Below are 55,842 nucleotides of genomic sequence, written 5' to 3'. Positions count from 1 at the left end.
CTGCGGGGCGGGCCGACCGGTTCGTCCTCGAAGAACTCCGCCTGGGTGGGCGCGGGGTGGGGCACGGGCGCGCCCACTCCGCGCAGGTCGAGCACGGTGTCGGCGTAGCGCGCACCGGCAGGCCCGATGGAGTAGAGGCGGACCCGGGACAGCTCGTACATGGCGGACTCTCGTCGTGGGGAAGAGCGGCGGACTGAGGGGCGGCAGCGGTGGGGCCGGGGCCCGGAGCGGGGATCCGGGCCCGGGTCAGGAGTGGAAGGGCAGTCCCGCGTCGGCGACCAGGTCGAGGTCGTCGCCGCCGGAGGGTGGCAGCAGGGTGGCGGACCCGTCGGTCACCGGTACGACGCCCAGGTCGAGCAGTTCGGCCATGGCCGCGTGGCCCGCCATGTCGCGTACCTGGAGCTGGTAGCGGGCGGTGGTGCGGTACGAGCCGCCCGCGTCGTCGCCGGTGCGCTGGAGGAAGCCCGATTCGGTGAGGAAGGCGACGGCCTTGCCGACGATGCCGGTGGTCGAACCGGCGAGTCTGCGGGCGTCCTTCGTCGCGCCCGTGGCGCTGCGCCGGGTGTAGATGCGCCAGGACGCCTCAAGGCCCGGTGTGTCGGTCTGCGGGTCGGTGTTCTCGCCCTGCTCCTCGGCCCGTTCCTCCAGGCGGCGGCAGGCCTGCCGGACGAACGCGTCGATCCCGTTGACGGTGATCCGGCCGATGTAGCCGTCGTCGGCGAGGTCTTCCGGGCGGGGGAAGGCCATGGCGGCGACGGCGAGATGGGCCAGGCCGTGCAGGAACCGGTCGGCGGAGTCGGTCGAGGCGCGGCGGGCGTAGTCGCCCATGCGGACGGCGAAGACGGAGTCCTCGGCCGCCGTCACGGCCATCCCCGCGCGTGCGGAGACCTCCAGCACGACGAGGCCGAATCCGGTGGCGACGGCGTCGGCGATCCGGGCGAAGGCGGGGTCTTCGCGGTAGCGGCGGAGCAGTTCGGTGTATTCGGCGTCGCGGGCCGGCAGCAGCTTGGGCTGGAGGCCGAAGGAGACGAGCCGCGCGGCGTCGGCCGTGTCGGCGGGTGTGACGGCGGCGCTCGCGGCCGGGGCGGCGGCGGCCTCGGAGCTGTCGCCGCCGGGGACGCCGGGGACGCCCCACGCCGCCGCGTGCTCTGTGTGGTGCTCGCTCACGGGCGTTGCTCCTTACGGCCTGGGGTGGCGGACGGTGCGGTGATGAACGGTGCGGTCGCGGACGGTGCGGTCGCGGACGGTGCGGTCGCGGACGGTGCGCGGAATGCGGGGGTCGGTGGGCGGTGCGGCCGGGGGCGGTTGGTGGTCATGCCGCGTCCGTACGGTCCGCGGTCATGCCCGCCGCGTCGAGGAGCGCCGTGCCCACTATCAGGTCGGCCCCGCCGAACTCGGGGTCGTCCAGCGGGGTGCCGTCGTCGACGGCGAACAACAGCCGCTTCTCACCCTGCCGGTAGGCGGTGCCGACGGGCGGGCTGGCCGCGTGCACGGCGAGCAGCGCGACCAGATACGGCAGGTCGGGGTCGTGTCTGCGGGCCTCGGCGAGCAGCCCGGACAGCCGTCGTGGCGCGTCGTGTTCGAGATCGAGCAGCTCCATCGCGTGGGCCAACTGCTCCTCGCTGAAGCGGCTGTCGTCCGGCGTCGCGATGAGATCGGGCTCGGGCATCTCGGCGCCGAGGTGTTCGCGCTCCAGCGGCGGGCTGAGCAGGATGTCGATCAGGTCTCCGACCCGGACGGACGTGGGCGTGCGCAGTCCGGTGCCACGGGCGAAGAACGCGTCCGTGACCCGCGTCGCCTGTTCGACGGGGAGCGGCAGCAGCGGGGCGAGCAACTGCCCGTACAGATCGAGGCCGGTGCGGGCGCTCGGCCCGGCGAAGGACTGCCGGTCCTGCTCGGCGCGGAACAGCGGACCGGCCTCCAGCAGCCGCGACTGGAGCTGGGTGTGCCGGCGGATGCAGTCCTTGACGATGTCGACCAGTTCGGCGGCGCGCCGCTTGTGCTCGGCCGTCTTGGGGTCGGCGCCGGTCTCGGCCTCGTCGCGCGCCTTGCGGATGTTGTTCAGGATCGCGTTCTCGTGGCGGTACCGGTCGGCGACATGGTCGAGGGCTTCGTCGATCATGTCGGGGACGGCGTTCAGCCAGTCCACGGCGCGCACGTTGCGCCGGGTCGCGTCGAGCGTCCTGCGCAGTGTCTCCGCGTACTGGACGGTGCGGTAGCGGGCCTGTTCGGCGGCGAGTTGCGCGTCGGCGAGCCGGCCTCGGTTGATCAGCACCTCCAGCTTGACCTCGGCGGCGATCTGCGCGCTCGTGACGTCCGTGTCGAGGGCGCCCACCAGCACGTTGACCGCTTCGTCCGTGGTGCGCAGATAGACGCTGCCGCCGTCGCCGGGGACTTCCTCGATGAGTTTGAAGTCGTAGTCCCTGCGGGTGTAGACGCCGTCGGTGCCGAACGTGCCGTAGACCGCGCGGAAGCCGCGGTCGACGCTGCCCACGTTGATGAGGTTCTCCAGCACCCAGCGGGCGACCCGCTCATGCTCGGCCTGCGGGCGCCGGGGTGCCTGGGCCGCCACGCGCGGCAGGAGTCTGGCCACTATCTGCTCGTGGTCGGCGCCGGTGTCGAAGTCCATGTTGAGCGTGACCAGGTCGATGGCGGACAAGGCGACCTCGGCCATCGCGTAGACGGAGTACTCACCGGCGAGATTGGCCTTGCGGGTGTCCAGGTCGTGCAGCGGGGCCGTGCAGGCGAGCGCGCGCAGCCGCCGCGCGAGCCCTTCGTCGGCGGCCGGGCCCTGCGCGGGCCGCGGCCCCGCGCTGAGCTGGGGCGGAACGGGTTCCGTCGAGGCAGGCGAAGTCACGCTGCACAGATTAGGTCCTCGGACTGACAACGGTCGAAACGGCGCAGAAGCGACCGGAGTCGGCCGTGCGCCGCCGCGTGCCGGGCACGGGGTGGCGGGCGGGCCGCGACGTGGCGGCGGCCGTTCGGCGGGCGCACCGCGCGTCAGTTCGCCCGTTTCGCCGTGTCGGCGCTGCCGTGTGGTGCGCGGTCGTCTGGGATCGTTCCAGGGATCGTTCTACGAACCTCTCATGTGTGCCTGTCGGAAGGTGACTCCATGTCCTGGGCGTCCATCGATCTCAACGCCGATCTCGGCGAGGGCTTCGGCCGCTGGAAGCTGACCGAGGACGAGGCGCTGCTCTCCGTGGTCACCAGCGCCAATGTGGCGTGCGGCTTCCACGCGGGCGATCCGGCCACCATGCGGCGGGTCTGCTCCTGGGCGGCGGAGCGGGGCGTACGGATCGGCGCCCAGGTCTCGTACCGCGATCTCGCCGGATTCGGCCGGCGCTCGATGGACGTGCCGCCGGACGAGCTGACCGCCGAGGTCGCCTACCAGATCGGCGCGCTTGAGGTGTTCGCCAAGGCGGCGGGGGCGGGCGTCAGTTACGTCAAGCCGCACGGCGCGCTCTACAACCGCGCGGTGCACGACGAGGAGCAGGCCGAGGCGGTCGTCGCCGGGGTACTGCTGGCAGGCGGGCGGCTGCCGGTGCTCGGGCTGCCAGGGTCGGTGCTGCATGCGAAGGCGGCGGACGCCGGACTGCCGGTGGTGGCAGAGGCGTTCGCCGACCGCGCGTACACCGCAGGGGGGACGCTGGTGCCGCGCCGCCAGGAGGGTGCCGTGATCACCGACCCGGCCGCCGTCGTCGCACGGGCCGTGCGGATGGCGGCGGACGGCGAGGTCACCTCGTTCGACGGGCACACGGTCGCCGTGTCCGCCCGCTCGCTGTGTCTGCACGGCGACACGCAGGGCGCCGTCGAACTGGCCCGCCGGGTGCGCGGCGAGCTGGAGGCGTCCGGCGTCCGGGTGGAGGCGTTCGTATGAAAGCCGTCCCCTTGAGAGCCGTCCCCTTCGGCGACCACGCGCTCCTGGTGGAGCTGGCCGACGGCGAGGAGACGGCCGCGTTCCATGCCGAGTTGCTGCGGCGCAGGGAGGCCGGCACGCTGCCGGAGGTACGGGAGATCGTCCCCGCCGCCCGCACCGTACTGCTCGACGGCGTCGCCGATCCGGCGTCGCTGGGCGCGCTGCTGACCCGGTGGGAGCCGCCGCCCGTCGACCCGCACGCCGGGCCGGCCGTCGAACTGCCCGTCCGCTACGACGGTCCCGACCTGGCGGACGTCGCAGCGCTGTGGGGGGTTTCGCCGCAGGAGGTCGTACGGATCCACACGGCGGCCGAATTCCGGGTCGCCTTCTGCGGGTTCGCGCCCGGCTTCGGCTATCTCACCGGCCTGCCGGAGGGCCGCGCCGTACCGCGCAGAGCCACGCCGCGCACCTCGGTGCCCGCGGGCTCGGTGGGCCTCGCGGGACCGTACACCGGGGTGTATCCGCGCTCGTCCCCCGGCGGCTGGCAACTGATCGGCACGACGGACGCGGTCCTGTGGGACACGGACCGCGACCCTGCCGCGCTGCTGATGCCCGGCACCCGGGTGCGGTTCGCGGCGGCCGGCCGATGACCGGCGGCGCGCTGACCGTCGTACGGGCCGGAGCGCTGACCACCGTGCAGGATCTCGGCCGCCCCGGCTACGCCCATCTGGGGGTGCCGCACTCCGGGGCCCTGGACCTGCCGGCCCTGCGGCTCGTCAACCGGCTGGTCGGCAACGAAGCGGGCGCTGCGGCCCTGGAGACGACCCTCACCGGATGCGCGGTCCGGCCGGACCGCCCCGTCACGGTGGCGGTCGGCGGGGCGCCCTGCCCGGTGACGGTGGACGGCCGTCCGGTCGCCTGGGGTACGGCGGTACGGGTCGCGGCGGGCGCGGTGCTGGACGTCGGACCCGCCGTGTCCGGGGTACGCGGCTACGTGGCCTTCGGCGGCGGGCTCGCCGTGGCGCCGGTGCTCGGCAGCCGCTCGACCGACCTGCTGTCCGGCCTGGGCCCCGCCCCGGTCGAGACGGGCGACGTGCTCCCACTCGGCCCGCCGTACCGCCCGGCCCCACCGACCGACACGGCGCCGTGGCCGGCCCCGCCCGCCGAGTTGGTGCTCCGGGTCAGACTCGGCCCGCGCGCCGACTGGTTCACCGAGGCAGCGCGACGCATGCTCGCCACCCACACGTACCGCGTGTCGCCGACGAGCAACCGCATCGGCCTCCGCACGGAGGGCCCGCCGCTGGAACGCGCGGTGCACGACGAACTGCCGAGCGAGGGCATGGTCACGGGCGCCGTGCAAGTACCGCCCGACGGCCACCCCCTGGTCTTCCTGGCCGACCACCCGACCACCGGCGGCTACCCGGTGATCGCAGTCGTCAGAGCACCGGACCTGGCGGGCGCGGCACAGGCCGTGCCGGGGACACCGGTACGGTTCGTGCCGATGGGCCGCTGAGCCGCGAGTGCGGAGCCCGCGCACGCGCCGCGCGACAGCTTTCCGGTCATCGCCGTCGTCGGGGCGGCGGACCTGGCAGGTGCCGCGTAGGCCGCGCCGGGAACACCCGCACGGTTCGTGCAGGTCGCACGTTGAGCGCCCGTCACGAACGGCGCGCACGTGCCACCCGGCCGGTGGCGGCTGGTCCGTGATCGCCGTCGTCAGAGCGCGCGGCCCGGCAGGTGCTCTGAGGCGCCGGTACGGGCGCCAGTTCGGCGCGCTGACCGTGCGGGGACATGGCGAGCGGCGCCGTACATGTACCGCCCGGCCACCGGCGGCTAGCCGGTGATCGCTGTCGTCAGAGCGGCGGGCCCGGTAGGTGCCGCGCAGGTCGTGCAGGTGGGGCGCTGGACGGCCGGTGCGGGTGTCAGGGCTGCCAGCGCGCGGGAGAGTGCCAGTTCGGCGCGCTGGTCGAGCCGGGCGCCGGTGCCGCGCGCCCTGTGCCGTACCTCGTCGGCGGCGAGCCGCATCAGGTCCGGCAGCAGGTCCCGGCACCGGCGCAGCACCCAGCCGGTGCCCGCCGTGGCGAGCCAGCGCCACGCTGCGAGCCGGCTGGGCGGCGGCCGGTCGGTCGTGAGGGCGGGCGGCGGTCCGAGGGCGAACCCCCGCTCGGCCAGCAGTTCGTGGAAGCGCGCGGCGATGAGCCGGTGGCCGCGCTCCCCCGGGTGCAGCCGGTCGGCGCTCCACAGCGACCGGTCGGCCACCCACCCGTCGTCCGACATGTGCAGATGGACCGAGTCGTAGCGTTGCGACAGGGCGTGGACGACCGCGTTGACGGCGCGCTGCCTGCGCGCGAGCGGCCGGGCGAGCGGGCCCGGCAGCCCGAGCATGGTGCCGGGGTCCGGCAGGCACGCGGTGAGCAGTACGGCGCCGTGCGCGGCGAGTTCACCGCAGATCCGGTCGAGGCGCAGGGCCACGTCCTGGATGTCGAAGGCGCGGCGCAGCGTGTCGTTGACGCCGACGACGACGGACGCGAGATCCGGGCGGAAGGCGAGCGCCGCAGGCGCCTGCTGCTCCTCGACGTCGCGGGTGAGCGCCCCGCTGACGGCGAAGTTGTGGAAAGCGACGACGCGTTCGCCGGGCGTCAGGGAGCCGGGTCCCTCGCCGGGCCCGGCCACGGCCGCAGGCCCCTCGCGCGGCACGGCGCGGAGCGGCGCACCGAGCACGGCATCAGAACGCCCGGCCGGCGCGGCGTCACAACCGGCTCCGGCCACGGCGGCGAGTGGCCCGCCCCGCACCGCGACAAGCTCCTCGCCCGGCACGGCGCGAAGTACCGCACCGAGCCCGCCCTCAGGGCCCGCGCCCGACACGGCGTCGGAACCAGCCTCGGAACCAGCCCCGGACCCGGCGTCAGGACCCGCGCACCGCACCGCGTCACAACAGACACCGGCCACCGCATCAGATGACCCGCCCGGCACAGCGCGAAGTACCGCACCGACCCCGGCATCAGAACCAGCCGCGCCGACACGTGACCCGTCCAGTGCGCTGACCGCCACGGGCGCAACCGCATCCGTACCGCCCGCCCCGCCGCACAGCAGCGCCGCCCAGCCGCGGCGTCTGCCGCCTGCCAGGGGGTCGCCGACGCCCGAGGTCAGGGAGTCTCCGAGCGCGGCGAAGCGCAGGGCGGTGGGTGGGCCCGCTGTGTTGCCCGGTGGGGTCATCGGGGTGCCCCGTCCGGGCGGCGTACGGCGCGTACGACGGGGGCGGTCGGCTCCGGCGCGACCGGCGCGGGGGCCGGCGTGCGCAGCGGCGCCGTGTCGTGGGCCGCGAGGAACGCGTTGACCGCGTTGCTCCAACTGAACAGTTCCGCGCGGGTCCTGGCCGCCTCCCGCCGTGCGCCTTCGGGCCGGTCGAGCAGTTCCTGTACGGCGTCGGCGAACGCCGCGCCCTGGTCGGCCGCCGCGAGGCCCGCGTCCCCGATGACCTCGGGCAGCGCCGACGACGCGCTCGCGACCACCGGCGTGCCGGAGGCCAGGGCCTCCAGGGCCGACAGTCCGAAGGTCTCGGCGGGGCCCGGCGCCAGACAGATGTCGGCGGACGCCTGGAGGTCGGCCATCGACTCGCGGTCGCCGACATGGCCGAGGAACAGCGCGGGCAGCCGCTGGGCCCGTGCCCTGCGGACGAGTCCCGGCCGCAGCGGTCCGTCGCCCGCGACGACCAGCACCGCGCTCACGCCGCGCGCCCGCAGTTCGGCGAGCGCGTCGAGGGCGGTGCCCGGCCGCTTCTCCACCGAGAGCCGGGAGCCGAGCAGCAGGAGCACGTCGGCGCCCCGTGCGTACTTCTCGCGCAGTGCGGCGCTGCGCCGGTCCGGCCGGCAGCGGACCAGGTCGACGCCGAGCGGCGCGCGGACCACGTTGCGCGCGCCGATGCGCAGGAACTCCCGCTCCGACCACTCGGTGGTGCACACGATCCGCGAGTACGCCCAGGCGCTGCGCGTGTTGATCCGGTCGGCCGTCCGGCCGGCCGCCGCCCCCGGCACGCCCCAGGTGCGCAGGACGCCGTCGGCGGTCTCGTGGGAGACCATGACGGAAGGGACGCGGTTGCGGCGCGCCCACTCCCCCGTCCAGCGCAGCGTGGTCCTGTCGGACACTTCGAGCCGGTCGGGCGCGAGCGATTCGAGCAGTTCGCGCACGCCGCGCCGGGCGGTCAGCACGCGGTATCCGCCGGTGCCCGGCAGTACCGGCCCTGGGACGGTGATCACGCGCCCCTGCACGGTGTTCCGGTCGGAGGCGCGCTCGCCGGGGACGATCAGGACGGGGTCGTGACCGGCCGCGAGGTAGCCGCTGCCGAGTTCCTGGAGGGCGGTGCGCAGCCCTCCGGAGGAGGGGGTGACGAAGTTCGCCATGCGTACGATCCGCAGCCCGCTCATGCGACCACCGCCGTGCGGGCGCCGACCACGGCGCCGTAGTGGTCGATGAGCTGGTCGCCTACCGCTGTCCAGGTCCTGCTCTCGACCGTGGCGCGGCCCGCTGCGCCGAAGGCGGCGCGCAGCGCGGGCGCGTGGGCCAGGTCGCGTACCGCCTGGGTGACGGCATCGGCGTCCTGCGGTGTGACCAGCAGTCCGGTGCGGCCGTGGTCGACGAGGTCGAGGGGGCCGCCCGCGGCGGGGGCGATCACCGGCACGCCGCTCGCCATGGCCTCCTGCACGGTCTGGCAGAAGGTCTCGAAAGGGCCGGTGTGCGCGAAGACGTCGAAGGAGGCGAAGACCCGGGCGAGTTCGTCCCCTGTGGTGCGGCCGAGGAACAGCGCCCGTGGCAGCACCCCGCGCAGCGCGGTCTCGCTGGGGCCGTCCCCGACGATCACGACGCGTACGCCGGGCAGTTCGCTGACGCCGGCGAGGAGTTCGACCTGCTTCTCGGGGGCGAGCCGGCCGACGTAGCCGACGATCAGTTCGCCGTTGGGGGCGAAGCGCCGGCGCAGTGCCTCGTCGCGCAGCTCGGGCCGGAACCGTACGGCGTCGACGCCGCGCCGCCAGAGCCGCACGCGCGGGACGCCGTGCTCGGTGAGATCGCGGAGGGCGGCGCTGGAGGGGGCGAGCGTGAGGTCGGCGGCGCAGTGGACGGCGCGCAGCCGGCGCCAGGCCGCCGCCTCGCCGGCGCCGACGTAGGTGCGGGCGTAGCCGGCGAGGTCGGTCTGGTAGACGGCGACGGCGGGCAGGTGCAGCCGGGTCGCCACCGCCATGCCGCGCGCGCCGAGGATGAAGGGGCTCGCTAGGTGGACGAGGTCGGCGCGGTGGGCTGCGATGGTCGCCGCCACCCGCCTGCTGGGAAGCGCCACCCGCACCTGCGGGTAGCCGGGGAGGGGGACGGAGGGCACGCGCACCACGGGGCACGGTGCGTCGAATTCGCCGGCGCCGGCCACGGCCGGTGCGATGACGAGCGGATCGTGGCCGCGTGCGGCGAGGTGCCGCGCGGTCTGCAGGGCGCAGTGGGCTACGCCGTTGACATCTGGCGGGAAGGACTCGGTGACGATGACGACACGCATACTCGTGTTGTCGTCTCACGGGACGTGTCCCTGCCAACGTGGATCTTTCCGCGTGGGAAACGTCCCATGAGCATTGGCCTTCGACCCCTCAAGGCCTCTTGTCGGCCATCTTCACAGCGCCGCCGCGTCGGGCCCCATTCTGCTGCGGACCGCCGTCTGCACCTCGGCCTCCTCGGCGGGGTCGGCGGCCAGCCGCCTGAGCCGCTCGGCGACGCGTACGTCTCCGGTCTCCGCGTGCAGGGCGGCGACCTCGCGGGTGGTCTCCTCGCAGTCCCACAGGCATTCGACGGCGAAGCCCGTGGCGTACGAGGGGTCGGTGGCGGCCAGTGCCCTGGCGGTGCGGCCGCGCAGATGCGAGGAGGCGGTCTCGCGGTAGACGTGGCGCAGGACGGGCGCGGCGCAGGCGATGCCGAGCCGTCCCGCCCCGTCGACGAGGGTCCACAGCGGCTGGGCGTCGGGGCCCTCGGCCCGTACGGTTTCGCGCAGCGCGCCGAGCACGAGCTGGGCGTCCTGGGGGGTGCCGCGTGAGGCGAGCACCCCGGCGGCGGAGGCGCCGAGTGCGTCGGGCCGGTGGATCCAGCCGCGGGCCCGGTCGACGGCCTCGTCGCCGCACATCCGCTCGAACGCGGAGACGGCGGCGTCGGAGACCGTGCGCTCCAGGCCGCCCGCAGCCGATTCGATCAGGTCGAGCACGACGGGGTCGGCGATCTGGGCCAGGTAGTGGAGGGCGGCGCAGCGGGCGCCTTCGGGGCCGCCGCGGGCGGCCTCGACGATGGCGGGCCTGTCGTCGGGTCCGGCCACGGCGCTCAGGCACCTGGCGGCCGGTACGTGGAGTTCGCTGCCGCGCTCGGTGCCCTGCTGGGCCCAGTCGAACACCGCCTGGACGCTCCAGCCGGGGCGCGGTCCGCTCGGGCGCATCTGGCGTTGCCAGCGGTCGAAGGAGCCCTGTTCGCCCGCGGCCTTGATCCGGCCGCCGACAGCGGCGCGCGGATCTTCGGCCCACAGCCGCCAGGGCCGGGGTTCGAAGGCGTCCCGTACGGCGGAGGCCAGTTCGGCGTCGCCCTCGGGGGTGGCGGGGAAGCGGGCGAGCACGGGCGCCGCGAGGGAGCGCAGGCCCGTGTCGTCGTCGCGCAGCGCCAGTTCGTCCAGGGCCCAGGCCCAGTTGGCGCCGGTCGCCGCGTAGCGCCTGAGCAGGTCGAGGGCGTCGCGCCGGTCGTACGAGGCGAGATGGCCGAGTACGGCGAGGGCGAGCCCGGTCCTGGTCTCCTCGGTGTCGAAGTGGTCCTCGGCGCGGAAGAGGTGGTGGTCGATCGCGTCGAGTCCGCCGTGGAGGTCCAGGTAGAGGCGTGCGTAGTACAGCGAACGGTTCTCGACCTGCCAGTCGTGGCGCGGGTCGTTCAGTACGCAGTGGTTCAGGGCGGCGAGCGCCTCGGCGCGCGGCGCCGCCAGCGCGTGCAGGGTGCCGTCGCCGCGGCCCCGCTGCAGCAGACCGAGCAGCGTGCCGCTCGGCGCTATGACTGGATCAAACATGGGCAAGCCTCACATCAAGCTGTCGACGCGACCGGGGAGCGTTCCTAGGCCACGCGGCAACATGGGAGACCCGCTGTCGTCGTGCGCTTGGTGCAGACCATCTTTCTCAGCCTCTCGTCGGCGGTCCGTTGCGGGCCCGCCGTCATGATGACCCAGCCATTTCGCCGACGCGACCACATTTCGACCGCGCGGCCTACCGGCCGGTAGGGGGACGGGTGCCATGCTGCCCGGCTCACCGGGCCCCGAACAGTTCCAGAAGTTGCTCTTTCCCGAACATCCGCGCCGTATCCACGGCCGAGGGCGTTCCGGCCGCCGGGTCGGCGCCGCCGGACAGCAGGGCGTCGATCACCGCGTCCTCGCCCTTGAAGACGGCGCCGGCCAGCGGGGTCTGGCCGCGGTCGTTGGCGCGGTCGGCGTCGGCGCCGCGCTCCAGCAGGACGCGGACCGCGGGGGCGTGGCCGTGATAGGCGGCGAGCATGACGAGCGAGTCGCCCCTGTCGTTGGTGAGGTTCGCCGAGACTCCGGCGTCCACGTAAGCGGCCAGCGTCTCGGCGTCACCACGCCTGGCCAGCTCGAAGAGCTTCGTCGCCAGTTCGATCACACCGGGGTCCGGGACCTCGTTCATCGGGGACCGCCTCTCATGTCGTCGGCCTGCTGCGGGTACGGCGCGTACGTGCCGTACCGACGAATCGACAGGGTACTGCCCCAGGTCCGCCACCGGAGCGGGGCATTCCTGTAGGCCGGTCAGGTGAAATACCCAACAATTCACCCGTTTGCACCTTTAGTCGCATTGATACTTTCTGTAAGCATGGAAGAACTCATGGTGACTGTCCCCTCAACCAGGAGAAACCTCATGATCCTGTCCATGTCAGGCGTCGTGCTGCTCGGAATCATCGTCTTCCTCTTCTTCAGGAAAGACGGGCTCAAAGCCTCACACGCGATGGTGAGCGCCCTCTTCGGCTTCTACCTGGCGGGCACCGCCATCGCCCCCAGCATCACGGCCGGCGGCGCGAGCCTCGCCGGTCTGCTGGGCGGGATCAAGTTCTGACCGTTCCCGCGTCTCTTCATCCCTTCCGCACCTCCAGGAGACAGATGTGGCCCGGCGACCACTCCCCCGCATTCTGAGCAGCGGCAGCGCCCAGCTCGCTCGCAGTCGCGAGATGGCGCGCACGGCCGCCGACAGCGCCACCGATGTTCTCCATCCGCTGATCACGGTCACGCGTGGTCTGCGGAGGCTGGCCGCCGCAGGGCGCCGGCGGTGGGCCGACACACCCAAGGACCGGCGCGGTCCCGCGCTGTTCCTCGTGGCGGCCTGTGTCCTGGTGGTCGCGCTCATCCCGTACGGGCCGCTGCTGGCCCTGATCACGGTGATGGCCGCGGCCGCCTGGAAGGGACGCGACCGCACACCGGCGCCGACCGGCCCCGACGACGCGCAGACCGGCCGCCTCCGGTCCCTCTACGAGGCGCTGGTGCCGTACTTCTCCGTGCCCGACGACCCCAGTCCGCTGTTCACCCACGGCGGCGAGTGGGGAGCGGCCTTCGGCGCCCACGAGTTCGACGCCGACGGACGGCTCAGCCGGCTGGAGCTGACGTACCCCCCTTACTTCACGGACGGCGAGCCCGAGGCCCGCGCCCGGATCGAACAGCTCCTGCACGCCAAGTCGGGGCGCGGCAGGGAGTACCTGTTCGACTGGAACCACGAAGCGAACCACCTGGTCATGACCGTGCTGCCGGCGCTCCCCACCACCATCGCGGCCCAGCGTTTCGTCACCGCCCCCGGCGAGACGGTGCTGGGCTTCACCGACGGCGGGGCCGTGCAGCGCACGGTCCCGGTGACGACCGGCGACGAGACCAGTGACGCCCCGCCGGTCGTGTGGCGCACGGGCCAGCGCTCGACCGAACCCCACCTGCTGATCGTCGGCCAGCCCGGCAGCGGCGCCACGAGCCTGCTCCGCTCCCTCGCCCTGCAAGCTCTCCAGCACGGCGACGTGCTGATCGTGGAGGGCAGCGGGAACGGCGAATTCGCCTGCCTGACCGGCCGCACGGGCGTGCTCGCCGTGGAGTGCGCGCCGGCCGGGGCCGCCTCCAGCCTCGAATGGGCGGCCCGGGAGACGGAGCGGCGGCTGATCGCGGCCAACCGCGCCCGGCAGGCCGGCCATCCCGCGCCGGACGACATCAAACGGCCGCTGTGGATCCTGCTGGACCGGCCGAGCGTCTTCGGCCATCTCGCCGCAGTGGAAGGGCGGCCCGACCCGCAGGAACAGCTCCAGGTGCCGCTGCGGCACGGCCGGGCGGCGAATGTGACGGTGGTCGTCGCCGACCAGTTCGACAGCGTCCAGGACCTGAGCGAGAGCGTGCTGACCCACACCCGCGCCCGGGTCGTCCTCGGCGCCGCCACCCCCGACCAGGTGGAGTGGGTCCTCGGGGCGCCGCCGCACACCACCCCCACCCCGGACGTCCCGCCCGGCAGGGGCTACGCGCGGCTCGGCACCGGCCCGGTGCTCCGGCTCCAGGTGCCGGCCACCCCCGACCCGTACGACGACGCGACGAGCGAGGCGCACCGCAGGGCCGTCCTCGACCTGCTGCCCGACCGGCACCCCTCGCTGGACGAGGCCCCCGCCGAGGAGCACCTGCCGGACGAGATCCCGGACCAGGCGGTGGAGCGCGTCGTGGAACCCGCACCGCCTGCCGTCCGGCCGGCCGACCGGACGCCGGGTCCGATCGCCGACGCGGTACCGGCCGAGGGCTGACGCCTGCCCCCGTCGCCTGACGTGCGAGCCCGCCCGTCAGGCGACGAAGGTGCGCGGCGCGTCCGTGCCGTTGCTCGCCCCCGTCGTCACCAGCCGCGCCGCCGCGGCCAGCCGGGCAGCCGCCTCGACGGCGACCGGGCCGCCCACGGTGAACGGCAGCCGGACGTACCCCTCGAACGCGCCGTCGACCCCGAAGCGCGGCCCCGACGGCACCCGCACCCCGACCCGCTCACCGGCCTCGGCCAGCCGTGAGCCGGACAGGCCGCCGGTGCGCACCCACAGCGTGAGCCCGCCGCGCGGCACCTCGAACTCCCAGCTCGGCAGCGCCTCGCGGACCGCGGCGACCAGCGCGTCGCGGTTCTCCCGCGCCTGGGCGCGGCGCAGCGCGACCGCCTCCTCCCAGCCGCCGGTACGCATCAGCCAGTTGACGGCGAGCTGTTCCAGCACCGGTGTGCCGAGGTCCGCGTAGGCACGCGCGGAGACCAGGGACCTGATCACATCGGGGGCCGCACGCACCCAGCCGATGCGCATGCCCGCCCAGAACGCCTTGCTCGTCGAGCCGACCGTCAGCACCGTGCTGCCCGCGGGGTCGAAGGCGCACACCCGCCGGGGCATCTCGACGTCCGGGTCCAGCCGCAGTTCGGACATGGTCTCGTCGACCACCAGGACCGTACCGGCCGACCGCGCGGCGTCGACGAGCTGCCTGCGCTGGTCCTCGTCGGCGAGCGCACCGGTCGGGTTGTGGAAGTCGGCGACGACGTACGCGAGCCGGGGCGCCGCCTCGCGCAGCACCTGGCGCCAGCGCGGCAGGTCCCAGCCGCCGAGCCCCTCGGCCATGGCGACGGGCACCAGCCGGGCACCCGACTCCCGCATCAACTGGAGGATGTTGGCGTACGAAGGCGACTCCACGGCGATGCGCTCGCCGCGCCCGGCGAAGAGATGGCAGATCGCGTCCATGGCGCCCATCGCGCCGGTGGTGACCATGATCTGCTCCGGCATGGTCGGGATGCCGCGCTCGGTGTACCGGTCGGCGAGCATCCGCCGCAGCGAGGGCAGTCCCGCCGGGTAGTCGCCGTGGGTGTGCGCGTACGGCGGCAGCTCCTCCAGCGCGCCGTGCACCCCGCGGGTCAGCCACGGCTCGGGCGCCGGCAGCGCGGCCGTACCGAGGTCGATCATGGAGCCGAGCGACTCGGGCGGCAGCGGTTCGAGGCCCCGGGCCGGCAGCGGATTGCCGGCCGGTACGGCGGTCCAGCTTCCGGCGCCCCTGCGGGATTCGAGGAAGCCCTCGCCGCGCAGCGCCTCGTAGGCGGCGGCGACGGTCGTACGGCTCACCGAAAGGGCCAGCGCCAGCTCCCGCTCGGCGGGCAGCCGGGCGGCGACCGGGACCCGGCCTTCGAGGACCAGCAACCGGATCCCGTCGGACAGCGCGCGGTAGGCGGGCGGCTTGCGCGTGCCCGAACCCGCGGGACGGGACTGCTGCGCCTTGAGCTGGCGGGCGAGCTGGGCAGCGCCCACTGCCGATGTCCACTGCGTCATGAAGTCGGTCCACCTTCCCCGAATTGGCCATGGCCGGTCCGTACCGACCAGCCACAGAGTGACATGAGCCGGTCCACCATCGCCACCAGGGAGCACCACATGGCCATCACCGCCCGTCTGCGCGGAGTGCGGCTCGGCCGCCGGCTGACCCAGTTGTACGTGGGGCTCGCCCTGTACGGGGCCAGCTCGGCGCTGCTGGTCAGGGGCGGCCTCGGGCTTGAGCCGTGGGGCGTGCTGCACCAAGGGCTTTCCGAGCTGACCGGGCTGACCATGGGGGTGGTCTCGATCTTCGTGGGCGCCGCCGTCCTGCTGCTGTGGATACCGCTGCGGCAGCGGCCGGGGCTGGGCACCGTCTCCAACGTCTTCGTCGTCGGGATCGCGATGGACGCGACGCTGGACCTGGTGCCGGACGGGCACGGCGCCGCGACCAGGATCTCCCTGCTGGTCGGCGGCATCGTCGTGCAGGGTGCGGCGACGGGCCTCTACATCGCGGCCAGGCTCGGCCCGGGACCGCGCGACGGTCTGATGACCGGGCTGCACCGGGTGACAGGGCGCTCGATCCGGCTGGTCCGTACGGCGCTGGAGGTCGCCGTCGTCGCCACCGGGTTCGCGCTGGGCGGCTCCCTGGGCGTCGGCACCGTCGTCTACGCGCTCTCCATCGGCCCGCTCGCCCAGCTCTTCCTGCGCGTCTTCGCCATTCCCACGGCCCCCACCGGCAGCGCGCTGGTCGCCGCAGGGACACCGGAGGGCGCGATACTGCCGCGGTGAACCGTCACCCCTACCTCGACCATCCGACCCCGATCCCCTTCGCGCACCGCGGCGGAGCGGCCGACGGCATCGAGAACACGGCAGCCGCCTTCCGCAGGGCGGCCGCGCTCGGCTACCGGTACTTCGAGACCGATGTGCACGCGACCGCGGACGGGCGGCTCGTCGCCTTCCACGACGCGACCCTGGACCGGGTCACCGACGGCACGGGCCGGATCGGGGACCTGCCCTGGCACCAGGTGCGCCGGGCCAGGGTCGGCGGCCGGGAGCCGCTGCCGCTCTTCGAGGAGCTGCTGGAGGAGTTCCCCGACGCGCGCTGGAACGTGGACATCAAGGCCGCGCCCGCGCTGGAGCCGCTGGTCGAGCTGATCCGGGCGACCGACAGTTGGGACCGGGTGTGCGTCGGCTCGTTCTCCGAGACGCGGGTGGCAGCGGCGGCGCAGCTCGCCGGGGACCGCCTCGCCACCTCGTACGGCATCCGCGGGGTGCTCGGGCTGCGGCTGCGCTCGTACCGGATCCCGGTCCCCGTCCGCGCGGGCGCGGTCTGCGCGCAGGTGCCGCCCGCGCACAACGGCATCCCGGTGGTGGACGAGCGGTTCGTGCGCACGGCCCACGAGCGCGGCCTGCAGGTCCATGTGTGGACGGTCAACGATCCCGCCCTGATGAACGAACTCCTCGACCTTGGCGTGGATGGCATCATGACCGATCATCTTGAGACGCTGCGCGCGGTGTTCGCCGGGCGGGGAGTCTGGCACTGAGGCCAGGCTGAGGAGGGGGGCGCGGTGACCGCGGAGACCGTGGACCTGACCGAGGGTCCTGGTGACGGCGACGGTGAGGACAAGGCCGCCGACGCGGCGCGGGAGCGCAGACGCGAGCAGCACGGCTGGTACTTCTACGACTTCGCCTGCTCCGTCTACTCGACGAGCGTCCTCACCGTCTTCCTCGGCCCCTATCTGACGTCCGTGGCCAAGGCGGCGGCCGACGCCCGCGGCTATGTCCATCCGCTCGGGATACCCGTGCGCGCCGGATCGGTGTTCGCCTACACCGTCTCGGTCTCCGTGGTCGTCGCCGTGCTGCTGATGCCGCTGGCCGGCGCTGCGGCAGACCGTACGGGCCGCAAGAAGCCGCTGCTGGCCGCCGCCGCCTACACCGGCGCCGCCGCGACGACCGGCATGTTCTTCCTGGACGGCCACCGCTATCTGCTGGGCGCGCTGCTGCTGATCGTGGCGAACGCGGCGCTGTCGGTCTCGACGGTGGTCTACAACGCGTATCTGCCGCAGATCGCGGGCCCCGAGGAGCGGGACGCGGTCTCCTCGCGCGGCTGGGCCTTCGGCTACACGTCGGGCGCCTTCGTCCTCGTCCTCAATCTCGTCCTCTACTCGGGGCACGACTCGTTCGGCGTGAGCGAGTCGACGGCGGTCCGGATCTGCCTGGCATCGGCCGGGCTGTGGTGGGGCGCCTTCACGCTCGTACCGCTCCGCAGGCTGCGGGACCGGCGGGTACCGCAGAGTGGTGAGGGCGCGGTCGGCACCGGCTGGCGGCAGTTGACGGCGACACTGCGGGACATGCGCAAGCGCCCGCTGACGCTGTCGTTCCTGCTCGCCTATCTCGTCTACAACGACGGCATCCAGACGGTCATCTCGCAGGCGTCCGTGTACGGCTCGGAGGAGCTGGGCCTCGGCCAGACCACGCTGATCGTGGCGGTGCTGCTGGTGCAGATCCTCGCGGTCGCGGGTGCGCTGGCCATGGGGCGGATGGCGCGTACGTACGGCGCGCAGCGCACCATCCTGGGGTCGCTGGCCGTCTGGACGCTGATCCTGGTCGCCGGGTACTTCCTGCCGGCGAAGGCGCCGGTCTGGTTCTTCGGGCTGGCTGCGGCGATCGGTCTGGTGCTGGGCGGCAGCCAGGCGCTGTCGCGCTCGCTGTTCTCGCATCTGGTGCCCGCCGGCAAGGAGGCGGAGTACTTCTCCGCGTACGAGATGAGCGACCGGGGGCTGAGCTGGCTCGGACCCCTGGTCTTCGGGCTCGCCTACCAGCTCACCGGCAGCTACCGGGACGCCATCATCTCGCTGGTGGTGTTCTTCGTACTCGGCTCGGTGCTGCTGGCGCGGGTGCCGGTCAGGCGTGCGGTCGCCGCCGCGGGGAACACGCTGCCCGAGCGTATTTAGACGCGAGGCGTCAAAGGGCGGTAGTGTACGCGTTTGGCCTGCCAGCCGGAGCGTTCCTGCATGCCTGAGAAGCCACAACGACGGGTGGCATCTCCTGCAAGACGTGACAAACCGGGCACTGGTGGGTACAACAAGGGGCGGCACACGGACGACGCACGACCCGGAGCGGGAATCTTTACCGCCGACCGGACGTTGACCGGATGACGACGACAGCGACATTTGTCCTGTGGGCGACAAGCCCGGGAGGCACGATTCATGAGTGAGCGAGCTCTCCGCGGCACGCGACTCGTGGTTACCAGCTACGAGACGGACCGCGGCATCGATCTGGCCCCGCGCCAGGCGGTGGAGTACGCATGCCAGAACGGTCATCGATTTGAGATGCCCTTCTCGGTAGAGGCGGAAATTCCGCCGGAGTGGGAGTGCAAGGCGTGCGGCGCCCAGGCACTCCTGGTGGACGGGGATGGTCCCGAAGAGAAGAAGGGCAAGCCTGCGCGTACGCACTGGGACATGCTCATGGAGCGGCGCACCCGCGAGGAGTTGGAGGAGGTGCTGGCCGAGAGGCTGGCCGTCCTGCGCTCCGGCGCCATGAACATCGCAGTGCACCCGCGCGACAGCCGGAAGTCCGCCTGATCGCGTAATCACCGCATAGCGCCAGTCAAGACACCAACACAAAAGCCGCGGGCCGCGACACAGATCATGTGTCGCGGCCCGCGGCTTTTGCCATGGGGGGCGGGCGTACGGCCCCGCCGGGGTCAGGAGGGTCAGGGGGTCAGCGGCGGGCGGGGGCCGTCGTCGCGCGGTCCGCCGCGCTGCTCCCGCTCGTCGTTCTTGATGACCTCGCCCTGGACGACTTTGCCGTCCGGCTGCCGCATCCGCGCCTGCTCGAAGGCCTCGCCGAGGCCGCCCGGCTGCGCGGCGGCGGTCGCCCGCAGCCGCCGCTCCAGCGTGCGCTCCGTGTAGTCGCCGAGCCTGGTGCGCAGGGCGGGTACGAGCAGCAGCAGGCCGAAGACGTCGGTGATCAGCCCCGGCACCATGATCAGCAGCCCGCCGAGCATCAGGAAGCCGTTGCGGTCGCGGCCGGGGACGGGCTCAGGCTCCACGGCCTCGCCCTGCTGCCTGCGCTGCTGCCGCTGGAGGGTCCCGGTCAGATTGCGGAAGGCGCGGCGCCCGGCGCGCTTCATGACCAGGGCCCCGACCACGATCTCCGCGATGATCAGCAGCCAGACGGTCAGCCCGCCTGCGGCCCCGGCGACCAGCACCAGCAGCCAGATCTCCAGCGCCAGCCAGACAGCGATGCCGAGCGGCACGAGCGTACGGGCGCGCGAGCGCCTGGGTGCGGTCCGATGCGGGGCGGTCGTCATACGTCCAGTGTGCCTGGCCGGGCCGCACGATGGCGTATGAGGGCCGTTATGAGGCCCCTGTGACACCCATGGGCGGGCAGGGGACGGGCGCGGGCCGGCGGAGCTGCGGAGATCAGGAGGGTTTGCGTCCCAGCAGCCGGTTCGCCCGGGACTCCACACCCCAGGCGGTGACCCGCCAGAGCGCCTCGACGAAGATGTCGCGGCTCATCTTGGAGTCGCCCAGCTCGCGGTCGACGAAGGTGATGGGCACCTCGACCACATGGAACCCGGCGTCGATCGCGCGCCGGGCGAGGTCGACCTGGAAGCAGTAGCCCGCCGAGGCGACGGCGTCGAGTCCCAGTCCCGCCAGGGTCTCCGCGCGGAAGGCCCGGTAGCCGCCGGTCACGTCGCGCATCGGGACGCCGAGCAGGAGGCGCGAATAGGTGCTGCCGCCACGGGAGATGAGTTCGCGGCTCTTGGGCCAGTTGACGACCCGGCCGCCGGGCATCCAGCGCGAGCCGAGCACCAGGTCGGCGCCCTTGAGCGCGGTCAGCAGCCGGGGCAGTTCCTCGGGCTGGTGCGAGCCGTCGGCGTCCATCTCGACCAGGACGCCGTAGCCGTGCTCGATGCCCCAGCGGAAGCCCGCCATGTAGGCGGCGCCGAGCCCTTCCTTGCCCTTGCGGTGCAGCACATGCACCTGCTCGTCGGCCGCCGCGAGTTCGTCGGCGAGCTTGCCGGTGCCGTCGGGGCTGTTGTCGTCGGCGACGAGGATGTCGACCGCCGGCACCGCCGCCCGTACCCGGGCGACGATCGGCTTGATGTTCTCGGCCTCGTTGTAGGTCGGAATGATCACCAGGGCCTTGCCCAGCGGGCCGAACCGCCTCTGACCGCCGTCGTTCACTACTGCCCCTTAGTCGCCGTACGCCGATGCATCAGCTTAGCGAGCGCGGAGGGGCCGGACGCCCACGCGGTGGGCGGGTGCGGTGCGTCGCGGTACCGAATCGGCCCGGTGTCGTACGGAAAGGGCGATCTTGCCCGCGCCGCGGCCGGCGGACCGGGTCCGGGCGGGGCGGCCGTGCTGCGGATCGGGTCCCGGCGTCCTTCGGGCCGACCTGGGGCCCGCTGGCTGCGGGCCAACCGAAAGCCGTTGTCTACTGAACGCCGGGGCCCCACCCGGGTCACACCCGCCGGCCGGCTGAAACCTTCCCTCGCCCCCGAGGCGCGGGTGCTGGACCTGGCTCCCAGTGGTGGTGCGCCGGTGCGGCGCACCGCCCCATGACCCAGCGGCGTTCGACGACTGCGTGGAGGTTGCCGGACGGACGTACGGTGGTGGACCTGGCCGAACCTACCCGCCTCCGGCCGCTCACTGTCAACAGCCGTTTGACCTGCGACGTTCACCTAAATTAGCAGGTCAGCGGGGAGGCGCCGCAAGCGGCGGCACGGCCGGGTAGGCATCGGTCGGCGGTACGAAATATCCGCACGTCACTCGTTCGGGCGCATGAAGACCGTTTGACCACCGACCACGGTCCGCAGACATTCGGGCAGCGGGCGCCCCGGGGTCAGGTCCGGCAGACCCGGTGTCCCGGAGCGCGGATCGGTCGACCAGCGGGCCACCCGGTCGTCGGGCGCCTGGACCACCAGCTCCTCCGTCCGCCACACGGCGTAGTCGGCGGGTGCGCCCGGTACGAGCGTCCCTGCGTCGTCGCGGCCGACGGCGCGCCAGCCGCCGCGGGTGTGAGCGGTGAAGGCGGCCCGTACGGAGATCCGGTGCTCGGGGGTGCGGTGGAAGGCGGCGGCCCTGACCGTGCCCCACGGGTCCAGCGGGGTGACCGGGCTGTCGGAGCCGAGGGCGAGCGGCACCCCGGCCCGCAGCAGCGCCGCGTACGGGTTGAGGGTGCGGGCCCTGTCGGCGCCGAGCCGTTCCACGTACATGCCGTCCTCGCCGCCCCAGGCCGCGTCGAAGCCCGGCTGGACGGACGCGGTCAGGCCGAGATCCGCGAAGCCGGCGATCGTGCCGGGGGTGAGCATCTCGGCGTGCTCCACCCGGTGCCTGGCCGCCCGCACCCGCGCCACCCCGACCCGGTCGGCCGCCGCCCGCACTCCTTCGACCACGGCGTCGACCGCCGCGTCGCCGATGGCGTGGAACCCCGCCTGGAGCCCGGCCTCGGTGCACGCGGCCACATGGGCGGCGATGGCGGCCGCGTCCAGGTGCGCGCTGCCCGTGTGGGCGGCGTCGGCGTACGGCTCGCGCAGACAGGCCGTGTGGGAGCCCAGCGAGCCGTCCACGAAGAGATCACCCGCCGCGCCCACGGCGCCCAGCTCACGGACCCGCCTGGCGCCCTTCTCGTCGCTGATCAGCTCGGCCCAGTACCCGGACACCCGGGGGCCCGGCTCCCCCGCCGCCAGGCCCAGCAGCGCGGCGAAGTCGTCCTCGTCGGAGATGTCGGGTCCCGCGCACTCGTGGAGCGAGCCGATACCGAGCGAGGCCGCCCGGCGCAGCGCCGCCCGCTGGGCTTCCGCGCGCTGGGCCGGGGTGATCGCCCCGTAGGCCGCCGCGCGCACCGCGTGGTGGGCGGCGGCGGTCAGCGGCGCTTCCGCTTCGTAGCCGGCGAGGCCGGTGACACCGGGGACCAGGTCGAGCAGCGCCGTGGTCACCACGGCCGAGTGGACGTCGATACGGGTCAGGTACAGCGGCCGGCCGGCCGCCGCCTCGTCCAGCTCGGCGCGGGACGGGGCGCGCCGCTCGGGCCAGCGGGCCGAGTCCCAGCCGTGGCCGAGCAGGATCCGGTCGCCGGGGCGGGCCGCCGCGTGGTCCCGTACGAGCCGCAGCGCCTCGGTCAGGGTGGCGGCGCCGGACAGGTCGAGCCCGGTGAGGGCGAGTCCGGTGGCTGTGGTGTGGACGTGGGCGTCGGTGAACGCCGGGGTGACGAGAGCGCCTTCGAGGTCGACGATCTCGTCGACGCCGGTGGCGAACGCGTCGGCGGCGCCCTCGGAGCCGACCCAGGCGACATGGCCGCGCTCCACCACCATCGCCGTGGCGAAGGGGTCGGCGGGGCTGTGGACTTCTCCGCCGCGCAGCAGGACGGTGCGGTGGTCGCTCCGGGGGGCGGTGGCGGGGGCGGTGCTCTCGTTCATGGGCCCAAGTCTCGCGCCCCGGGCGGTGCGCCTCGCGCCCGGGTGGCGCCGCTCGCGGCTCAGAAGTGCGGCGGCCGTGCCTCGTACGGCGTCGACAGCACGACGGTGGTGCGGGTGGAGACGCCGGCCAGCGTGCGGATGCGGGTCAGCAGGTCCTCCAGTTCCAGCGGGGTCGCGACCCGGACCTTGAGGATGTAGTTCTCGTCGCCCGCCACGCTGTGGCACGCCTCGATCTCGGGAATGCCGGCGAGCCGGTCCGCGATGTCGTCGGGGGCGCTCGGATCGAACGGTTTCACCGAGATGAACGCGGTCAGCGGCAGCCCGACCGCCTCGGGGTCGACGACGGCGGCGTATCCCCTGACCACTCCGCGCTGCTCCAGCCGGCGTACCCGCTGATGCACCGCCGACGTGGACAGGCCGGTGGCCTTGCCCAGGTCGGTGTAGCTCATCCGGCCGTCCTTGACGAGCAACTCCACGATCTGACGATCCAGCTCCTCCATGGCGATCAACCTATTCCCCCGGGCGGGCTCCGGCACAGTGGTCTGCGGTGACCACCGGCACCCGCGACGGGCATGTGACGAAGACCACAGGTCCCGGGACCGGTCCTTCGGTGCCGCACGGTTACTCGGCGCGCACGCAGGGAAGTGCTTGCTGTGGTCGAGACCACAAGTGCCTGGTCGGCCCACCCGAGGGGGAATGTCTCCATGCAGAAGCTGAACCGCGCCGGAAACTCCGAACCGGAGCCCGTCGAGTTCGTCGAAACGGACGAGTTCGACTCGTACGACACCTTCGAGATGTACCGCGTGGTCTGCCCGGACTGTGCACAGCCGATCGCGCTGCTGGCGGACGAGGACGTCCTGCCCGAGCACGCGCTGTGCCCCTCCCCCTGGAACCCGTTCGTGCTGTCGGTGTGTGCCGGTACGGGTACGGCGGCGGCGCAGGCGCGGCCGGCCGACGAGACGTTCGACGCCCAGGAGCAGGACACCGCACTGCTGTTGACGCTCCCTCAGGGGCTCGACTGGCGGACCCAGCCGTTCTCGCACGTCGGCGGCCCGGCCTCCCGGCCCGTCAAGATCGCCCGCGCGGCTTGAGCCCGTTCCGCGGCTGAAACTGTCTCCGCCGCAACTCACCGACAACGCCCGCGTCATGACGGTTCGTCATGACGCGGGCGTTGTCGGTGGTTTCAGTGTGTCTCGGGACCCACCAGATGACGGGCGATCACCATGCGCTGGATCTGGTTGGTGCCCTCGACGATCTGCATCACCTTGGCCTCGCGCATGTAGCGCTCCACCGGGAAGTCGGTGGTGTAGCCGTAGCCGCCGAGCACCTGCACCGCGTCCGTGGTGACCTGCATCGCCGTGTCCGTGCAGAACAGCTTGGCCATGGCGGCCTGTTGGGAGAACGGCCGGCCCATGTCCCGCAGCCGCGCAGCGGCGAGGTAGAGCGAGCGCCCGGCCTCGACGCGGGTCGCCATGTCGGCGAGCAGGAAGCGCAGTCCCTGGAAGTCGGCGATCGGTCTGCCGAACTGCTCGCGGCCCGTGGCGTATCGGACCGCCTCGTCCAGCGCCGCCTGGGCGAGTCCGATCGCGGCGGCGGCGATGCCGAGCCGGCCCGAGTCGAGGGCGGAGAGGGCGATGGCGAATCCCTGGCCCTCGTCGCCGATCCGGCGGCTGTCGGCCACCCGTACGCCGTCGAAGTGGAGTTGGGCGGTGGGCGAGCCCTTCATGCCCATCTTCTTCTCGGGCACGGCGGCTTCGAGCCCTGCGGCGTCGCCCGGCACCAGGAAGGCGGTGATGCCCCGGGCGCCGTCGCCGCCCGTGCGGGCGAGCACGGTGTAGAAGTCGGCGATGCCGCCGTGCGTGATCCACGCCTTGGTGCCGGTGATGACCCAGTCGTCGCCGTCGCGTACGGCCTTGGTGCGCAGCGAGGCCGCGTCGGAGCCCGAGGCGGGTTCGGAGAGGCAGTACGCGCCCAGCAGGCCGCCGCCGAGCATCGCGGGCAGATGCTCGCTCTGCTGCTCCTTGCTCCCGTAGTTGGCCAGGGCGTGGCAGGCGAGGGAGTGCACGCTGACGCCGAGGCCGACGGTGAGCCGGGCCGCTGCCAGCTCTTCGAGCACTTGGAGGTAGACCTCGTACGGCTGGTCCCCGCCGCCGTGTGCGGCGTCGTAGGGCAGGCCCAGCAGTCCCGACGCGGAGAGCAGGGTGAAGAGTTGGCGTGGGAAGTGGCCGGCTTCCTCCTCGCCGGCCGCCGTGGGCGCGATCTCGCGCTGGACGATCTCGCGGGTCAGCGTGATGAGGTCGCGGGACTCCTCGGTGGGCAACTGGCGATCCACCGGTTGCGGTGCGCGGTCGGTCATGGCTGCGCTCTCCTCCCTGTTCGGGACGGTACGGCTGTCCGCTCGCGCAGGGTAGGGCGGCGGCGCCGACTGGTGCCCGGGTGCCCCGGGCAGATGTTCTCCCCGGCCGATGCTGCCCTCCCGGATCGCGGAAGATGCTGACCAGCGGCTGTGGCGCGTCGAGTATGCCCGATCGGCCGCCATTCGTCACCGGTCGGCCGCCCGCGCTCCGGCCACCCCGGCCGACCCCGCCGATACGGAAGCGGTGACCGGATTGGTCCGCACCATTGACTCACTGGTCTAGTCCTTCTAACGTCCATCGGAACAACTTTCGTGCCCATGCCAAGTCATGTGCTTCTTCCTCCCCCACGAGGAGACACCGTGCTGAGATTCCCCCACATCCGCCCCCGCGCCCGGGGCCGGGCGCTGCTGGCCACCGCGTGTACCGCGGCGCTCGGCCTGGCCCTGCTCTCCGGAGCGGGCAGCGCGTCCGCACAGGTCGCGCCCACCGACGCGGCCCCCGCCGCCGCCGCACCGGCCGCGCCGGCGGCCGCAGGCAACAAGGTGGTCGGCTACTTCACCGACTGGGGCGTGTACGAGCGGAATTACCACGTCAAGAACATCGAGACGTCGGGCTCCGCCGACAAGCTCACCCACATCAACTACGCGTTCGGCAACGTCACCGGCGGCAAGTGCGCCATCGGTGACGCCTACGCCGACTACCAGAAGACGTACACCGCCGACCAGAGCGTGGACGGCACGGCCGACACCTGGGACCAGCCGGTGGCCGGCAGCTTCAACCAGTTGCGCGAGCTGAAGAAGCTGCACCCGGGGCTCAAGGTCCTCTGGTCGTTCGGCGGCTGGTCCTGGTCCGGCGGCTTCGGCCAGGCGGCGCAGGACCCGGCCGGCTTCGCGCAGTCCTGCCACGACCTGGTCGAGGACCCGCGCTGGGCCGATGTCTTCGACGGCATCGACATCGACTGGGAGTACCCCAACGCCTGCGGGCTGAGCTGCGACACCAGCGGTCCCGACGCGTTCAAGAACGTCGCCGCGGCGCTGCGCGGCGCCTTCGGCTCCGACCTGGTGACGGCCGCCATCACGGCTGACGGCTCGGACGGCGGCAAGATCGACGCCACCGACTACGCGGGCGCCGCCCAGTACCTCGACTGGTACAACCCGATGACGTACGACTTCTTCGGCGCCTTCGCCGCGCAGGGCCCGACCGCCCCGCACTCGCCGCTCACGTCGTACGAGGGCATCCCGACCGAGGGCTTCAACTCGGACGCCGCCATCACCAAGCTGAAGGGGCTCGGCATCCCGTCGGAGAAGCTGCTCCTCGGCATCGGTTTCTACGGCCGCGGCTGGACCGGGGTCACCCAGAAGGAGCCGGGCGGCACGGCGACGGGCGCGGCGCCCGGCACGTACGAGCCCGGAATCGAGGACTACAAGGTCCTCAAGGACAGGTGCCCGGCGAACGGCACGGTCGCCGGTACCGCTTACGCCTTCTGCGGCAACGAGTGGTGGAGCTACGACACGCCCGAGACCATCGCGGGCAAGATGCAGTACGAGAGCCAGCAGGGCCTGGGGGGCACCTTCCTCTGGGAGCTCAGCGGGGACACCGCCAACGGCGAGCTGATCAACGCCATCGGCTGACCCGCGCACAGTCGACCCGGGCGGGGAGCCGTGAGGCGGCTTCCCGCCCGGTGTCATGGACCGGACGGATCGGCGCCGGGCGGACCAGCCTCGGCGGTCGGAGCGGGCGGCTGGTCGCGGCCGGTGTACGGGCGCCAGGCCAGGTCCGGCGGCGGTGCGGGGCACTCCGGCGCGAACTCCTCGATGGTGTTGAGCGTATGACGCAGCATCCGGACCAGCAGATCGCGTGGGATCGCCAGCTCCAGCTCCTGATGGCCGAGCCATTCCAGCGTGAGCCACTCGACGCTGCTGAGCCAGCCGAGCAGGGCGAGCCGGGCGATCGGCGGGATGTCGCGGTGGCCGTAGGCGCCTTCGGCGAGGGTCGAGACCAGTTCCGTCCGCACGGCGTCGCGGATCGCCTGCACCTGGGTGTCGAAGCCGACCCCGCCGTTGATGATGGTGCGGTACGCCGCGCCGTTCTCCTGCGCGAAGCGCAGATACGCCTCGACGGTGCGCTGGATGCGCTCGGTGCGCGGCAGTCCGGGTTCGCTCGCGGCCAGCATGACGAGTTCGCCGACGGAGTGCTCGACGATGGCCAGGTAGTAGCCGCGCTTGTTCTTGAAGTAGTAGTAGATCAGCCCTTTGGCGACCCCGGCGTGCTGGGCGATGTCGTCCATCGACAGCGCGTCGTACGACGTGTCGGCGAACAACTTCCGCCCTGTCGCGATCAGTTCGGAGCGCCGCAGTTGCGATCGTGCGGATTCGCCACGCTGTTGAGAACGACTCAAATTCGCATCCTGGTCTCCGGCTGCCACGGAATCACCGCAGTATGGCAGAGCGGCCGGACACGGCTCACAAGGGGTTACCCGCGGACACCCGCCGGTGGCCGGCGCGCCTGAGCGCGCCGGCCACCGGGCTCCGGGGACGGCAGTCGGCCGTCCTCCGTCAGAGCAGACCGACCTTGCGCAGCGCGCGGCCCTGCGCCGCCGTCGGATTCGTCGGCCAGTACACGTAGCACACACCGCCCGTGCCGGAGACGGTGTCTCCCGCCGCGTTGTACCGCTTGGTCCTGAGCCAGATGGTCTCCCACTCGTGGCGGCGGTAGACCCTGCGCACCGCGTCGTCGTCGGGCGACGCCGGGTCGTTGGCGATCACGTCGCCGTCCGCCGTGAAGCCGATGACGGTCATCAGATGGCCCGAGGTGCCGTAGCCCGACCCGGTCAGCTCCTTCTCCAGGAACGACTGCGACGTTATGACCGGGATACCGGCGCCGACCAGCGTCTCGACGTCCGCGAGCGAGCCGAGCCGGGTGACGGCCGAACTCATGTCCTTGTACGTGGCGGCGTAGGCGGCGTTGAAGGGCCAGTTGCCGCAGCCGTCGTACTGGTAGTCGAAGGTGTACCGCGCCGAGTGGCAGACCTGCGGGTCCGCGTACTCCGGGTCGACCCAGGCGAGGTCCTTCGCCGACGGGCCGCGGCCCCAGTACTGGATGATCATCGCCGAGCTGGTGGGGCTGCACCATGCCTCGCCGCCGCCGTCGTACTCCGGATACTGCCCCGCGTGGATGTCCTGCGAGAAGCGCGGCACGGGCAGCTCGCGGACGAGCCCGGGGGTGGAGGCCGGGACCGTGAACCGGTCGGGGATGTCCGAGGCCATCGCGCCGAGGCGGTGGACCGTGGGGGTGAGCCCGCTGCCGGGCTTGCGGTAGAGGGTCAGCCGCAGTTGGTACGAGACGACGCGCAGCCCCGTCGTCGCGTCGTCCACGGCGAAGGTGTCGGTCCAGATGCTGCTGCGGCCGTCGCTCTGGCCGTCGACCGAGGTGCGCCGGATGTCGGCGTCGGAGTCGCCGGACGTCCAGCGCCCCAGCACGTACCACGGGGTCTTGGTCCGGTCCGAGTAGCCGCCCTGGAACTCGACCTGGAGCCAGGTGCCGGCCGGTGTCTCGGCGTTCCAGGAGGCGATCACCTCCGTGGCGGGCACGGCCGAGCGGTGCACCGGGGAGGTCCAGGTGCCGTACTCCCAGCTCGCGGTCTTTCCGGTGTGCGGGTCGGCGTAGTCGCTGCGGCCCGCCGGGGTGGAGAGCACGAGCCCCGGCCGGGCGGCGGCCACCGCGCGGGTGCCGGCGGCGGCGCCTGAGTGCCAGTCGGCGTACGAGGTCCAGAACGCGTTGTCCACGAGAGCCTTGGCGCGCGGGCGGCGGCCGTGGCTGCCACCGGCGCTGTGCGACGGGGCGGCGGAGGCCGCGGGGACGGTGGCAGCGGTGGCGGCCGCGGCCACCGTGGCGATCGCGGCGGCGAGGACGGTCCTGCGGGAGGTGGGCGTGGTCATGTGACCCCCGGTCGGAGACGGAAGGGTGACGGGCGGGCGGGTGACGACTGGTCAATCGCCGGTACGGCCGTGCTCAACTATTGCCGCTCGGGGCCGCCTTCTGCCAGCGGAAGGCGACGACTCGCCAAAAGCAATATTGGTCTCGACCACTGGCGTGACCTGCGATGCCTCGTAAAGTAGGCCGAATGGACGACCCGAAGGAAGCGCAGGCCCCCACCGATCTGACCCGGCTGGGCGCCGCCCTGCGCGCCCTGCCGCCGTCCTGCGGTCCGGTGCGGCTCGTCGCGGTCGACGGGCACGCGGGGTCGGGGAAGAGCACCTTCGCCGACCGCCTCTCGGCCGCGCTCGGCGGCGCGCCCGTCCTGCGCCTGGACGACCTCGCCAGCCACGAACAGCTCTTCGACTGGACGGCGCGGTTCGCCGAGCAGGTGACGGGCCCGCTCTCACGGGGCGCGAGCGCGCGGTACGCGCCGTACGACTGGACCGGGCGCCGGTTCCTGACCCCACGCACCCTGGCTCCCGCGCCGGTGGTACTGGTCGAGGGGGTCGGGGCCGGGCGCCGGGCGCTGCGGCCGTGGCTCGCCCGGCTGTTCTGGATGGACCGGGACGCCGAGGCGTCCTGGCAGCGCGGCAGGCGCCGGGACGGACCCGAGCAGTCCGCTTTCTGGGACGGCTGGATCAGGGCGGAGACAAGCCATTTCACGGCCGATCCGTCCGCATCCTTCGCCGATGCCCTGGTACGGGAGACACCAGAGGGATATGTGGTGCGTCCGAGGACCGATGTGACACCAGGAGAGCACAGCGGCATCACGTAACGTGATCAGCCCTTCGCTCCATACTGAGCAGTCGGAAATCAGCCGGGCGAGTGCGCCAACTCCGCTTGACCGAGGGGCCGGACAGGTCTTACGTTCTCAATGTGCGGCTTTTCGGAGCCGCCGCGGACGCGAAGCCCCCGGTTGTTCCCCCGTGATCGGGGGCTTCGTTCTGCCCGCTGCGCCCCTTTTCCGGCTCCGCACCCCCCCTTCTGATCACTTTGGGTCACTGCCGGAGCGCTCAGCGGGGTCCCACGCTCCCTTAGTCGCACACCCCCTGCGCAGGTACGATGCATCCCGGTGCGGTCAATTCCCGTCCGCGAAGAGGTGTTTCGGTGGGGGACCAGATGAACATCGGCTCGCAGGGCGTGGGGGGCCCGGCCGACCTCGCCTGGATGCGCGGCGTGGACGCGTACACGATGGGCGCGTACCCGCAGGCGGAGGAAGAGTTCAGAACCGCCGTCCGGCTCGATCCGGCGATGGCCGACGGCTGGCTCGGACTGCACGCGCTGCGCGTCGACACCACGACGGCGCTGCTGCGCATGTACAGCAACCGCGACCGCTTCGGCGAACAGCGCGCCCGGCACCGGCGCACCCTCAACTCCTGGTACTGGCTCGGCTGGTGGGTGCAGCCGGTGCTGGAGAGCGGCCGCGACCTGCTGCTCGCCCACGCGTCGCACTGGCTCGACGGGCGCCATGTGCCCGAGCTGGACCGGGCGTTGGCGGGGCTGCCGCCCGTGGACGCCGACCCGCAGGTGCGCTTCCTGCACGCCTGCCGGGCCTATCTCGTCAAGGACTGGGACCAGTTGGTCCGCCACACCGAACCGCTCGTCGACGACCCGCTGCTCGGCACCGAGGCCGGGCTGTTCGGCGGGATGGCCCGGGTCAGACTCGACATGTTCGGGCAGGCCGAGCCGCTGCTGGCGACCGCGCTGATGCGCTGCCGCAGCGAGCAGCCGCAGCGCAAGGAGCTGCGCTACTGGCTGGCCCGCGCCCATGAGGGCACCGGGCGCAGCGCGGCGGCCTTACCCCTCTACCGGGCGGTGCACCGGCTCGATCCCGCCTTCATGGACACGGCGGCCCGGCTAGCCGCGATCACCGACTCCGACGGGTACGAGACCTCGTACGACCCCGCCGATCCCGCCGACCCGGCGGGACTCGCCTCGGTGGCGCTGGCCGGCTTCGGCCAGGACGTCGTGGAGGCGCAGAGTGACACCGACAACCCGCTCGGCGGGGACACGCGGTTCGGCGGTGAGGCGCCGCCGCTCCAGCCCCCGCTCGGCGGCGCGGGACCCATTGCCGTCACCCCCGACGACATACGCGAGAAGACGGGCCCGCCGAACCGGCACGCCGCTCCCCCGCGGTTCCCCGAGGGCCCCACCGACCCCGGACTGCTCGCCGACGCGCTGGCGGAGCTGGAGCGGATGGTCGGGCTCGAACCGGTGAAGCGCCAGGTCAAGGCGCTCTCCGCGCAGTTGAACATGGCCCGGCTGCGGGCGGGCGAGGGCCTTCCCGTGCAGCCGCCGAAACGTCACTTTGTCTTCTCCGGCCCCTCGGGCACCGGCAAGACGACCGTCGCCCGCATCATCGGCCGGGTCTTCTACGCGCTGGGGCTGCTCGGCGGCGACCATCTGGTCGAGGCCCAACGGGCCGATCTGGTGGGCGAGTTCCTGGGGCAGACCGCGGTCAAGGCGAACGAGCTGATCGACTCGGCGATCGGCGGGGTGCTCTTCGTGGACGAGGCGTACAGCCTCTCCAACTCCGGCTACAGCAAGGGCGACGCGTACGGCGACGAGGCTCTTCAGGTGCTGCTCAAGCGCGCCGAGGACAGCAGGGACCATCTGGTGGTGATCCTCGCGGGCTATCCGGAGGGCATGGACCGGCTGCTCGCCACCAACCCGGGGCTCTCCTCCCGCTTCACCAGCCGGGTCGACTTCCCCAGCTACCGGCCGCTCGAACTGACCGCGATAGGCGAGGTGCTGGCGGCGGAGAACGGCGACGTGTGGGACGAGGAGTCGGTGGACGAGCTGCGCTCCATCAGCGGCCATGTCGTCGACCAGTCCTGGATCGACGAGCTGGGCAACGGCCGGTTCATCCGCACGCTGTACGAGAAGAGCTGCGCGTACCGGGATCTGCGGCTCTCCGGCTACACCGGCACGCCGACCCGCGACGATCTGGCCACCCTGCGGCTGCCCGACCTGATGCAGGCGTACGGCGAGGTGCTTTCCGGGCGCGGCCCGGTCAACCGGCCGCAGGACCCGCCGGGACTGTGATCCCGGCGGGCACCCGCGGCCACGGCGACGGCGCCCCATGCCTCAGCCGGCCAGCACCTGCTCGCTCTGGTCGGCGCGCTGCCCCGGCTGGTCCGCGCGCTGCCCGGTCTGGTCCGCGCGCTGTTCGCTGACGAGCGCCTGCTGCGGCTCGCCGTCCCGGTGGGACGGGTCGCGCACCTCACCGACCAGCATCTCCAGGACGTCCTCCAGGGCGACCAGGCCCAGCACCCGGCCCGAGCCGTCGGCGACCTGGGCGAGATGCGTCGCGGCGCGGCGCATCACCGTCAGGGCGTCGTCCAGCGGCAGTTCGGCCCGCAGCGTCGCCATCGGCCGCCACACGTGCTGCGGTACGGCGCGCTTCCGCTCCTCCAGGTCCAGGACGTCCTTCACGTGCAGATAGCCCATGAAGGCGCCGTTGCCCTCGGCGCACACCGGGAAGCGCGAGTAGCCGGTGCGTACCGTCAGCTCCTCGATCTCCCGCGGCGTGACGGCGGGGGTCACCGTGATCAGCCCCGCCCGGGTGAGCAGTACGTCGGTGACGGGCCTGCTGCCCAGCTCCAGGGCGTCCTCCAGGCGCTCCTGCGCCTCCGGTTCGAGCAGTCCTGCCTGGCCCGAATCCTCGACGAGCCGGTTGAGCTGCTCGCTGGTGAAGACGGCCTCCACCTCGTCCCTGGGCTCGACCCGGAAGGCCCGCAGCACCAGCCGGGCACAGGCGCCCAGCGCGGCGGTGACGGGGCGGCAGAGCCGGGCGAAGCCGACCAGGCCGGGGCTGAGCCAGAGCGCGGTCTTCTCGGGGGCGGCCATGGCGAGGTTCTTGGGGACCATCTCGCCGATGACCAGATGCAGCGAGACCACCAGGGCCAGCGCGATGACGTAGCCCAGCGGGTGCACCACACCGTCCGGCAGGTGGGCCGCGTGGAACAGCGGCTCCAGCATCCGGGCCACCGTCGGCTCGGCGACAGCGCCGAGCGTCAGGGAGCAGATCGTGATGCCGAACTGGGCCGCCGCCATCATCTGCGGCAGATGCTCAAGACCGTGCAGCACCTGCCGGGCACGCGCCGAGCCGCGGGCCGCGTGCGGCTCGATCTGGCTGCGGCGCACCGAGACGAGGGCGAACTCGGCCCCCACGAAGAAGCCGTTGGCGAGGACCAGCAGCACGGCGAAGACGAGTTGCAGGGCGCTCATCGCACACTCCCCGCCGTGGCGCGTACGTCGTCGTTGTCGGTACGGGCACCGGCCGGTACGTCGCCGATACGGACCAGCCGGACGCGCTCGGCGCGGTACCGGTCGACCTGGCGCACCGACAGCCGCCAGCCGGGCAGCTCCGCCCGGTCCCCGGGGGCCGGGATCCGGCCCAGCAGGTCGGCGACGAGGCCCGCCAGGGTCTCGTACGGACCGTCGGGGACGTCGAGGCCGATCCGCCGCAGGACGGGCACCCGGGCACTGCCGGAGGCCTCCCAGGCGGGGCTGCCGTCCTCGGACGGGGCGGGCGCCAGCTCGGGCCGCCCGTCGCCCTCGGCGTCGTGCTCGTCGCGCACCTCGCCGACCAGCTCCTCGACGATGTCCTCCAGCGTGACGACACCGGCCGTACCGCCGTACTCGTCGACCACGACGGCTATCGGCTGCTCGCTGCGCAGCCGCGCGAGGAGCTGCTGCACGGGCAGCGTCTCGGGCACCAGCAGCGCGGGCACCGCGATCCGGCCCGCCGGGGTCCGCAGCCGTTCGGCCTCGGGCACGGCGAGCGCGTCCTTGAGATGGACCATGCCCACGATCTCGTCGATGCGTTCGCGGTAGACGGGGAAGCGGGAGAGGCCCGTGGCCCGGGTGAGGTTGAGTACGTCGGCCGCTGTCGCGTCGGACTGCAGGGCGCTCACCTTCACCCGGGGGGTCATCACGTGCTGGGCGGTGAGCCCGCCGAGCGAGAGGGTGCGGACGAACAGGTCGGCGGTGTCCTGTTCGAGCGTGCCCGCCTGGGCCGAGTGACGGGCCAGGGAGACCAGTTCGCCGGGCGTACGGGCCGAGTCCAGCTCGTCCGTCGGCTCGACGCCCAGCATCCGGACGAGCCGGTTGGCCACCGTGTTGAGCAGGGAGATCAGCGGCCGGAACGTGGCGGTGAACACATGCTGGGGTCCGGCCACGAACCGGGCGACCTGGAGCGGTCGCGAGACCGCCCAGTTCTTGGGTACGAGCTCGCCGATCACCATCTGCACGGCGGAGGCGAGCAGCATGCCGATCACCACGGCGATCCCGGAGGCTGCCCCTTCGGGCAGTCCGGTCGCCGTGAGCGGCCCGTCGAGCAGGCTCGCGAGCGCGGGCTCGGCCAGCATGCCGACGACGAGCGAGGTGATGGTGATGCCGAGCTGGGTGCCGGAGAGCTGGAAGGAGAGTTCCCGCAGCGCCTTGACGACGGTCAGGGCGCGCCGGTCACCTGCGGCGGCGGCGCGCTCGGCGTCCGGCCGGTCCACGGTGACAAGGCCGAATTCCGCCGCCACGAAGAAGCCGTTGGCGAGGATCAGCAGGAATGCCGCGGCGAGCAGCAGAAGGGGGATGGTCATGCCGCCGCCTCTTCGAAGGGGGCGGCGCAGGTACTACCGGACGATCCGTCCATTGCTGGAGGGAGTCACTCCTCGGGTCGCAGGTGCCCCGCCGGCCGGTCGCGGCCGTGGGTGCGGGGCGGGGCGCACTTCGGCGCCCGTGGCAACAGAGTAATCAAGTCGGTGCCGTGGGCGTCAGGGGCTCAGCCGGTCTCTGTTCCCGTGCCGTGCGATTCGGTGAGCGCGCGCAGGGCGCGCGCGTCCCTGATGGCGTGCTGCCTGGCGATGCCGGGCTGGATCCCCAGCGCCGGCATGCTGCTGCCGTCGCTGAGGTCGAGGAAGACCCACGGGTCGCCCTGGCGCAGATTGACCCGCAGGATCTCGGCCCAGGCGAGGCGCCGGGTGCGGGTGAGATTCACGACAGTGACGCCCGTCTCGTCGGCGACGACCTTGGGGCGGCTGAGTACGGCGAGCACGGCGCAGAACAGCGCGGCCGTGACGATGAAGCTCAGCCGCTCCGCGGTGCGGACCTTGTCCAGGAGCAGCGAGACGGCCGTGATCACGGCGAACAGGACGACGCCGACGCTCAGCAGCACGACCCGGGTGCGGGTCGGCCGGAACGTGACGGGCAGGGCGGGCGCCCCCGGCTGGTCGGTCATCACAGGCGGCAGGCGTGGATGGCGGTGGTCAGGATGGCGCGGGCGCCCAGCTCGTACAGATCGTCCATGATCCGCTGCGCCTCCTTGGCGGGGACCATCGCGCGGACGGCGACCCAGCCCTCGTTGTGCAGCGGGGAGACGGTCGGTGACTCAAGGCCCGGGGTGAGGGCCACGGCGCGCTCCAGGTGCTCGGCCCGGCAGTCGTAGTCCATCATCACGTAGCTGCGGGCCACCAGGACGCCCTGGAGCCTGCGCAGGAACTGGCGCACCTTGGGCTGGTCGCCGTCGGCGCCGGTGCGGCGGATGACGACCGCCTCCGAGGTCATGATCGGCTCGCCGATCACTTCGAGCCCGGCGTTGCGCATCGACGTACCGGTCTCGACCACGTCCGCGATGACCTGTGCGACGCCCAGTTCGATCGCGGTCTCGACGGCCCCGTCGAGGTGGATGACGGCGGCGTCGACGCCGTTGTCCGCGAGGTGCTTGGCGACGATGCCCTCGTACGAGGTCGCGACGGTCATGCCGCCGAAGTCGCCGAGGCCGGTCGCCGTGCCGGGCTTGGCGGCGTAGCGGAAGGTGGAGCGGGCGAAGCCGAGCGGCAGGATCGCCTCGGCGTCGGCGCCGGAGTCCAGCAGCAGGTCGCGGCCGGTGATGCCGATGTCGAGCCGGCCCGAGCTGACGTAGATCGCGATGTCGCGGGGGCGGAGGTAGAAGAACTCGACGTCGTTCTCCGGGTCGACGAGGACGAGTTCCTTGGACTCCTTGCGCTGCTGGTAGCCGGCTTCATGGAGCATCGCCGACGCAGGCCCGGAGAGTGAACCCTTGTTGGGAATGGCGATGCGCAGCATGAGATCGGCTTCCTTTGGTGCGAAGGGGTGGCGACAGGGCTGTGGCGGGCCGCGGGGAGAGGGCGGAGGGGCGGGGCTCAGAGATGGGCGTAGACGTCGTCGAGGGAGATCCCGCGCGCGACCATCATCACCTGGACGTGGTACAGGAGCTGCGAGATTTCCTCGGCGGCTGCGTCGTTGCCCTCGTACTCCGCCGCCATCCACACCTCGGCCGCCTCTTCGACGACCTTCTTCCCGATGGCGTGTACGCCTTTGCCCACCAGCTCGGCGGTGCGGGAGGTGGCGGGGTCGGCGGTCGCGGCTTTGTGCTGGAGCTCGGTGAAGAGCTCCTCGAACGTCTTCTTCGGCATGGTGACGCTTACTTTACGCGGCTTCCGGCGGGGTCCTGGCGCCAGGTACCGGCGCCAGGAGTCAACGCCAGGGTTCGGCGACGGTACGCAGCGTGGCGGCGGTGGCGACGGCGGCGGTGACCGCCTCGTGGCCCTTGTCCTCGCGGGACCCCTCGATACCGGCGCGGTCCAGCGCCTGCTCCTCGGTGTCGCAGGTCAGGACGCCGAAGCCGATGGGGACGCCGGTGTCGACCGAGACCTGGGTGAGGCCCTGGGTGACGCCCTGGCACACGTACTCGAAGTGCGGGGTGCCGCCCCGGATGACGACGCCGAGGGCGACGACGGCGTCGTACCCGCGGCCGGCCAGCACCTTGGCCACGACGGGGAGTTCGAAACTGCCGGGGACGCGCAGCAGCGTCGGCTCGTCGATGCCCAGTTCGTGCAGGGCGCGCAGCGCGCCGTCCACGAGGCCGTCCATGACCTTCTCGTGCCACTGCGCAGCGATCACGGCGACTCGCAGATCGCCGCAGTTCTTCACACTCAGTTCGGGTGCGCCCTTGCCGCTCACGTCTCTCCTCGGTGCTCTTGTCTTCTGTGGTGGTTGCCGGCTTTTGATGCTGACTGGTTCCGGGATGCTTACTGGTTACGGGCTTACTGGTTGCCGCAGGCGGAGGCGCCCGCGGGGTCCAGCCACGGCAGGTCGTGGCCCATCCGGTCCCGCTTGGTGCGCAGATAGCGGAGGTTGTGCTCGCCTGCCTGTACGGGCATCGGCTCGCGCCCGGTGACCCGCAGGCCGTGGCTGACGAGCGCCGCTGTCTTCTCGGGGTTGTTGGTCATCAGCCGCAGGCTGTGCACACCGAGGTCGTCGAGGATCTGCGCGCCCGCCGCGTAGTCGCGCGCGTCGGCCGGCAGGCCCAGTTCCAGGTTGGCGTCGAGGGTGTCGCGGCCCTGCTCCTGGAGTTCGTAGGCGCGCAGCTTCGACAGCAGCCCGATGCCGCGCCCTTCGTGGCCGCGCAGATAGACGACGACGCCGCGGCCCTCCTCGGTGACGCGCTCCATGGAGGCGTGCAACTGCGGGCCGCAGTCGCAGCGCTGGGAGCTGAAGATGTCGCCGGTCAGGCACTCGGAGTGGACCCGTACGAGCAGGTCCTCGCCGTCGCCGATGTCGCCGTGCACGAGCGCGACATGCTCGACGCCGTCGACCGTGGAGCGGTAGCCGTACGCGGTGAACTCGCCGAAGGCGGTGGGCAGCCGGACCTGCGCCTCGCGGCGGACGGTCGGCTCGGCGGTGCGGCGGTAGGCGACCAGGTCCTCGATGGAGATGATCGTCAGCCCGTTCTTGCGGGCGAACGGGATCAGTTCGGGCAGCCGCAGCATCACGCCGTCCTCGCCCGCGATCTCCACGATCGCGCCGGCCGGGCGCAGTCCGGCGAGCCGGGCGAGGTCGACGGCCGCCTCGGTGTGTCCGTTGCGTACGAGCACACCGCCGGGCCTGGCGCGCAGCGGGAAGACATGGCCGGGCCTGACGAAGTCGCCGGCCTGGGCCGTACCGCCGGCCAGCAGCCGCAGGGTGGTGGCCCGGTCGGCCGCCGAGATGCCGGTGGTGACGCCGTGGTCGGGCCCGGCGTCCACGGAGACCGTGAAGGCGGTGCGCATCGATTCGGTGTTGTGGTCGACCATCTGCGGCAGTTCGAGCCGGTCGAGTTCGTCGCCCTCCATGGGGGCGCAGATCAGTCCGCGGCACTCGCTCATCATGAAGGCGACGATCTCGGGGGTGGCCTTCTCGGCCGCGATGACCAGGTCGCCCTCGTTCTCGCGGTCCTCGTCGTCCACGACCACCACGGGGCGGCCGGCTGCGATGTCCCTGATGGCCTGCTCGACCGGGTCGAGGGCGAGGTCCTCGACGTTGTCGGTGGAGTACCAGGTGGGCAGTGCGGTCATGCTGCTGCTCCTTCCAGAGCCACGGTGGCGCTACGCCGCGAGCGCAGCCACCAGTCGCGCATCCCCCACAGGACGAGGGCGAGATAGATCACGTACACAAGTCCGGAGAAGGCGAGTCCGCTGTTGAACGCGAGCGGTACGCCGACCACGTCGACCAGCAGCCAGGCGAACCAGAACTCCACAAGTCCGCGCGCCTGCGCGATCATCGCTGCGAGCGTGCCGACGAAGATGTAGGCGTCGGGCCAGGGGTTCCAGGACAGTTCGGGAACGGCGGCGAACAGCCCGCCGACGGCGAGCGTGCCGACGGCCGTGCCGCCGACGAGCAGCGCGCGTTCGCGCCCGCTCGCGAAGCGGATGGCGACGGCCCCGTCCTGGGCCTGCCTGCTGCCGCGCTGCCACAGCCGCCAGCCCCACAACGCGACGCCTATGACGAGGAGTTGCTTGCCGATGCCGCCGCTCAGGTTGGCCTGGGCGTACGCGGCGACGAGGACGACCCCGGAGACGAACTGCGCGGGCCAGGTCCAGATCGAGCGGCGCCAGCCGAGCGCGAGAGCGAGTAGGCCGATGGTGTTGCCGATCATGTCGGACCAGAGGATGTGCTGGTCGAAGGCGGTGAACGCCTCGCTGTTCAGCCAGGAAACGGTGCTCACGGTGCGGGCTCCTCGGCTCGGTCGCCGAGCAGCCGCTCGACGTACTTCGCGATGACGTCGACTTCGAGGTTGACCGGGTCGCCGGGTCCCTTGATGCCGAGGGTGGTCGCTGCGAGGGTGGTGGGGATGAGGCTGACGGTGAAGTAGTCGGGTCCCGCGTCGACCACCGTGAGGCTGACGCCGTCCACGGTGATGGAGCCCTTCTCCACGACGTAGCGGGTGAGTGCGGCGGGGAGCGAGACCTTGACGATCTCCCAGTTCTCGGAGGGCTCGCGCTCCACGACGGTGCCCCTGCCGTCGACATGGCCCTGCACGATGTGCCCGCCGAGCCGGCCGCCCATGGCCATGGGCCGCTCCAGGTTGACCCGGGAGCCGGTCGTCAGGGCGCCGAGGCTGGAGCGGTTCAGGGTCTCGGCCATCACGTCGGCGGTGAACTCGCCGTCGGCGAGGTCCACGACGGTGAGGCAGACGCCGTTGACGGCGATCGAGTCGCCGTGTTTCGCGCCGTCGGTCACCAACGGGCCACGCAGCCGGAACCGACAGGAGTCGCCGAGGTTGTCGACGGCGGTGACCTCACCCAGCTCTTCGACGATTCCGGTGAACACTCAGATCTCCTTGGTGGCGTGGTCGGTGGTGGCGTGCGCGGTGGTGGCGTGGGGTCCGGTGGCGCCGACGGGGGTCGCGGTGATCCGCAGATCGGCGCCGACGCGTACGGACTCCGTCATCCGCAGTCGCAACGCGTCGCCGATCGTGCTGATTCCGGCCTCGCCGAGCGCGTTGGGTCCGGCGCCGAGCAGGACGGGGGCGAGGTAGCCGACGACCTGGTCGACGGCGCCCGCCGCGACGAAGGATCCGGCCAATGTCGGGCCGCCTTCGAGGAGTACGGAGCGCACACCGCGCTCGTGCAGGACGGCCAGCAGCGCGGGCACGGACAGACCGCGGGCGGCGCGCGGCAGCCGGACGACGTCCTTGAGGTGCCCGGCCGCCGTGAGGTCGGTGTCCTCGGCGACGGCGATCAGGGTGGGCGCGGTGTCGTCCAGGATCCGGGCGCCGGGCCGTACGGCGGTGGCGTCGGTGTCCACGACGACGCGCAGCGGCTGGACCGCGCCCTCGATGTCGCGGGCGGCGAGGTGCGGGTCGTCGGTACGGGCGGTGCCCGAGCCGACGAGCACGGCGTCGGCCTCGGCGCGCAGCCGGTGCACGTCGGCGCGCGACTCGGGTCCGGTGATCCAGCGGCTGGTGGCGTCGGCCGCCGCGATCCGGCCGTCGAGCGTCGCCGCGTACTTCCAGCGGACGAAGGGCCTGCCGCGCCGTACGGACGTCAGCCAGGCGATGTTGCCCGCCTCGGCCTCCTCGGCGAGCAGCCCGCGCTCGACGCTGATCCCGGCGGCGCGCAGGGTGTCGGCGCCGCCGGTGGCCTGCGGGTTCGGGTCGGCGACCGCGTGGTGGACGCGGGCGACGCCGGCCTCGATGAGGGCCTGGGCGCACGGCCCGGTGCGGCCGGTGTGGTTGCAGGGTTCGAGCGTGACGTACGCGGTGCCGCCCCTGGCCCTGTCCCCCGCGGCGCGCAGCGCGTGGATCTCGGCATGCGGTCCGCCGGCCCGCTGGTGGTAGCCCTCGCCGACGAGGCGGCCCGAGGCGTCGAGGATCACGCATCCGACGACCGGATTGGGGCTGGTGGAGCCGAGGCCGCGGGCGGCGAGCGCGACGGCTCGGTGCATGGCGGCGATGTCGGCCTGGTCGGCCACCGGGTCCTCCTGCCTCTTCGGGCACGGACTCCGGGGCCTGTCGATGACGACAGAGAAAACGAGACAACCGCGGCAACGCCGGATCCGGTGGCGGGGATCGTCCGAGGACGGTCCGCCTGCGGCGGCGTACCGATGCCGACTCGCCGCGCACTGCCTCCCATCCGGACTTTCACCGTCGGTCCAGGAATCTCACCTGGTCAACCGGCCGCTGGCTGCGGACGGGTCGCGGACTGTAACCGCCGGTTCGGAATTGCACCGACCCCGGAGTGCGCTGCTTCTGGTACGCACCCAGTGTGCCACGTCTGATCGTCGGCCATACGGGTGGTGGTCTGTGCACTGGCTCACAGGCGGTCACGCAGTGGGCGCGAACAGTGCGTCCTGCGCCGCGTCGCGCGCCGTGAGCAGCGCCCCGCGCAGCACGGCCGTCCCGCCGAGCGACCCGGCTCTGACCTCGGTGCGCAGCGGCGACATGAGCGCGAGCCTCGCCTCGACGCGGGCGGCCAGGTCAGCGCCGCCCGCATGGCCGGTCTCGCCGGCGAGCACGACACGGCCGGGGTCCAGGACGGCGCTGACCGCGGCGGCGCCGATGACGAGCCGGTCGGCGAGCGCGTCGAGGAAGGCTTCGCCCGCCGCTCCCGCCGTGCGGGCGGCGCGTACGAAGGCAGCGGCCGGCGGCTCCTGCCGTACGCCCGGCAGCGCGGACAGCCCGTGTGCGACGGCGAGTTCGCAGACGGCTGCCGAGCCGCCCAGACTGTGGAAGCCGCCTTCGCAGGAGATCGCCGACGGCAGTTGGGAGGTGCCGGGCACCGGCAGGAAGGCGACCTCGCCCGCGCCGCCGGAGATGCCGCGCCGGAGTTTCCCGTCGAGCATGACGGCGGCGCCGACACCGTGGCCGAGCCACAGCAGGACGAAGGTGTCCAGGCCGCGCGCCGCGCCCAGCCGCTGTTCGGCGAGGGCGGCGAGATTGGTCTCGTTCTCGACGAGGACGGTGGCGGGCAGCCGCTTGTGCAGGGCGGCGACGAGGCTGCGGTGCCAGGCCGGCAGCCCTGTGGTGTCGCGCAGTTCGCCGGTCGCGGGGTCGACGAGGCCGGGCGCGCCGATGCCCACGCTGTGCAGCGGGGCAGCGCCCGCTTCGGCGGCCGTGCGTTCCAGGACGGCGACGGCCTGTTCGACGGCGCTCTCGACGTCCGTACCGCTGTCGACGGGCAGGACCGCCTCGGCGAGGGTGCTGCCGAGCAGGTCGGCGACGACGACGGAGACGCTGCCGGTGCGTACGTCGAGGGCCGCGAGATGGGCCCGGTCGGCGACGATCCCGTACACGCGCGCGTTCGGCCCGCGCCGCCGGTCGCCGGTCTCGCCGACGACCTGGATCAGCCCCGACTCGATGAGCCGTTCCACGAGATCGGCGACGCTGGGCCGGGAGAGCCCGGTCAGCTCCTTGAGCTGACCTGCCGTCAGCGGACCTTCCTGCTGGAACAGGCGCAGCGCCAGCCGGTCGTTGATGGCTCGGGCGGTACTCGGGGATGCGGCCATGGCGGCGATCCTTCCACGTCCCTGGCGCATTAACGCGCTATTTATCAGGCAGGCTTCCTGATAGTTTACGCATCGCAACGGGACCAGGCGTGCGCCACACGCTTCTCAGGGGGAGGACGGAACGAAATGACGAAGGAAGCGGTCGACAACCGGCGGCGGCTGCGGAGGGCGCGGTTCGCCGTGGCCGCGGTGTTCTGCGTCCATGGCGCGGTCACCGGCAGCTTCGCCACCCGTATCCCCTGGATCCAGGACCACACCGGGGTCAGCGCGGGCCAGCTCGGGCTGGCGCTCGCCTTCCCCGCCATCGGGTCCGTGACGGCGATGCCGCTGGTCGGCACGATCGGCCACCGGCTGGGCGCCCGCGCGGCGCTGCGCATCCTGCTCGCCCTGTGGACCCTGGCGCTGATCCTGCCCGCGCTCGCCCCGAACCTCGTCACGCTCTGCCTGGCGCTGTACGTGTACGGCGCGACGTCCGGTATGGCGGACGTGGTGATGAACGGCATCGGGGTGGAGACCGAGAACCAGCTCGGCAAGTCGATCATGTCCGGGCTGCACGGCATGTGGAGCGCGGGCGCGCTGATCGGCTCGGCCTCGGGCGCGCTCGCCGCGCATCTCGGCAGCGACGCGCGGCTGCACCATCTGCTGGCCGCGCTCGTGCTCACCGCGCTCGGCCTGCTCTTCTGCCAGGGCGTGCTCGACGTGCGCAGCGCGCCGGAGGCCGACGCGCCGCCCAGCTTCGCGCTGCCGCCGAAGAGTGCGCTGATCATCGGCACGATCGGGTTCTGCGCGGTGTTCGCGGAGGGCGCGAGCCTGGACTGGTCGGCGGTCTATCTCCGCGACGTGCTGCACACATCCCCGGGCCTCGCGGCGGCCTCGACCACCGCCTTCACGCTCACCATGGCCATCACCCGGATCGCCGGGGACCGGGTGGTCGACCGGTTCGGCGCGGTGAGGACCGTGCGCGCGGGCGGGGTGTTCGCAGCGGGCGGCGGTCTGCTGGTGGTGACGGCGCCCAATCCGGCGCTCGCCATGACCGGCTTCGCCTTCATCGGGCTCGGCGTAGCCGTGGTCGTACCGCTGGCCTTCGCCGCCGCCGGGCGTAGCGGGCCGAACGCGAACCAGGCCATCGCCGGGGTCGCCACCATCACGTACACCTCAGGGCTCGTGGCCCCTTCCGCGATCGGCGGTATCGCCAACGCGACGTCCCTGACGACCTCGTTCGGCCTGGTGACGCTGCTGACCTTCGGTCTGGTCGCCGGCGCCGGGGTGTTGCGGACGGGACGCGCGGCGAAGGTCGCGGACGCCGCAGTACCCGGCGCGCTGGAGAGCCCGCAGAAGTAATCGGCGGGTGTCCTGATACAGCCGGTCGGTTGAGCGCTCAACAACCTTTGAGCCTACGGTGGTTCTCCTCGTCACCCGCACGAAGGAGTGCCCGTATGCCGCTCACACTCGGTCTCGGACTGCCGCAGATGCATCAGTACGACCTGGCCCATGATGTGACCACCGTCGCGCGAGCCGCCGAGGAGACCGGCTACGAAAGCCTGTGGGTCTTCGAGCGCATCCTCTTCCCGACGCCCGCGACCCAAGGCCTGTACGGCGTACCCGGCTTGGCCTGGCCCGACCAGTACCGGAGCGTCGCCGACCCGATGGTGACGCTCGCGCTGGCCGCCGCCGTCACCGAGCGGGTCCGGCTGGGCACCAGCGTGCTGGTGGCGCCGCTGCATGTGCCGTTCCAACTCGCCCGTACGTTCGCCACGCTGGACGCGGCGAGCGGTGGCCGCGCCGTCGCCGGTATCGGCACCGGCTGGTCGCTGGACGAGTACGCGGCGGCCTCCGTGGCGCCGTTCGAGAAGCGCGGTGCGGCCCTGGACGAGCTGCTCGACGTGTTCGCCGCCGTCTGGGGGCCCGACCCGGTCGCGTACCAGGGCGAGTTCACCACCATCGCGCCCGCCGAGGTGGGCCCGAAGCCGGCCCGGCCGATTCCGGTCTTCCTGGCGGCGGGCGCCGGCCCCGCAGTCCGGCGGCTCGTGGACCGCGCCGACGGCTGGATGCCGGTGGGTCTGGGCGCCGACAAGCTGGCGGCGGAACTGCGCACGGTGCGGGACGTCGCGGCCGAACGCGGGCGCGACCGGCCGCTGGAGGTCTGCGTCCGGGCCAACTCCGTATACAGCGCCAAGCCGTTCGAGGGCGCGGGGCGCCAGCCGTTCCAGGGGAGCGCGGCCCAGATCGTCGAGGACGTCGTGGCACACGCCCAGGTCGACGGGGTCACGGAGCTGCTGCTCGACCTCTCGACCACGATGCGCGACGCGCAGGAGCTGATGGAGGTGGCCGCCAAGGTCTACGCGGGCGTCCGCGCGGCCGGGGTCTGAGCAACCGGAACAGGCGGCCGGTCGGGGGGGGGGGGGGGGGGCGGGCCCGCGCCGGCCGGGGGCCGCGGCGCCGCCGGGGGTGGGGGGTGGCCCCAACGGACCCCGGGGGCGGGCGGGGGGCGGGGGGCGGACCCCCCGCACCCGGCCGCCGGTCCCCGGCAGCCCTCAGTCCTCGGGGAGTTCGACGGGCGCGAGGTCGTCGTACAGATCGCCGGGCCCCGGGTTCGTCGGGTCCGTGGCGCCGCCGAAGTGGTGCATCACGCCCCACACCGCGTTGAGCGCGGTCTGCACGGCGCCCTCCGCCCAGCCCGCCGTCCACGAGATGTCGTCGCCCGCGAGGAAGATCCCCCGCTTGTCCGCGGGCAGCCGGTCCTGCATGAAGTGGGTGAACAGCCGCCGCTGGTAGCGGTAGTGGCCCGGCAGGTTGGCCTTGAACGCACCCATGAAGTACGGCTCGTTCTCCCACGACACCGTCACGGGGCTGCCGATGATGTGCCGCCGGATGTCCACGCCCGGGTAGATCTCCCGCAGCGAGCTGAGCATGACCTCCATCCGCTCCTGCGCCGACAGGGGCAGCCACTTGAGGCTGTCGTCGCACCAGGTGTACGACAGGCAGATCACCGCCGGCTTGTCGGGCCCGTCGTCCAGCAGATACGTACCCCTGGTCATCCGGTCGGTGAGCGTCATCGACATCACGTCGCGCCCGGTGGGCCGCCCGGCGCCGTCGACGGCGGGGTCGAGCCAGAACGGCCGGTCGACCGGCACGAACAGCTTGGACGACTCCATGTAGTGGGTGCGCTCCATCGCCGTCCAGTGGTCGATCGGGAACAGCGCGTCGTCGCAGGCGATCTTCGACAGCAGCAGCCAGGACTGCGCGGTGAAGACGGCGGCGCGGAAGGTGCGGATCCGGCCCGAGGCGTCGGTGACCGTGACGCGGCCCCCCGCCGTACGGTGCAGCCGGGTCACGGCGGGCAGCGGTGCGCCGCCGTGCAGCGAGGCCAGCGAGGTGCCCGCGGGCCAGTGGGTGATCTTGCCGGGTGCGCGTTCCCACAGCCGGACCGGGAGTTGCTGGCTGCCGCCGACGATGGAGCGGTGGTGGTCGTCGGCCTCGGTGTAGACGACCCGCAGGATCTCCAGGATGGAGTTGGGGAAGTCGGTGTCCCAGCCGCCGGTGCCGAAGCCGACCTGGCCGAAGATCTCGCGCTTGCGGAACGAGGCGAACGCCGGTGACGCGCAGAGGAATCCGTAGAAGGTCTGGTTGTCGAGCTTCTCGACCAGCCGCGCCCAGATCTCCCTGATCCGCGGGATGTCCCGCTCGCGCAGCGCGCTGTTCATGTCGGAGAAGTCGGCGCCCTCCTCCAGGCAGGTGTTCCAGGCGGTCATCACCTCCCGGTAGACCTCGGGCAGTTCGTCGATGGTCCGGGCGTAGTGCGACTCGCCCTTGAGGTCCACGACGGTCGAAGGGGTGCCGGGGGCCAGCGGGTTGGGGAACGGTCTGGTCTCAAGTCCCACCAGGTCGATGTAGTGCTGGAGCGCCGTGGACGAGGGCGGGAAGCGCATCGCGCCCAGTTCGGCGGTCAGTTCGGGGGCGCAGCCGTCGAAGCCGACGGTACGCAGCCGCCCGCCGATCCGGTCGGCCTCGTACACGACCGGCTTGAGCCCCATCTTCATCAGCTCGTACGCGGTGACGATCCCGGAGAGACCGCCGCCGATGACGGCGACCTCGGCGCCGTGCTCGGCCGCCGGTATCTGGCCGAGCCCGGCCGGATGCGCCAGGAAGTCGTCGTACGCGTAAGGGAAGTCGGGGCCCGACATGGTGACCGGCGGCAGGGCGCCGGACTCCGGTTCTGGGGTGTGCGGGACGGCAGGGGGCGGCACCGTGGTCATGGCGGCGGGGACTCCTTGCGAACGAGCGGGATTGCGGTGCGGTACGCCGGGCCGGGGCCGTAGCCGGCAGCGGGGTTCAGACGAGTGAGCCGTAGAGCCCGGGACGGCGGTCCCGCAGATAGGGGTTGGCCGCGCGCGAGGCGGCGAGCGGTACGGGGTCGACATCGCCGACGACCAGTTCCGTGTCGCGCCCGGCGCGTACGACAGCGGCGCCGTCGGGTCCTGCGAGGCAGCTCAGCCCGACGAAGTCGAACTCGCCCTCCCAGCCGGTCCTGTTCACATAGGCGATGTAGAGCTGGTTCTCGAACGCCCTGACCGGTACGAGGGATTCGGCGACGAACTCGAAGGGCCGCATCTGCGCGGTGGGGACCAGCAGCAGATCGGTGCCGGCCAGGGCGTGCGCCCGGACGTTCTCAGGGAACTCGACGTCGTAGCAGATCATGACGCCGAGCCGGATGCCGTCCAGCTCGGCCAGGACGACCGGCTGCTCCCCCGGGGTGAACCAGGCGCGCTCGAAGTCGCCGAAGAGATGCGTCTTGCGGTACCGCGCGCCGCGCGCGCCGTCGGGGCCGACGAGCTGGGCGGCGTTGTAGATCCGCTCACCGTCGCGCTCCGGATAGCCGTACAGGACGGCGAGTCCGTGCCGGGCGGCGATCCGGGCCACGGCCTGCGCCCCGGGTCCTTCGGCGGGCTCGGCGAGCCTGGCCACGTCGGCGCCGATCGCGTACCCGGTCAGGAACATCTCCGGGCAGACCAGCAGCCGCGCACCGGCGTCCGCCGCGCGCCCGGCCGCCTCGTCCAGCACCATCAGATTGCCCTCGACGGAACCGGGGTGGCCGGAGCTCTGGAGCAGGGCGGTGCGCAGCGACGGCATGACGGACCTCGGAAGGTGGTGCGTAAGGGGTGGGGGTGACGGTTAGACGCTACGGTCCGGGCGACGGGCGCGGCAAGACGCGTCCGTTGCGTCCTGGTGTGCGTTTTGTTGCGCCTGCGGGCCGCTGGACGGCGATTCGTTGCGCGCCCGGTGAACCGGCCCCGTCAGGACGGCACCACAGCCCGTCTGAGCAGGGGCGACAGCACCAGCACCGACTTCGTGCGCTCCACGAACGGCTCGCCGGCGATACGTTCCAGCACCTGCTCGAAATGGCGCATGTCGGCGGCGAGCACCTGGACGAGGGCGTCCGCGTCACCGGTGACGGTGGAGGCCGCCACGATCTCCGGGTAGCGCTCCAGGCCCCGCTGGATCGCTTCGGGCGAGGTGTTGCGACCGCAGTAGATCTCGATGAATCCCTCGGTCTGCCAGCCCATGGCCGCCGGGTCGACCCGGACGGTGAAGCCGGTGATCGCCCCTTCGGCGCGCAGCCGGTCGACGCGGCGCTTCACGGCGGGCGCCGAGAGGCCGACGAGGGAGCCGATGTCGCTGAAGGAGCGGCGGGCGTCCTCGGCAAGGGCGTGGACGATGCGTTCGTCGAGATCGTTGAGGCGCACGGCTGAAGTAGAACACGGCCCGACGGCACGGGCCGCCCGGCCGGTCAGCGCGAAAAATCTGCTGTACGGCGAGGTCTACTCGACGGCGAGCAGTCCGGCCCTGAGCTGCCGGGTGATCCGGGTCAGCAGCCGGGACACATGCATCTGCGAGACGCCGAGTTCGGCGCCGATCTCCGCCTGCGTCATCTCGTCGCCGAAGCGCATCCGCAGGATCTGCCGCTCCCGGGGGTCCAGGCACTCGATGAGGGGCTTGAGCGCCTGCACGTTCTCCGCGGTCTCCAGGTCGGCGTCGAGCGCGCCCAGCCGGTCGGAGAGCGGGGCCGCGGACTCGGAGCTGTCGTCGGAGGGCATGTCGATCGAGCCGGCCGTGTAGCCGTTGCTGGCGACGACGCCCTCTATGACCTCGTCCACCTCGATGCCGAGATGCTCGGCCAGCTCGGCGGTGGTCGGCGTGCGGTCAAGACGCTGGGACAGCTCGTCACTGGCCTTGGCCAGATCGATCCGCAGCTCCTGGAGCCGGCGCGGCACATGCACCGCCCAGCTCGTGTCGCGGAAGAACCGCTTGATCTCGCCGATGATGTACGGCACGGCGAAGGTCGCGAACTCCACCTCGCGGGTGAGTTCGAACCGGTCGATCGCCTTGATCAGGCCGATCGTGCCGACCTGGACGATGTCCTCCATCTGGTCCGACCGGTTGCGGAACCGCGTCGCCGCGTACCGGACGAGCGCCAGATTCAGCTCGATCAGGGTGTTGCGGACGTACTGGTGGTCCGCCGTGCCCTCTTCCAGCTCGGCGAGCCGGGAGAAGAAGAGCCGGGAGATCTCCCGGGCGTCCTTGGGTGCCACTTCGCTCGGGCACGGAACATGAGGAAGCTCCAACTGGGCCGCGCTCGCCGTGGACACTGCCGTGGACACTGTGGTCCTCCCCTGATCGTGGACTGTGCAGAGCCCGTTTACCCCGGTCTCTCGCACTCATGCCTGCCAATTCGAAATTGTTCGGCACCACTGCCGAGACTACGCCCAACTGTCGTGCAAAGGCTTTCCCTCCGCGTAGCCGGCAGCGCTCTGCACGCCCACGACGGCCTTCTCGGCGAACTCCGCCAGGGAGTTCGCACCGGCGTACGTGCAGGACGAGCGCACCCCGGCGATGATCGAGTCGATCAGGTCCTCGACGCCGGGCCGCGCGGGGTCGAGGAACATCCGGGACGTCGAGATGCCCTCCTCGAACAGCGCCTTGCGCGCACGGTCGTAGGCCGACTCCTCGCTGGTGCGGTTGCGCACGGCGCGGGCGGAGGCCATACCGAACGACTCCTTGTAGTACCGCCCGTCGGCGGACTGCTGGAGGTCGCCGGGCGACTCGTACGTCCCGGCGAACCAGGAGCCGATCATCACGTTCGACGCGCCGGCCGCCAGCGCCATGGCGACATCGCGCGGGTGGCGCACCCCGCCGTCGGCCCAGACGTGCTTGCCGTACTTCTTCGCCTCGGCCGCGCACTCCCTGACGGCGGAGAACTGCGGCCGGCCGACGCCGGTCATCATGCGGGTGGTACACATCGCGCCGGGTCCCACCCCGACCTTGACGATGTCGGCACCGGCCTCGATCAGGTCCCGTACGCCGTCGGCGGCGACGACGTTGCCCGCCACGAGGGGCACCTTCGGGTCGAGCGCGCGGACCGACTTGATCGCGGAGAGCATCGACTCCTGGTGGCCGTGGGCCGTGTCGACCACGAGCGTGTCGACCCCGGCGTCCAGGAGCTGGGCCGCCTTGCCCGCCACATCGCCGTTGATGCCGACGGCCGCCGCGATCCGCAGCGTGCCTTCCGCGTCCGTCGCGGGGGTGTAGAGCGTCGCCCGCAGGGCGCCCTTGCGGGTGAGGATGCCGACCAGCCGCCCGTCGGCGTCCACGGCGGGCGCGAGCTTGCGGTTGGCGGAGTCGAGCGTGTTGAACGCCTCGCGCGGATCCATGTCGGCGGCGATCAGGACCAGGTCCTTCGACATGACCTCGGAGAGCTGGGTGAAGCGGTCGACGCCGGTCAGGTCGTGGTCGGTGACGATACCGACGGGCCGGCCCACGCCGTCCACCACGACGCCCGCGCCGTGCGCCCGCTTCGGCAGCAGGGACAGCGCGTCGCCGACGGTCTGCGCGGGGGCGAGGGTGATCGCCGTGTCCAGCACGAGATGGCGCTTCTTCACCCAGGAGATGACGTCGGTGACGACCTCGATCGGGATGTCCTGGGGGATGACGACGAGCCCGCCCCGCCGGGCGACGGTCTCCGCCATCCGGCGGCCCGCGATGGCGGTCATGTTGGCCACGACCAGCGGAATGGTCGTACCGGTGCCGTCGGGGGACGAGAGGTCCACCCCCTGCCGGGAGCCGACGGCCGAGCGGCTCGGCACCATGAAGACATCGTCGTAGGTCAGGTCGTAGGGAACCGGTGACGACTCGACGGACCGTCCGGTGCCGGGCTCAAGGAAGCGCATAAGTCTCACATTTTCACGCGAAACGGAGCAGGTCACTTCCGCGAGGACACAACAAAACGGCCCCACATTCGTGTGTTCCTCCAACGAGGTGGGGCCTTGCTGTGTCAGGCGGTGGAACCTGCCTTACTCAGGGAGTCTACGGCACGGCATCCCCGCAGGCCCTGGCCTCGTCAGTCGCCGTCCGGGTCCGAGCGCTCCAGGGCGGGGCGCGGGGCCGGGGTGAACTCCGTCAGCAGGAAGTCCGCCGCCGCCGTGTCCGTGACGAGGCTGGTGACCAGTCCTGAGCGCAGTACGGCGCCGATCGCCTCGGCCTTGCGCAGCCCGCCTGCGATGGCCACGACCTCCGGGATCCGGCGCAGCCGGTCGGCCTCGACCGTGATGCACCGCTCGCCGAGGTCCCGGCCGACCCGGCGGCCCTCGGCGTCGAAGAGGTGCGCCGACATCTCGGCCGCGACACCGAGCGACGCGTAGTGGGTGCGGTCCTCGTCGGTGAGCATGTCGTGGACGGTGGAGATGCCCGCCTCCCAGGACCCGATGGAGACGGCGGCCACCGTCACCTTGTCGAAGTACTCGAAGGCGCGCGCGATACCGGGCTGGCTGCGCAGCGCGGCCGCGGTCGCCGGGTCGGGCAGCAGCATCGGGGCGTAGATGGGGTGGGCCTCGCCGCCGGACACCTGCGCGGCGCGCCGTACGGCCTCGACCGAGCCGCGCTCGGCCGTGCCGGCGTCGTACACGCCGGTGAGCTGGACGACGGTGCAGGGCGGCAGCCGGTCGAGCGCGGCGGCCATATGGATGGTGGAGCGGCCCCAGGCGAGCCCGAGCACATCGCCCTCGGTGACCAGCTCACCGAGCAGATCGGCGGCGACCTCGCCCAGGTTCTCCGGGTCGGGCGACTCGTCGGCGCCCTCGGCGGGCGACTCGACGACGACGGCGTGCCGCAGTCCGTAGCGGGCGCGCAGGGCGTCGGAGCGCTCGGCGTCCAGCTCGGAGGGGACGCGGATCTCGATCCGTACGAGATCGCGCTCCAGCGCCGTCTCCAGCACCCGGGCCACCTTGAAGCGGCTGACGCCGAACTCCTCGGCGATCTGGATCTTGGACTTGCCCTCCAGATAGAACCGGCGGGCCATGGCCGCAGCCTGTACCAACTCCGCGGGTCCCATCCGCAGGGCTGGCCGTCCTGCCGACATACCAGACACCGCGATCTCCTCACTTCTGCGCACTCCGGACTCCCTGTTCATCCTGTCAGATGCAGCGGTCCTTGATCAGCCCTGATGGGCTCCGTTCATGTCCCCGTGGCCCGCCGGCCGACTCAGTGACGGCAGGCCCACGGCGCGCTCGCCGTGGTCTCGTCCGCCTGGTGCCGCAGCATCCGCACGGCGGCCGCCGGATCGTCGGTCCCGTACACGGCGGACCCGGCGACGAACACGTCCGCGCCGGCCTCGGCGCACTGCTCGATGGTGTCGGCCGAGACCCCGCCGTCGACCTGGAGCCACAGCTCAAGACCGTGCTTGGCGATGAGCTGCCGGGTACGCCGGATCTTGGGCAGCATGATGTCGAGGAACGCCTGGCCGCCGAAGCCCGGCTCCACGGTCATGATCAGCAGCATGTCCAGCTCGGGCAGCAGGTCCTCGTACGGCTCGATCGGCGTCGCGGGCTTCAGCCCCATCGACGCCTTCGCCCCCTTGGCCCGGATCTCCCTGGCCAGCCGCACGGGCGCGGCGGCGGCCTCCACATGGAACGTCACGGACCCGGCCCCCGCCTCCACGTACTGGGGGGCCCACCGGTCCGGGTCCTCGATCATCAGATGGCAGTCCAGCGGCGTGTCCGTGGCCCGCCCGAGCGCCTCGACCACCGGCACCCCCAGCGTCAGATTGGGCACGAAGTGGTTGTCCATGACATCGACATGGAGCCAGTCGGCACCCTCGACGGCCTTCGCCTCGTCGGCGAGCCGGGAGAAGTCGGCGGACAGGATGCTGGGGTTGATCTGAGCCATGGCCCAAGCCTGCCATGCTCCAGGGGGGTCACAGGACACGGTCCGCCCATCGATACGGACCAATCGCCCGGCAGCACCCGTGTCAGGCGGTGCGGCGCAGCAGGGCCAGGTACATCGCGTCCGTGCCGTGCAGGTGCGGCCAGAGCTGGACGTCGGGTCCGTTGCCCAGGGCCGGGACGCCGGGGAGCAGGTCGCGGGCGTCGATCAGTTCCGCTTCGAGCGACGAGCCGCCGAGCGCCTTCAGTACGTCGTCCACGACGACACGGGTCTCGGCGAGGTGCGGGGAGCAGGTCGCGTAGCCGACGACGCCGCCGACGCGTACCGCGTTCAGCGCCTCGCGGAGCAGGCCGCGCTGGAGCGGGGCGAAGCCCTCCAGGTCCGAGGCGCGGCGCCGCCAGCGCGCCTCCGGCCTGCGGCGCAGCGCGCCGAGACCGGAGCACGGCACATCGACCAGCACCCGGTCGAAGGAGCCCGCCACCCACGGCGGGCGGGTGCCGTCCGCCGTGATCACCTGGTACGGGCCGGGGTTGCCGGCCAGCGCGCGCTCGACGAGCCTCGCCCGGTGCGGCTGCTTCTCGGCCGCCAGCAGGGTGGCGCCGCGCTGCGCCGCCAGCGCCGCCATCAGCGCCGCCTTGCCGCCCGGCCCGGCGCAGCCGTCCAGCCAGCGGGCGTCGGAGCCCTCGATCGGCGCGTTGGCGACAGCCGTCGCCACGAGCTGGCTGCCCTCGTCCTGGACGCCCGCCCGGCCGTCCCGTACGACGTCCAGGGCTCCCGGTTCGCCGCCCTCCGCCATCCGTACCGCATACGGCGACCAGCGCCCCGGCAGCCCGGAGTCCTCGCCCAGGACCTCCATCAGCTCGTCCGTGGTGGACCGGCCCGGCCGGGCGACCAGCGTCACCTCGGGGCGTTCGTTGTCGGCTTCGAGCAGATCCTCGATACCGGCGCGGCCACCGCCCAGCGCGTCCCACAGCGCGGAGACCACCCAGCGCGGGTGCGAGTGGACGACGGCCAGATGCTGCTCGGCGTCCTCGTCGTACGGCGGGGCGACCTGGTCGAGCCAGGCGTCCAGATCGTGCTGCGAGATCTTCCGCAGCACGGCGTTGACGAACTTGGCCCGCCCGTCCCCGAGCACCACCCTCGCCAGCTCCACGGTCGCCGAGACCGCCGCGTGCGTCGGGATCCGGGTCCCCAGCAGTTGGTGCGCGCCCAGCGCGAGCACGTCCAGCACCGGCGGGTCCACCCGGTGCAGCGGCCGGTCGACACAGGCCGCGATGATCGCGTCGTACGTCCCCTGCCTGCGCAGCGTCCCGTACACCAGCTCCGTGGCCAGCGCCGCGTCACGCGCCTCGAACGCGGGATTCTCCCGCGCCTTCTTGAGCAGCGGCGGCAGTACGAGATTGGCGTACGCGTCGCGCTCGTCCACCGCCCGCAACGCCTCGAAGGCGAGGATCCGGACCGGATCCTTCTTGGGACGGCGGTGCGGCTTGGGGGGACGGCGACCTGCCTGCTCGTTCAAAGGTGCTCCGCGTGTGATGAAGAGAAGAGCCCTAGCCTACGTCGCTCCCGCCGAGCCGTTCCCCGGGCGTGATCCGCACCCCGCGCGCCCAGTCCGCCGCCCGCATCGGCTTCTTGCCCTGCGGCTGCACCCACAGCAGCTCCACCGCGTGCGACCCCGTCCCCACGTACACGTTGTTCTTGCCGACGGCGAGCGCCCCCGGCGCCACCTCCGTGTGCTCGGGCCGCGGCGCCACCTGGATCAGCTTGAGCCGCTCCCCCCGGAACACGGTCCAGGCCCCCGGCGCCGGGGTACAGCCCCTGACCACCCGGTCGACCCGCAGGGCCGGCTGCGCCCAGTTCACCTGCGCGTCCTCGACCGTGATCTTCGGCGCCAGCGAGACACCCTCGGCCGGCTGCGGTACGGGCACCAGGCTGCCGTCCTCGATCCCGTCCATCGTCGCTGCGAGCAGCCCGGCCCCGGCGAACGCGAGCCGCGTCAACAGGTCGCCACTCGTGTCGGTCGGCCGCACATGCTCGGTGAGCACGCCGAACACCGGCCCCGAGTCCATCCCCTCCTCGATCAGGAACGTCGAAGCACCCGTGATCTCGTCCCCCGCCATCAGCGAGTGCTGCACGGGCGCTGCGCCCCGCCAGGCCGGCAGCAGCGAGAAGTGCAGATTCACCCAGCCGCGCGCGGGCACGTCGAGGGCGACCCGGGGCAGCAGCGCGCCGTACGCGACGACCGGGCAGCAGTCGGGCCCGATCTCCCGCAGCCGCGCCAGGAAGTCCTCGTCCCGGGGCTTCGCCGGCCGCAGGATCTCGATCCCCGCCTCCTCCGCCCGCTGGGCGACCGGGCTGGCCACCAGCCTGCGCCCGCGCCCCGACGGCGCGTCGGGTCGCGTCACGACGGCGGCGACCTCATGCCGGTCGGAGGCGATGAGTGCGTCCAGGGCGGGTACGGCGACCTCGGGGGTGCCGGCGAAGACGAGCTTCATCGGTGGCTGACTGCCTCTCGGGCGGGGCGGATCGGATCATGCGGCGCACCAGTCTATGGGCGCGCACCACAGGGGGCGTACGTCACTCTGCGCGCCCCGCGCACCCATGGATACGCCCCCGTAGCGTGACCCCAGGGCCAGGTAAAGCGTTGTCAAGGGAGATTGACCCCCACACGGGCCGCACCGGTGCGGCCCGGATCCTTTTCAACGCCGGTTCGAGAGGCTTGTTCATGGCCGACCACGCAACCCACGACGCACAAGCCCGTGCGAGTCTGCACCTGCTGGTGCGGGACATCGAGCGGGTCCGCCGTCAGGTGGACGCGCTGCGTACCCTCACCGCCCAACTGGGCAACGTCTACCGCCCGCGGCGCTCGGGCCCGTCCGCCGGTTTCGTCGTCTACGGCAGAGCCCCGGCGCCGACGGTACGTCTGGCGCAGGAGCTGCGGGACAGCGTCGAGACGCTGGTGACGGCCGCGGTGGACTTCGACCGCTCGCTGGGCTTCTCGTGGGACGCGGTGGGCTCGGCGCTCGGCGTCACGAAGCAGGCGGTGCACCGCCGCTACGGCGCCCGCCGCGCACCGGTCCCCCCGCCCCAGCCGGGCGCGGACGCGGCGCCCGACGCCGCGCCGACACCCTCGGTACCGGCGGCCCGCCAACCGACGCCCCCGTCGGTACGCGAGGACCCCCGCCCGAACGCGTTCCCGGGCCCCCGGGGAGGTTAGCCACCGTCCTTCAGTGTCCGACCGGTGGTCGGTACGGGTCTTGGTTGCGGTTGTCGCCGGGGGTCGTTCCGGGATGGTGTCCTGCGCTGCACGATTTACGGCGCGTGCGCCTCTGACGTGCAGTGAGCGCCGAGATGCGCCGCAAATCACGCTTTACGCTCCGGACACCACC

The 55,842-nt window shown here is 72.5% G+C and carries 52 protein-coding genes and 1 riboswitch (1 of these 53 only partly in view); of the genes, 16 read left to right on the top strand and 36 right to left on the bottom strand.

Annotation, left to right across the window (positions count from 1 at the left end; genetic code table 11):
• From ACZ63I_RS34495 to ACZ63I_RS34485, 3 genes are all read right to left on the bottom strand, one after another.
• Positions 1-161: the start of a hypothetical protein gene (locus ACZ63I_RS34495; RefSeq protein ID WP_469343449.1), read on the bottom strand. 4,531 nt of this gene lie to the left of the window's left edge; 161 of the gene's 4,692 nt are visible here — the first part of the coding sequence; it begins with the start codon at positions 159-161; its stop codon lies off the left edge, out of view.
• 85 nt (positions 162-246) lie between these two features.
• The gene (locus tag ACZ63I_RS34490) at positions 247-1,167 is read right to left on the bottom strand and encodes a hypothetical protein (protein WP_469343448.1); all 921 of its coding nucleotides are present in this window, start codon (positions 1,165-1,167) and stop codon (positions 247-249) included.
• 145 nt (positions 1,168-1,312) lie between these two features.
• Complete coding sequence (locus ACZ63I_RS34485) at positions 1,313-2,857, bottom strand: hypothetical protein (RefSeq protein WP_469343446.1); 1,545 nt, start codon at positions 2,855-2,857, stop codon at positions 1,313-1,315.
• Between the two features lie 255 nt (positions 2,858-3,112).
• On the opposite strand from ACZ63I_RS34485, the gene ACZ63I_RS34480 reads away from it, so the two are divergent.
• The 3 genes from ACZ63I_RS34480 to ACZ63I_RS34470 are packed head-to-tail and all read left to right on the top strand — an operon-like array spanning position 3,113 to position 5,369.
• The gene (locus tag ACZ63I_RS34480) at positions 3,113-3,877 is read left to right on the top strand and encodes a LamB/YcsF family protein (RefSeq protein ID WP_469343445.1); all 765 of its coding nucleotides are present in this window, start codon (positions 3,113-3,115) and stop codon (positions 3,875-3,877) included.
• Positions 3,874-4,506: a 5-oxoprolinase subunit PxpB gene (gene pxpB, locus ACZ63I_RS34475; RefSeq protein WP_469343444.1), complete on the top strand. Its 633-nt coding sequence runs from the start codon at positions 3,874-3,876 to the stop codon at positions 4,504-4,506. Before ACZ63I_RS34480 ends, pxpB begins: the two co-directional genes overlap by 4 nt.
• Positions 4,503-5,369: a 5-oxoprolinase subunit C family protein gene (locus ACZ63I_RS34470; RefSeq protein WP_469343443.1), complete on the top strand. Its 867-nt coding sequence runs from the start codon at positions 4,503-4,505 to the stop codon at positions 5,367-5,369. The genes pxpB and ACZ63I_RS34470 overlap by 4 nt, the downstream gene beginning before the upstream one ends.
• A gap of 317 nt (positions 5,370-5,686) precedes the next feature.
• Here the strand turns inward: ACZ63I_RS34470 and ACZ63I_RS34465 are convergent, their stop codons facing one another.
• The 5 genes from ACZ63I_RS34465 to ACZ63I_RS34445 form a co-directional block, all read right to left on the bottom strand.
• Positions 5,687-6,526: an SGNH/GDSL hydrolase family protein gene (locus ACZ63I_RS34465; protein ID WP_469343469.1), complete on the bottom strand. Its 840-nt coding sequence runs from the start codon at positions 6,524-6,526 to the stop codon at positions 5,687-5,689.
• A 539-nt stretch (positions 6,527-7,065) separates the two neighbouring features.
• Complete coding sequence (locus tag ACZ63I_RS34460) at positions 7,066-8,277, bottom strand: glycosyltransferase (RefSeq protein WP_469343442.1); 1,212 nt, start codon at positions 8,275-8,277, stop codon at positions 7,066-7,068.
• Positions 8,274-9,392 (bottom strand): glycosyltransferase family 4 protein, encoded by a 1,119-nt coding sequence (locus ACZ63I_RS34455; RefSeq protein ID WP_469343440.1) that lies wholly within the window; start codon positions 9,390-9,392, stop codon positions 8,274-8,276. The genes ACZ63I_RS34460 and ACZ63I_RS34455 overlap by 4 nt, the downstream gene beginning before the upstream one ends.
• 111 nt (positions 9,393-9,503) lie before the next feature.
• Positions 9,504-10,922, bottom strand: coding sequence for a HEAT repeat domain-containing protein (locus tag ACZ63I_RS34450; RefSeq protein ID WP_469343438.1), 1,419 nt, complete (start codon positions 10,920-10,922; stop codon positions 9,504-9,506).
• A gap of 232 nt (positions 10,923-11,154) precedes the next feature.
• Positions 11,155-11,547, bottom strand: a complete 393-nt coding sequence (locus tag ACZ63I_RS34445; protein ID WP_469343437.1) for an ankyrin repeat domain-containing protein — start codon at positions 11,545-11,547, stop codon at positions 11,155-11,157.
• 228 nt (positions 11,548-11,775) lie between these two features.
• Here ACZ63I_RS34445 and ACZ63I_RS34440 point away from each other — a divergent pair, with 228 nt between their 5' ends.
• Both ACZ63I_RS34440 and ACZ63I_RS34435 read left to right on the top strand, forming a co-directional pair.
• Positions 11,776-11,970 carry a hypothetical protein gene (locus tag ACZ63I_RS34440; RefSeq protein WP_041991757.1) on the top strand — a complete coding sequence of 65 codons (195 nt, stop codon included), beginning with the start codon at positions 11,776-11,778 and terminating at the stop codon, positions 11,968-11,970.
• Between the two features lie 46 nt (positions 11,971-12,016).
• Positions 12,017-13,672, top strand: a complete 1,656-nt coding sequence (locus ACZ63I_RS34435; protein ID WP_469343436.1) for a hypothetical protein — start codon at positions 12,017-12,019, stop codon at positions 13,670-13,672.
• Positions 13,673-13,708: 36 nt separating this feature from the next.
• Here ACZ63I_RS34435 and ACZ63I_RS34430 read toward each other — a convergent pair whose 3' ends face one another.
• On the bottom strand, positions 13,709-15,208 hold the full coding sequence (locus ACZ63I_RS34430; protein WP_469343434.1) for an SCO1417 family PLP biosynthesis transcription factor: 1,500 nt from the start codon (positions 15,206-15,208) through the stop codon (positions 13,709-13,711).
• A 99-nt stretch (positions 15,209-15,307) separates the two neighbouring features.
• Between ACZ63I_RS34430 and yczE the strand changes: the two genes are divergently transcribed.
• The 4 genes from yczE to ACZ63I_RS34410 all read left to right on the top strand — a co-directional run bounded on the left by yczE (position 15,308) and on the right by ACZ63I_RS34410 (position 18,771).
• Positions 15,308-15,976 (top strand): membrane protein YczE, encoded by a 669-nt coding sequence (yczE, locus tag ACZ63I_RS34425; protein WP_469343468.1) that lies wholly within the window; start codon positions 15,308-15,310, stop codon positions 15,974-15,976.
• Positions 15,973-16,731, top strand: a complete 759-nt coding sequence (locus ACZ63I_RS34420) for a glycerophosphodiester phosphodiesterase family protein (RefSeq protein WP_469343433.1) — start codon at positions 15,973-15,975, stop codon at positions 16,729-16,731. Before yczE ends, ACZ63I_RS34420 begins: the two co-directional genes overlap by 4 nt.
• Positions 16,732-16,776: 45 nt before the next feature.
• The gene (locus tag ACZ63I_RS34415; protein ID WP_469343467.1) at positions 16,777-18,141 is read left to right on the top strand and encodes an MFS transporter; all 1,365 of its coding nucleotides are present in this window, start codon (positions 16,777-16,779) and stop codon (positions 18,139-18,141) included.
• Between the two features lie 255 nt (positions 18,142-18,396).
• Positions 18,397-18,771, top strand: a complete 375-nt coding sequence (locus ACZ63I_RS34410) for an RNA polymerase-binding protein RbpA (protein ID WP_003959706.1) — start codon at positions 18,397-18,399, stop codon at positions 18,769-18,771.
• Positions 18,772-18,902: 131 nt separating this feature from the next.
• Here the strand turns inward: ACZ63I_RS34410 and fxsA are convergent, their stop codons facing one another.
• The 4 genes from fxsA to ACZ63I_RS34390 all read right to left on the bottom strand — a co-directional run bounded on the left by fxsA (position 18,903) and on the right by ACZ63I_RS34390 (position 23,116).
• A complete protein-coding gene (fxsA, locus tag ACZ63I_RS34405; protein ID WP_469343432.1) occupies positions 18,903-19,502 on the bottom strand; it encodes an FxsA family membrane protein in 600 nt (199 codons plus the stop codon).
• Between the two features lie 112 nt (positions 19,503-19,614).
• Positions 19,615-20,382, bottom strand: a complete 768-nt coding sequence (locus ACZ63I_RS34400; protein ID WP_469343430.1) for a polyprenol monophosphomannose synthase — start codon at positions 20,380-20,382, stop codon at positions 19,615-19,617.
• A 581-nt stretch (positions 20,383-20,963) separates the two neighbouring features.
• Complete coding sequence (locus tag ACZ63I_RS34395) at positions 20,964-22,616, bottom strand: amidohydrolase (protein WP_469343429.1); 1,653 nt, start codon at positions 22,614-22,616, stop codon at positions 20,964-20,966.
• 59 nt (positions 22,617-22,675) lie between these two features.
• Positions 22,676-23,116, bottom strand: a complete 441-nt coding sequence (locus ACZ63I_RS34390; RefSeq protein ID WP_469343428.1) for an Lrp/AsnC family transcriptional regulator — start codon at positions 23,114-23,116, stop codon at positions 22,676-22,678.
• A gap of 204 nt (positions 23,117-23,320) precedes the next feature.
• Here ACZ63I_RS34390 and ACZ63I_RS34385 point away from each other — a divergent pair, with 204 nt between their 5' ends.
• The gene (locus tag ACZ63I_RS34385) at positions 23,321-23,707 is read left to right on the top strand and encodes a hypothetical protein (RefSeq protein WP_469343426.1); all 387 of its coding nucleotides are present in this window, start codon (positions 23,321-23,323) and stop codon (positions 23,705-23,707) included.
• A gap of 92 nt (positions 23,708-23,799) precedes the next feature.
• Here the strand turns inward: ACZ63I_RS34385 and ACZ63I_RS34380 are convergent, their stop codons facing one another.
• Positions 23,800-24,972, bottom strand: coding sequence for an acyl-CoA dehydrogenase family protein (locus ACZ63I_RS34380; RefSeq protein WP_469343425.1), 1,173 nt, complete (start codon positions 24,970-24,972; stop codon positions 23,800-23,802).
• A 360-nt stretch (positions 24,973-25,332) separates the two neighbouring features.
• Between ACZ63I_RS34380 and ACZ63I_RS34375 the strand changes: the two genes are divergently transcribed.
• The gene (locus ACZ63I_RS34375) at positions 25,333-26,604 is read left to right on the top strand and encodes a glycoside hydrolase family 18 protein (RefSeq protein WP_469343423.1); all 1,272 of its coding nucleotides are present in this window, start codon (positions 25,333-25,335) and stop codon (positions 26,602-26,604) included.
• Positions 26,605-26,657: 53 nt separating this feature from the next.
• Here the strand turns inward: ACZ63I_RS34375 and ACZ63I_RS34370 are convergent, their stop codons facing one another.
• Both ACZ63I_RS34370 and ACZ63I_RS34365 read right to left on the bottom strand, forming a co-directional pair.
• Positions 26,658-27,371 carry a TetR/AcrR family transcriptional regulator gene (locus tag ACZ63I_RS34370; RefSeq protein ID WP_469343422.1) on the bottom strand — a complete coding sequence of 238 codons (714 nt, stop codon included), beginning with the start codon at positions 27,369-27,371 and terminating at the stop codon, positions 26,658-26,660.
• A 157-nt stretch (positions 27,372-27,528) separates the two neighbouring features.
• Positions 27,529-28,911: a peptidase C39 family protein gene (locus ACZ63I_RS34365; RefSeq protein WP_469343421.1), complete on the bottom strand. Its 1,383-nt coding sequence runs from the start codon at positions 28,909-28,911 to the stop codon at positions 27,529-27,531.
• Between the two features lie 185 nt (positions 28,912-29,096).
• On the opposite strand from ACZ63I_RS34365, the gene ACZ63I_RS34360 reads away from it, so the two are divergent.
• Both ACZ63I_RS34360 and ACZ63I_RS34355 read left to right on the top strand, forming a co-directional pair.
• Complete coding sequence (locus tag ACZ63I_RS34360) at positions 29,097-29,726, top strand: uridine kinase family protein (protein WP_469343420.1); 630 nt, start codon at positions 29,097-29,099, stop codon at positions 29,724-29,726.
• 344 nt (positions 29,727-30,070) lie between these two features.
• The gene (locus ACZ63I_RS34355) at positions 30,071-31,996 is read left to right on the top strand and encodes an AAA family ATPase (protein WP_469343466.1); all 1,926 of its coding nucleotides are present in this window, start codon (positions 30,071-30,073) and stop codon (positions 31,994-31,996) included.
• A gap of 42 nt (positions 31,997-32,038) precedes the next feature.
• On the opposite strand, the gene ACZ63I_RS34350 is transcribed toward ACZ63I_RS34355, so the two are convergent.
• The 11 genes from ACZ63I_RS34350 to ACZ63I_RS34300 all read right to left on the bottom strand — a co-directional run bounded on the left by ACZ63I_RS34350 (position 32,039) and on the right by ACZ63I_RS34300 (position 42,238).
• The gene (locus ACZ63I_RS34350) at positions 32,039-33,181 is read right to left on the bottom strand and encodes a hemolysin family protein (RefSeq protein WP_469343419.1); all 1,143 of its coding nucleotides are present in this window, start codon (positions 33,179-33,181) and stop codon (positions 32,039-32,041) included.
• Entirely contained in the window at positions 33,178-34,551 is a 1,374-nt protein-coding gene (locus ACZ63I_RS34345; RefSeq protein WP_469343417.1) for a hemolysin family protein, read from the bottom strand. Before ACZ63I_RS34345 ends, ACZ63I_RS34350 begins: the two co-directional genes overlap by 4 nt.
• Positions 34,552-34,733: 182 nt before the next feature.
• Positions 34,734-35,189, bottom strand: a complete 456-nt coding sequence (locus ACZ63I_RS34340; RefSeq protein WP_469343416.1) for a PH domain-containing protein — start codon at positions 35,187-35,189, stop codon at positions 34,734-34,736.
• The gene (hisG, locus tag ACZ63I_RS34335) at positions 35,189-36,037 is read right to left on the bottom strand and encodes an ATP phosphoribosyltransferase (RefSeq protein ID WP_469343415.1); all 849 of its coding nucleotides are present in this window, start codon (positions 36,035-36,037) and stop codon (positions 35,189-35,191) included. Before hisG ends, ACZ63I_RS34340 begins: the two co-directional genes overlap by 1 nt.
• A gap of 77 nt (positions 36,038-36,114) precedes the next feature.
• On the bottom strand, positions 36,115-36,387 hold the full coding sequence (locus ACZ63I_RS34330; protein WP_041991725.1) for a phosphoribosyl-ATP diphosphatase: 273 nt from the start codon (positions 36,385-36,387) through the stop codon (positions 36,115-36,117).
• A gap of 61 nt (positions 36,388-36,448) precedes the next feature.
• Positions 36,449-36,934, bottom strand: coding sequence for a 6,7-dimethyl-8-ribityllumazine synthase (gene ribH / locus ACZ63I_RS34325; RefSeq protein ID WP_041991721.1), 486 nt, complete (start codon positions 36,932-36,934; stop codon positions 36,449-36,451).
• 83 nt (positions 36,935-37,017) lie between these two features.
• Positions 37,018-38,307 carry a bifunctional 3,4-dihydroxy-2-butanone-4-phosphate synthase/GTP cyclohydrolase II gene (locus ACZ63I_RS34320; RefSeq protein ID WP_469343413.1) on the bottom strand — a complete coding sequence of 430 codons (1,290 nt, stop codon included), beginning with the start codon at positions 38,305-38,307 and terminating at the stop codon, positions 37,018-37,020.
• Complete coding sequence (locus ACZ63I_RS34315) at positions 38,304-38,957, bottom strand: nicotinamide mononucleotide transporter family protein (protein WP_469343411.1); 654 nt, start codon at positions 38,955-38,957, stop codon at positions 38,304-38,306. Before ACZ63I_RS34315 ends, ACZ63I_RS34320 begins: the two co-directional genes overlap by 4 nt.
• Positions 38,954-39,562: a riboflavin synthase gene (locus ACZ63I_RS34310; RefSeq protein ID WP_469343410.1), complete on the bottom strand. Its 609-nt coding sequence runs from the start codon at positions 39,560-39,562 to the stop codon at positions 38,954-38,956. Before ACZ63I_RS34310 ends, ACZ63I_RS34315 begins: the two co-directional genes overlap by 4 nt.
• Entirely contained in the window at positions 39,563-40,705 is a 1,143-nt protein-coding gene (ribD, locus tag ACZ63I_RS34305; protein ID WP_469343408.1) for a bifunctional diaminohydroxyphosphoribosylaminopyrimidine deaminase/5-amino-6-(5-phosphoribosylamino)uracil reductase RibD, read from the bottom strand.
• Between the two features lie 143 nt (positions 40,706-40,848).
• A riboswitch (FMN riboswitch) is annotated at positions 40,849-40,979 on the bottom strand.
• Positions 40,980-41,056: 77 nt separating this feature from the next.
• Positions 41,057-42,238: an ROK family transcriptional regulator gene (locus tag ACZ63I_RS34300; protein ID WP_469343407.1), complete on the bottom strand. Its 1,182-nt coding sequence runs from the start codon at positions 42,236-42,238 to the stop codon at positions 41,057-41,059.
• Between the two features lie 126 nt (positions 42,239-42,364).
• Between ACZ63I_RS34300 and ACZ63I_RS34295 the strand changes: the two genes are divergently transcribed.
• Positions 42,365-43,579 carry an MFS transporter gene (locus ACZ63I_RS34295; protein WP_469343405.1) on the top strand — a complete coding sequence of 405 codons (1,215 nt, stop codon included), beginning with the start codon at positions 42,365-42,367 and terminating at the stop codon, positions 43,577-43,579.
• Between the two features lie 95 nt (positions 43,580-43,674).
• Entirely contained in the window at positions 43,675-44,607 is a 933-nt protein-coding gene (locus tag ACZ63I_RS34290; protein ID WP_469343404.1) for an LLM class F420-dependent oxidoreductase, read from the top strand.
• Between the two features lie 165 nt (positions 44,608-44,772).
• Here the strand turns inward: ACZ63I_RS34290 and ACZ63I_RS34285 are convergent, their stop codons facing one another.
• The 9 genes from ACZ63I_RS34285 to fmt all read right to left on the bottom strand — a co-directional run bounded on the left by ACZ63I_RS34285 (position 44,773) and on the right by fmt (position 54,948).
• On the bottom strand, positions 44,773-46,494 hold the full coding sequence (locus ACZ63I_RS34285) for a flavin monoamine oxidase family protein (protein ID WP_469343403.1): 1,722 nt from the start codon (positions 46,492-46,494) through the stop codon (positions 44,773-44,775).
• Positions 46,495-46,570: 76 nt separating this feature from the next.
• Complete coding sequence (locus ACZ63I_RS34280) at positions 46,571-47,368, bottom strand: carbon-nitrogen hydrolase family protein (protein ID WP_469343402.1); 798 nt, start codon at positions 47,366-47,368, stop codon at positions 46,571-46,573.
• A gap of 164 nt (positions 47,369-47,532) precedes the next feature.
• Positions 47,533-47,982, bottom strand: coding sequence for an Lrp/AsnC family transcriptional regulator (locus ACZ63I_RS34275; RefSeq protein ID WP_469343401.1), 450 nt, complete (start codon positions 47,980-47,982; stop codon positions 47,533-47,535).
• A 75-nt stretch (positions 47,983-48,057) separates the two neighbouring features.
• Positions 48,058-48,897 carry an RNA polymerase sigma factor SigF gene (locus ACZ63I_RS34270; RefSeq protein WP_469343400.1) on the bottom strand — a complete coding sequence of 280 codons (840 nt, stop codon included), beginning with the start codon at positions 48,895-48,897 and terminating at the stop codon, positions 48,058-48,060.
• Positions 48,898-48,996: 99 nt separating this feature from the next.
• The gene (locus ACZ63I_RS34265) at positions 48,997-50,463 is read right to left on the bottom strand and encodes a GuaB1 family IMP dehydrogenase-related protein (protein WP_469343399.1); all 1,467 of its coding nucleotides are present in this window, start codon (positions 50,461-50,463) and stop codon (positions 48,997-48,999) included.
• A 170-nt stretch (positions 50,464-50,633) separates the two neighbouring features.
• Positions 50,634-51,650, bottom strand: coding sequence for a sugar-binding transcriptional regulator (locus ACZ63I_RS34260; RefSeq protein ID WP_041991695.1), 1,017 nt, complete (start codon positions 51,648-51,650; stop codon positions 50,634-50,636).
• A gap of 122 nt (positions 51,651-51,772) precedes the next feature.
• Positions 51,773-52,456 carry a ribulose-phosphate 3-epimerase gene (gene rpe, locus ACZ63I_RS34255; protein ID WP_469343398.1) on the bottom strand — a complete coding sequence of 228 codons (684 nt, stop codon included), beginning with the start codon at positions 52,454-52,456 and terminating at the stop codon, positions 51,773-51,775.
• An 82-nt stretch (positions 52,457-52,538) separates the two neighbouring features.
• A complete protein-coding gene (locus ACZ63I_RS34250; protein ID WP_469343397.1) occupies positions 52,539-53,972 on the bottom strand; it encodes an RsmB/NOP family class I SAM-dependent RNA methyltransferase in 1,434 nt (477 codons plus the stop codon).
• A gap of 31 nt (positions 53,973-54,003) precedes the next feature.
• Positions 54,004-54,948 (bottom strand): methionyl-tRNA formyltransferase, encoded by a 945-nt coding sequence (gene fmt / locus ACZ63I_RS34245; protein ID WP_469343396.1) that lies wholly within the window; start codon positions 54,946-54,948, stop codon positions 54,004-54,006.
• Positions 54,949-55,178: 230 nt separating this feature from the next.
• On the opposite strand from fmt, the gene ACZ63I_RS34240 reads away from it, so the two are divergent.
• Entirely contained in the window at positions 55,179-55,670 is a 492-nt protein-coding gene (locus tag ACZ63I_RS34240) for a hypothetical protein (RefSeq protein WP_469343394.1), read from the top strand.
• Positions 55,671-55,842 lie beyond the last annotated feature (172 nt).

The organism is Streptomyces sp. NPDC087906, from assembly GCF_055584925.1.
This window is presented reverse-complemented; position numbering and strand designations above follow the sequence as displayed.

What these genes read in the sequence shown, in the direction of transcription:
- ACZ63I_RS34470 (WP_469343443.1), top strand. Translation starts at nt 4,503, where the DNA reads ATGACCGGCGGCGCGCTGACCGTCGTACGGGCCGGAGCGCTGACCACC.
- ACZ63I_RS34440 (WP_041991757.1), top strand. Translation starts at nt 11,776, where the DNA reads ATGATCCTGTCCATGTCAGGCGTCGTGCTGCTCGGAATCATCGTCTTC.
- ACZ63I_RS34390 (WP_469343428.1), bottom strand. Translation starts at nt 23,116, where the DNA reads ATGGAGGAGCTGGATCGTCAGATCGTGGAGTTGCTCGTCAAGGACGGC.
- yczE (WP_469343468.1), top strand. Translation starts at nt 15,308, where the DNA reads ATGGCCATCACCGCCCGTCTGCGCGGAGTGCGGCTCGGCCGCCGGCTG.
- ACZ63I_RS34365 (WP_469343421.1), bottom strand. Translation starts at nt 28,911, where the DNA reads ATGACCACGCCCACCTCCCGCAGGACCGTCCTCGCCGCCGCGATCGCC.
- ACZ63I_RS34295 (WP_469343405.1), top strand. Translation starts at nt 42,365, where the DNA reads ATGACGAAGGAAGCGGTCGACAACCGGCGGCGGCTGCGGAGGGCGCGG.
- hisG (WP_469343415.1), bottom strand. Translation starts at nt 36,037, where the DNA reads ATGCTGCGCATCGCCATTCCCAACAAGGGTTCACTCTCCGGGCCTGCG.
- ACZ63I_RS34460 (WP_469343442.1), bottom strand. Translation starts at nt 8,277, where the DNA reads ATGAGCGGGCTGCGGATCGTACGCATGGCGAACTTCGTCACCCCCTCC.
- fxsA (WP_469343432.1), bottom strand. Translation starts at nt 19,502, where the DNA reads ATGACGACCGCCCCGCATCGGACCGCACCCAGGCGCTCGCGCGCCCGT.
- ACZ63I_RS34340 (WP_469343416.1), bottom strand. Translation starts at nt 35,189, where the DNA reads ATGACCGACCAGCCGGGGGCGCCCGCCCTGCCCGTCACGTTCCGGCCG.
- ACZ63I_RS34265 (WP_469343399.1), bottom strand. Translation starts at nt 50,463, where the DNA reads ATGCGCTTCCTTGAGCCCGGCACCGGACGGTCCGTCGAGTCGTCACCG.
- ACZ63I_RS34430 (WP_469343434.1), bottom strand. Translation starts at nt 15,208, where the DNA reads ATGACGCAGTGGACATCGGCAGTGGGCGCTGCCCAGCTCGCCCGCCAG.
- pxpB (WP_469343444.1), top strand. Translation starts at nt 3,874, where the DNA reads ATGAAAGCCGTCCCCTTGAGAGCCGTCCCCTTCGGCGACCACGCGCTC.
- ACZ63I_RS34320 (WP_469343413.1), bottom strand. Translation starts at nt 38,307, where the DNA reads ATGACCGCACTGCCCACCTGGTACTCCACCGACAACGTCGAGGACCTC.
- ACZ63I_RS34285 (WP_469343403.1), bottom strand. Translation starts at nt 46,494, where the DNA reads ATGACCACGGTGCCGCCCCCTGCCGTCCCGCACACCCCAGAACCGGAG.
- ACZ63I_RS34450 (WP_469343438.1), bottom strand. Translation starts at nt 10,922, where the DNA reads ATGTTTGATCCAGTCATAGCGCCGAGCGGCACGCTGCTCGGTCTGCTG.
- ACZ63I_RS34380 (WP_469343425.1), bottom strand. Translation starts at nt 24,972, where the DNA reads ATGACCGACCGCGCACCGCAACCGGTGGATCGCCAGTTGCCCACCGAG.
- ACZ63I_RS34260 (WP_041991695.1), bottom strand. Translation starts at nt 51,650, where the DNA reads ATGTCGGCAGGACGGCCAGCCCTGCGGATGGGACCCGCGGAGTTGGTA.
- ACZ63I_RS34240 (WP_469343394.1), top strand. Translation starts at nt 55,179, where the DNA reads ATGGCCGACCACGCAACCCACGACGCACAAGCCCGTGCGAGTCTGCAC.
- ACZ63I_RS34350 (WP_469343419.1), bottom strand. Translation starts at nt 33,181, where the DNA reads ATGAGCGCCCTGCAACTCGTCTTCGCCGTGCTGCTGGTCCTCGCCAAC.
- ACZ63I_RS34445 (WP_469343437.1), bottom strand. Translation starts at nt 11,547, where the DNA reads ATGAACGAGGTCCCGGACCCCGGTGTGATCGAACTGGCGACGAAGCTC.
- ACZ63I_RS34410 (WP_003959706.1), top strand. Translation starts at nt 18,397, where the DNA reads ATGAGTGAGCGAGCTCTCCGCGGCACGCGACTCGTGGTTACCAGCTAC.
- ACZ63I_RS34355 (WP_469343466.1), top strand. Translation starts at nt 30,071, where the DNA reads ATGAACATCGGCTCGCAGGGCGTGGGGGGCCCGGCCGACCTCGCCTGG.
- ACZ63I_RS34280 (WP_469343402.1), bottom strand. Translation starts at nt 47,368, where the DNA reads ATGCCGTCGCTGCGCACCGCCCTGCTCCAGAGCTCCGGCCACCCCGGT.
- ACZ63I_RS34300 (WP_469343407.1), bottom strand. Translation starts at nt 42,238, where the DNA reads ATGGCCGCATCCCCGAGTACCGCCCGAGCCATCAACGACCGGCTGGCG.
- ACZ63I_RS34455 (WP_469343440.1), bottom strand. Translation starts at nt 9,392, where the DNA reads ATGCGTGTCGTCATCGTCACCGAGTCCTTCCCGCCAGATGTCAACGGC.
- ACZ63I_RS34290 (WP_469343404.1), top strand. Translation starts at nt 43,675, where the DNA reads ATGCCGCTCACACTCGGTCTCGGACTGCCGCAGATGCATCAGTACGAC.
- rpe (WP_469343398.1), bottom strand. Translation starts at nt 52,456, where the DNA reads ATGGCTCAGATCAACCCCAGCATCCTGTCCGCCGACTTCTCCCGGCTC.
- ACZ63I_RS34345 (WP_469343417.1), bottom strand. Translation starts at nt 34,551, where the DNA reads ATGACCATCCCCCTTCTGCTGCTCGCCGCGGCATTCCTGCTGATCCTC.
- ACZ63I_RS34395 (WP_469343429.1), bottom strand. Translation starts at nt 22,616, where the DNA reads ATGAACGAGAGCACCGCCCCCGCCACCGCCCCCCGGAGCGACCACCGC.
- ACZ63I_RS34330 (WP_041991725.1), bottom strand. Translation starts at nt 36,387, where the DNA reads ATGCCGAAGAAGACGTTCGAGGAGCTCTTCACCGAGCTCCAGCACAAA.
- ACZ63I_RS34385 (WP_469343426.1), top strand. Translation starts at nt 23,321, where the DNA reads ATGCAGAAGCTGAACCGCGCCGGAAACTCCGAACCGGAGCCCGTCGAG.
- fmt (WP_469343396.1), bottom strand. Translation starts at nt 54,948, where the DNA reads ATGAAGCTCGTCTTCGCCGGCACCCCCGAGGTCGCCGTACCCGCCCTG.
- ACZ63I_RS34480 (WP_469343445.1), top strand. Translation starts at nt 3,113, where the DNA reads ATGTCCTGGGCGTCCATCGATCTCAACGCCGATCTCGGCGAGGGCTTC.
- ACZ63I_RS34360 (WP_469343420.1), top strand. Translation starts at nt 29,097, where the DNA reads ATGGACGACCCGAAGGAAGCGCAGGCCCCCACCGATCTGACCCGGCTG.